39 protein-coding genes (2 of these 39 cut by a window edge) are annotated in these 57,671 nt (G+C 38.9%); 25 read left to right on the top strand and 14 right to left on the bottom strand.

Features of this window, described 5'->3' with window-relative positions:
* Positions 1–278, bottom strand: partial view of a polysaccharide lyase family 7 protein gene (locus ABJH98_RS03620; RefSeq protein ID WP_348306265.1) — the start only. Its footprint begins 1,693 nt before the window's first position; the window shows 278 of its 1,971 coding nt (coding positions 1–278); its start codon is at positions 276–278; the stop codon falls past the left edge of the window.
* A gap of 357 nt (positions 279–635) precedes the next feature.
* Here ABJH98_RS03620 and ABJH98_RS03625 point away from each other — a divergent pair, with 357 nt between their 5' ends.
* The 11 genes from ABJH98_RS03625 to ABJH98_RS03675 all read left to right on the top strand — a co-directional run bounded on the left by ABJH98_RS03625 (position 636) and on the right by ABJH98_RS03675 (position 17,601).
* A complete protein-coding gene (locus tag ABJH98_RS03625) occupies positions 636–1,400 on the top strand; it encodes a FadR/GntR family transcriptional regulator (protein WP_348306266.1) in 765 nt (254 codons plus the stop codon).
* Positions 1,401–1,615: 215 nt separating this feature from the next.
* Positions 1,616–4,702, top strand: coding sequence for a TonB-dependent receptor (locus ABJH98_RS03630; RefSeq protein ID WP_348306267.1), 3,087 nt, complete (start codon positions 1,616–1,618; stop codon positions 4,700–4,702).
* Positions 4,703–4,737: 35 nt separating this feature from the next.
* Entirely contained in the window at positions 4,738–6,168 is a 1,431-nt protein-coding gene (locus tag ABJH98_RS03635; protein ID WP_348306268.1) for a RagB/SusD family nutrient uptake outer membrane protein, read from the top strand.
* A gap of 11 nt (positions 6,169–6,179) precedes the next feature.
* Positions 6,180–8,165: a PKD domain-containing protein gene (locus tag ABJH98_RS03640; protein WP_348306269.1), complete on the top strand. Its 1,986-nt coding sequence runs from the start codon at positions 6,180–6,182 to the stop codon at positions 8,163–8,165.
* Between the two features lie 117 nt (positions 8,166–8,282).
* The gene (locus ABJH98_RS03645; RefSeq protein WP_348306270.1) at positions 8,283–10,586 is read left to right on the top strand and encodes a polysaccharide lyase 6 family protein; all 2,304 of its coding nucleotides are present in this window, start codon (positions 8,283–8,285) and stop codon (positions 10,584–10,586) included.
* Positions 10,583–12,862 carry a heparinase II/III family protein gene (locus ABJH98_RS03650; protein ID WP_348306271.1) on the top strand — a complete coding sequence of 760 codons (2,280 nt, stop codon included), beginning with the start codon at positions 10,583–10,585 and terminating at the stop codon, positions 12,860–12,862. The genes ABJH98_RS03645 and ABJH98_RS03650 overlap by 4 nt, the downstream gene beginning before the upstream one ends.
* A 3-nt stretch (positions 12,863–12,865) precedes the next feature.
* A complete protein-coding gene (locus ABJH98_RS03655) occupies positions 12,866–13,240 on the top strand; it encodes a cupin domain-containing protein (RefSeq protein ID WP_348306272.1) in 375 nt (124 codons plus the stop codon).
* Positions 13,241–13,251: 11 nt separating this feature from the next.
* The gene (locus ABJH98_RS03660; protein ID WP_348306273.1) at positions 13,252–14,523 is read left to right on the top strand and encodes an MFS transporter; all 1,272 of its coding nucleotides are present in this window, start codon (positions 13,252–13,254) and stop codon (positions 14,521–14,523) included.
* Positions 14,524–14,876: 353 nt separating this feature from the next.
* Complete coding sequence (locus ABJH98_RS03665; protein WP_348306274.1) at positions 14,877–15,635, top strand: SDR family NAD(P)-dependent oxidoreductase; 759 nt, start codon at positions 14,877–14,879, stop codon at positions 15,633–15,635.
* A 90-nt stretch (positions 15,636–15,725) separates the two neighbouring features.
* On the top strand, positions 15,726–16,631 hold the full coding sequence (locus ABJH98_RS03670; protein ID WP_348306275.1) for a polysaccharide lyase family 7 protein: 906 nt from the start codon (positions 15,726–15,728) through the stop codon (positions 16,629–16,631).
* A 34-nt stretch (positions 16,632–16,665) separates the two neighbouring features.
* Positions 16,666–17,601, top strand: a complete 936-nt coding sequence (locus ABJH98_RS03675; protein WP_348306276.1) for a polysaccharide lyase family 7 protein — start codon at positions 16,666–16,668, stop codon at positions 17,599–17,601.
* 7 nt (positions 17,602–17,608) lie between these two features.
* Here the strand turns inward: ABJH98_RS03675 and ABJH98_RS03680 are convergent, their stop codons facing one another.
* Positions 17,609–18,508 (bottom strand): flavin reductase family protein, encoded by a 900-nt coding sequence (locus tag ABJH98_RS03680; RefSeq protein WP_348306277.1) that lies wholly within the window; start codon positions 18,506–18,508, stop codon positions 17,609–17,611.
* 478 nt (positions 18,509–18,986) lie between these two features.
* On the opposite strand from ABJH98_RS03680, the gene ABJH98_RS03685 reads away from it, so the two are divergent.
* The gene (locus ABJH98_RS03685; protein WP_348306278.1) at positions 18,987–29,534 is read left to right on the top strand and encodes a T9SS type A sorting domain-containing protein; all 10,548 of its coding nucleotides are present in this window, start codon (positions 18,987–18,989) and stop codon (positions 29,532–29,534) included.
* 147 nt (positions 29,535–29,681) lie between these two features.
* On the opposite strand, the gene fahA is transcribed toward ABJH98_RS03685, so the two are convergent.
* From fahA to ABJH98_RS03705, 4 genes are all read right to left on the bottom strand, one after another.
* Positions 29,682–30,932 carry a fumarylacetoacetase gene (gene fahA / locus ABJH98_RS03690; protein ID WP_348306279.1) on the bottom strand — a complete coding sequence of 417 codons (1,251 nt, stop codon included), beginning with the start codon at positions 30,930–30,932 and terminating at the stop codon, positions 29,682–29,684.
* Between the two features lie 129 nt (positions 30,933–31,061).
* On the bottom strand, positions 31,062–32,222 hold the full coding sequence (gene hppD / locus ABJH98_RS03695) for a 4-hydroxyphenylpyruvate dioxygenase (RefSeq protein WP_348306280.1): 1,161 nt from the start codon (positions 32,220–32,222) through the stop codon (positions 31,062–31,064).
* Between the two features lie 63 nt (positions 32,223–32,285).
* Complete coding sequence (locus tag ABJH98_RS03700; RefSeq protein WP_348306281.1) at positions 32,286–33,443, bottom strand: homogentisate 1,2-dioxygenase; 1,158 nt, start codon at positions 33,441–33,443, stop codon at positions 32,286–32,288.
* A gap of 59 nt (positions 33,444–33,502) precedes the next feature.
* On the bottom strand, positions 33,503–34,732 hold the full coding sequence (locus tag ABJH98_RS03705) for a Glu/Leu/Phe/Val dehydrogenase dimerization domain-containing protein (RefSeq protein WP_348306282.1): 1,230 nt from the start codon (positions 34,730–34,732) through the stop codon (positions 33,503–33,505).
* 278 nt (positions 34,733–35,010) lie between these two features.
* On the opposite strand from ABJH98_RS03705, the gene ABJH98_RS03710 reads away from it, so the two are divergent.
* Both ABJH98_RS03710 and ABJH98_RS03715 read left to right on the top strand, forming a co-directional pair.
* Positions 35,011–35,478: an Lrp/AsnC family transcriptional regulator gene (locus tag ABJH98_RS03710; RefSeq protein WP_348306283.1), complete on the top strand. Its 468-nt coding sequence runs from the start codon at positions 35,011–35,013 to the stop codon at positions 35,476–35,478.
* A complete protein-coding gene (locus ABJH98_RS03715; RefSeq protein ID WP_348306284.1) occupies positions 35,475–36,158 on the top strand; it encodes a nitroreductase family protein in 684 nt (227 codons plus the stop codon). The genes ABJH98_RS03710 and ABJH98_RS03715 overlap by 4 nt, the downstream gene beginning before the upstream one ends.
* A 142-nt stretch (positions 36,159–36,300) precedes the next feature.
* Here the strand turns inward: ABJH98_RS03715 and ABJH98_RS03720 are convergent, their stop codons facing one another.
* A complete protein-coding gene (locus ABJH98_RS03720) occupies positions 36,301–37,209 on the bottom strand; it encodes a patatin-like phospholipase family protein (RefSeq protein ID WP_348306285.1) in 909 nt (302 codons plus the stop codon).
* Positions 37,210–37,369: 160 nt separating this feature from the next.
* Between ABJH98_RS03720 and ABJH98_RS03725 the strand changes: the two genes are divergently transcribed.
* The 6 genes from ABJH98_RS03725 to ABJH98_RS03750 all read left to right on the top strand — a co-directional run bounded on the left by ABJH98_RS03725 (position 37,370) and on the right by ABJH98_RS03750 (position 43,596).
* Positions 37,370–37,804 carry a GNAT family N-acetyltransferase gene (locus tag ABJH98_RS03725; protein WP_348306286.1) on the top strand — a complete coding sequence of 145 codons (435 nt, stop codon included), beginning with the start codon at positions 37,370–37,372 and terminating at the stop codon, positions 37,802–37,804.
* Between the two features lie 69 nt (positions 37,805–37,873).
* Complete coding sequence (locus ABJH98_RS03730; protein WP_348306287.1) at positions 37,874–38,833, top strand: hypothetical protein; 960 nt, start codon at positions 37,874–37,876, stop codon at positions 38,831–38,833.
* 99 nt (positions 38,834–38,932) lie between these two features.
* Positions 38,933–39,205 (top strand): MoaD/ThiS family protein, encoded by a 273-nt coding sequence (locus ABJH98_RS03735; RefSeq protein ID WP_348306288.1) that lies wholly within the window; start codon positions 38,933–38,935, stop codon positions 39,203–39,205.
* 13 nt (positions 39,206–39,218) lie between these two features.
* Positions 39,219–40,295: a glycosyl hydrolase gene (locus tag ABJH98_RS03740; RefSeq protein ID WP_348306289.1), complete on the top strand. Its 1,077-nt coding sequence runs from the start codon at positions 39,219–39,221 to the stop codon at positions 40,293–40,295.
* A gap of 127 nt (positions 40,296–40,422) precedes the next feature.
* Positions 40,423–41,952, top strand: coding sequence for a serine hydrolase (locus ABJH98_RS03745; protein WP_348306290.1), 1,530 nt, complete (start codon positions 40,423–40,425; stop codon positions 41,950–41,952).
* A gap of 27 nt (positions 41,953–41,979) precedes the next feature.
* Positions 41,980–43,596, top strand: coding sequence for a class I SAM-dependent methyltransferase (locus ABJH98_RS03750; RefSeq protein ID WP_348306291.1), 1,617 nt, complete (start codon positions 41,980–41,982; stop codon positions 43,594–43,596).
* Here ABJH98_RS03750 and ABJH98_RS03755 read toward each other — a convergent pair.
* Positions 43,593–45,083, bottom strand: a complete 1,491-nt coding sequence (locus ABJH98_RS03755; protein ID WP_348306292.1) for a tetratricopeptide repeat protein — start codon at positions 45,081–45,083, stop codon at positions 43,593–43,595. The genes ABJH98_RS03750 and ABJH98_RS03755 overlap by 4 nt on opposite strands.
* A 101-nt stretch (positions 45,084–45,184) precedes the next feature.
* Here ABJH98_RS03755 and moaA point away from each other — a divergent pair, with 101 nt between their 5' ends.
* Positions 45,185–46,195, top strand: a complete 1,011-nt coding sequence (moaA, locus tag ABJH98_RS03760) for a GTP 3',8-cyclase MoaA (protein ID WP_348306293.1) — start codon at positions 45,185–45,187, stop codon at positions 46,193–46,195.
* Here moaA and ABJH98_RS03765 read toward each other — a convergent pair whose 3' ends face one another.
* The gene (locus ABJH98_RS03765; RefSeq protein WP_348306294.1) at positions 46,196–46,948 is read right to left on the bottom strand and encodes a hypothetical protein; all 753 of its coding nucleotides are present in this window, start codon (positions 46,946–46,948) and stop codon (positions 46,196–46,198) included.
* A gap of 195 nt (positions 46,949–47,143) precedes the next feature.
* Positions 47,144–47,623 (bottom strand): Lrp/AsnC family transcriptional regulator, encoded by a 480-nt coding sequence (locus ABJH98_RS03770; protein ID WP_348306295.1) that lies wholly within the window; start codon positions 47,621–47,623, stop codon positions 47,144–47,146.
* Between the two features lie 128 nt (positions 47,624–47,751).
* On the opposite strand from ABJH98_RS03770, the gene ABJH98_RS03775 reads away from it, so the two are divergent.
* Entirely contained in the window at positions 47,752–49,017 is a 1,266-nt protein-coding gene (locus ABJH98_RS03775; protein ID WP_348306296.1) for a cystathionine gamma-synthase family protein, read from the top strand.
* A gap of 34 nt (positions 49,018–49,051) precedes the next feature.
* Here the strand turns inward: ABJH98_RS03775 and ABJH98_RS03780 are convergent, their stop codons facing one another.
* From ABJH98_RS03780 to ABJH98_RS03790, 3 genes are read right to left on the bottom strand one after another with little or no spacing between them, the layout of a single operon-like run.
* Positions 49,052–49,774, bottom strand: coding sequence for a hypothetical protein (locus ABJH98_RS03780; protein ID WP_348306297.1), 723 nt, complete (start codon positions 49,772–49,774; stop codon positions 49,052–49,054).
* On the bottom strand, positions 49,771–50,463 hold the full coding sequence (locus ABJH98_RS03785) for an NAD-dependent deacylase (protein ID WP_348306298.1): 693 nt from the start codon (positions 50,461–50,463) through the stop codon (positions 49,771–49,773). Before ABJH98_RS03785 ends, ABJH98_RS03780 begins: the two co-directional genes overlap by 4 nt.
* A gap of 19 nt (positions 50,464–50,482) precedes the next feature.
* Positions 50,483–51,898, bottom strand: coding sequence for a pyridoxal-dependent decarboxylase (locus ABJH98_RS03790; protein WP_348306299.1), 1,416 nt, complete (start codon positions 51,896–51,898; stop codon positions 50,483–50,485).
* A 223-nt stretch (positions 51,899–52,121) separates the two neighbouring features.
* Between ABJH98_RS03790 and ABJH98_RS03795 the strand changes: the two genes are divergently transcribed.
* The 3 genes from ABJH98_RS03795 (at position 52,122) to ABJH98_RS03805 (ending at position 57,327) form a co-directional block, all read left to right on the top strand.
* Positions 52,122–53,399 (top strand): acetyl-CoA hydrolase/transferase C-terminal domain-containing protein, encoded by a 1,278-nt coding sequence (locus ABJH98_RS03795; RefSeq protein ID WP_348306300.1) that lies wholly within the window; start codon positions 52,122–52,124, stop codon positions 53,397–53,399.
* Positions 53,400–53,456: 57 nt separating this feature from the next.
* On the top strand, positions 53,457–55,091 hold the full coding sequence (locus ABJH98_RS03800; RefSeq protein ID WP_348306301.1) for a M28 family metallopeptidase: 1,635 nt from the start codon (positions 53,457–53,459) through the stop codon (positions 55,089–55,091).
* Positions 55,092–55,212: 121 nt separating this feature from the next.
* The gene (locus ABJH98_RS03805; protein ID WP_348306302.1) at positions 55,213–57,327 is read left to right on the top strand and encodes a M3 family metallopeptidase; all 2,115 of its coding nucleotides are present in this window, start codon (positions 55,213–55,215) and stop codon (positions 57,325–57,327) included.
* 91 nt (positions 57,328–57,418) lie between these two features.
* Here ABJH98_RS03805 and ABJH98_RS03810 read toward each other — a convergent pair whose 3' ends face one another.
* Positions 57,419–57,671: the end of a glucose 1-dehydrogenase gene (locus ABJH98_RS03810; protein WP_348306303.1), read on the bottom strand. Its footprint extends 518 nt past the window's final position; only the last 253 of its 771 coding nucleotides appear in the window; its start codon lies beyond the right edge, outside the window; its stop codon occupies positions 57,419–57,421.

Here is a 57,671-nt window from a genome sequence, read left to right on the forward strand (position 1 = left end):
TCTACTTTTCCACTGGAACCTGTAATCTTTGCAGATTTTGATCCTGTGTGTGCATCGCTTGATAAGGCAGATGGGTCGGTATCATTCCAGCCCGACCAACTGCTTTCAAAACCCGGGTTATTGAGGCTAATTTGATCCCCAGATGCCATTTTTACATCTTGAATGGTGTTTTGGCCGACTTTCAGATCTTCTTCCTGACAGCCACTGATCCATACAGTTGATAATGCTAAGAATAAAGTAATAACCCCTATACATAGCTTGTTAAACGTGTTTTTCATTTTGTTTTAGTTAGTGAATAAATGTTTCCGTTAGTTACCATTAGTCGATTAGTAATTGGTAAACCAATTACTAATTAGGTGAATTATAGATGTTTTACCAAGTCATAGGAAATAGTTAGACTGGTTGATCAGTGAATTTCTACTTGAATTGAAAAATGAATAATTTCTCTATTTCATTTACATAATTGCGTTTTATTTAGTTAAAAAATTCATTTGAGCTGATTTTAAGGTGTTTTTTGAGTTTTTTATAACTTTGAAAACCCTGCTTTATGGCAGCTTTTTACATGTATTATTTGGTGTTTAATAATATTTATCATAAATTGGTCGACCAATCATTAGTGATATTAATTCGAAACAATGGAATTGCTTAAAAATTTTAGTCAGATAGTCATTGAAACTCCAGTTGATCAGATCATCAACCAGATCAAGCAATTGATTACTTCAGGCCAATTAAACCCTGGAGATAAACTACCATCGGAAAGAAAGCTTTGTGATGTGCTAGGAGTTGGGAGAACTCATCTAAGAGACGCTATTAAAAAGTTGGAATTTTATGGTATCCTAAAAACACTTCCTCAAAGTGGGACAGTGGTTGCCGGCATGGGTATCACCGCTTTGGAAGGTTTGATTTCTGATGTATTGAAGTTAGAAGGTGATGATTTTAGTTCTTTGGTAGAGACCAGAGTAATTCTTGAAGTGAATAGTGGTGTTTTAGCTGCCGAGCGAAGAACAGGCAATGACATTAGGGAAATAGAAAAGGCATTATTCGCCCACAGAGCAAGAATAGAACAAGCGGATCATGCAGTAGAGGAAGACCTGATGTTTCACTTAAAAATAGCCGAAGCTAGTAAAAATTCGGTTCTCAAATCTTTGATGTTGATAATTACCCCAGATATACTTTCATATTTCAAACAACACGATGTGTGTGGAGATGGAAGATCTAATAAGGCAGTAGAACAACATGAGAAAATATTAGAAGCAATCAAAAATCAGGATAAAGACACAGTAGCGAAGGAAATGCGAGGGCATTTGGTAGACATCCTTGATTATTCGAAAACGATACAAGTAGAACAATTATATAACACTAAAACTAAAGATACTAATGGGAAATTGAAAGGGATATAAAAAAAGGACGGATTAACCAAGGGTTAACCCATCCATCGCGGGATCAATCATCTCAATGACACAATATCAATTTGGCCATCGGTATTAAACATTGGACGATCAATTGCTGATACAAAAGTAACCAATTACTGTTATTCTACAGTATAGGATCAACTTTATTAACCCACCCCGCATCAGCAGATACTATTTACTAAGTGTGAACAAAAACAATTAAAATGAAAAACATTTTACTATTATCTAAAGACCATCAAAAGCACATTTTCGTGATGATGCTAATGGTGTTGAATGTGATGATAATAACACCGGTATTCGCTCAGGATATCAAAATCTCAGGGGTAGTAAACTCTGAGGATAATGAGCCTTTACCAGGTGTAACGATCATAGTACAAGGAACGACTGCAGGTACAGTAACAGATATCAATGGGAATTATGTATTAGAAGTGCCTACCGACGCTATTCTAGACTTTTCTTTTATTGGATATTTAAAACAAAGTATAGGTGTCAATGGAAGAACAACTATTGATTTAACCATGGAACCCGATATTGAACAACTAGATGAAGTGGTTGTGATTGGATATGGTACTCAAAAGAAGTCCCATCTGACTGGTGCTATTTCTAAAGTGGATAACAAAAACATAGACCAAATTCCTACATCAAGAGCTGATCAGGCAATGGTAGGTCGTGTGGCTGGTATGAACGTACAGAACTCAAACCCTGAAGGGGTAGGTGGTGCGCCAACCATTCAAATAAGAGGTGTTGGGTCTATTACAGGAGGATCTGGGCCATTATTGGTAATCGATGGAGTAGCTGTGGATTCAGAATTTTGGACAAACATTGATATGAACGATGTAGCTTCAATCGAAGTATTGAAAGATGCTGCTTCTGCGGCAATTTTTGGTTCAAGGGGAGCAAATGGAGTAGTAATGATCACAACTAAAACTGGAGAATCAGGCAAGACCAAATTTGCATATAATGGATTTTACGGCTGGCAAGACGTTCAAAATAATCCAGACTATAATACTTCTGTTGCAGATGGTATGGCAGCTGAAAGAGCGGCAAACGGTGAATTATCTCCTAGATCAAGATATAAAGAATTGATTGGTGTAGATAATAATTGGCAAGACATCATTTTTGATGGTGGAAATACACAAAGTCATACTATTAGTGCTCGAGGAGGAAATGAGTCAACCACTTTTAGTACAGCCATGACCTATGCGCACGATGAAGGAGTCTTACTCACTGATGACTTCAAGAAATACAACTTGAAAGCAAAAATTGATACTAAAGTAAATGATGATTTGTCTTTTGGTGTGAGTTTAAATCCTTCTTATACAGAAAGAAGAAGATTTGACGGATCTACGCATGATATTCTCAGGCAAACACCTTGGTTGCCAGTTTACCATGATGAAAACACAATTCAGTATGTAGATCGAACAGTTTATCCGGATGTTGAAGTAGGTGATTACGCATTGCAGCGTCATTTTGATAATTATGATCTCGATGGTGACGGAACTTTGATAGATATAAGCAATACTTCTAATACCAATCCTGCGGCCAAAGTACTGGAAAGAGATAGGAGAGATTTTCAATTTAAATTGTTCGGTAAGTTTTACACTAAATATAAATTGAGTGATAATTTTTCTATTCAAGCAGCTTTATCTGGCGATTTGCAAAATACTGAAAGACAGAGATGGCAAGGAGTGGAGTCTAGTAGAAATGGGGCTTCAGGTGCTTCCTTGGCTGTGAACAACGAAAATAAAGTACATGTTGTAACTCAGGGATTTTTGAACTATAATCAGACATTTGGCAGCCATGAATTTTCTGCTACAACTGGTGTTGTTGCAGAAAGGTACAAAGAGAAATATTCTAATGTTTCTGGAACAGGTTATGAGTTTGATTTTGTGCCTACGCTAGATGCAGCTGCTGAAGCATCTGCATGGGGCTCATTCGAAAGAGAAAAACGTCTATTGTCTTTTATAGCTCGTGTGAATTATTCATTTTCTGATAAATACTTAGCCTCTATTAGTTTTAGAAGAGATGGTAGTTCGGTTTTTGGGCCAGATAATAAGTATGGTAATTTCCCAGCAGTATCTGTGGGATGGAGAATTTCTGAAGAGTCATTTTTGGCAGGGTCTAGTGTAATAAATAACTTGAAATTAAGGGCAAGTTTTGGTATTACAGGTAACGATCAAATCTCAACAGGAAATAGATTGAATGATTGGTATTCTCCTACTGCTCTGCTAAGTTCAAGAACGGCCGTTGTAGGTGGGTCTACAGCAACCGCTTTCAATCCACAAAATATAGCAAATCCAGAATTAGGCTGGGAGCGTTCTATAGAATTTAATCCAGCTATTGATTTTGGATTTCTAGATAATATTATTTCAGGTTCCGTTGATTATTACAAAAGGACAAGTGATGACTTGCTCTTGAATGTAGATGTGTCAGGGGTTACTGGATTCAACAATGCTCTTGTAAACATTGGGGAAGTAACTAATGAAGGAGTTGAAATAGAGTTGAGAACAAATAACATCAGAACTAAAAAGTTTAGATGGACAACTACATTTTTAGCATCAAGAAATAAAAATACATTAACTGATTTTGCTAATTCAGATGGTTTGATCCAAAGTGTAGATGAAAAAAGAGCAGCTGAATGGATTAGTTCAGTAGGTCATCCTATTTCTTCTTTCTATGGATATGTCGTAGATAGTGAAATTCCATTAGAGTACTTGAATGATGCATATCATCCCATAGGTGGACAAGCTCAAGATGTTTATGTCAGAGATTTGAATGGAGATGGTGTGATAGATGATGGTGATAAAACCATATTAGGAAGTCCATATCCAGACTTCATTTGGAGTGTTACTAACACTTTTACTCTAGGAGATTTCGATTTGTCTTTCATGTTCCAAGGAAGTCATGGAGCAGAAGTGAGAAATATGGGCGACCAATATTTATATAATCATTTTAATAGTAGTCAGGATTTTGACCCTGCGATCACCCCAGATCAAGAATTCATTAGGGAGAAAATCTTTACTAATTCTATAGTTCAAGATGCTTCATACATAGCACTTAGGAACTTGAATTTGGGATACAATTTCCCATCTAGACTTACATCTAAGATTGGAATGACTAGTGCTAGATTATATGTAAGTGGGTCAAACTTGATGTATATCAAGGGAGACAATTACACAGGTTTTAATCCTGAATCTTTGACTACTACGTCACCTACGACTTACGGTTATCAAAGAGCTGGAGCTCCTATTGCTAGATCAATAGTAACTGGAGTAATCATTGAATTTTAATCTGGGTGATGATCATTAACAAAAAAGAAAATATCATGAAAAATATAAGAATAATAGCGCTGTTCATATTTGCGATGCATCTATATGGATGTCAAGACGATTTCTTATCGCCAGCGCCTAATTCAGCAATTAGTGCAGATGCATTCTATACGAATGATATAGAATTGGAAGCTGGTGTGGTGAATCTTTATGACGGAATCCAAGGTATCAATTCTACAGTAACATCTGACTTGCATGGTATTCAGATTGAATACCAAGTAACAGAAATGAGAAGTGATAACACGAGAACTAAAAGTGGTGAAGGTGAAGCTGCCCAATTCGAATCCTATACAGTTGAGGCAACGAATGGCGTAGTCGCAGACTACTATGCAAGTTTTTATAACATTATTTTTAGAGCTAACACGATTTTAGCGAATTTGGAAAATGCATCAGAGTCAAAAGCTGCACAGTTCGAAGGCGAAGCTAAATTTGTTCGGGCTTATGCGTATTTTAACTTGGTTCGGTTGTTTGGAGACATTCCATTAGCAACAGAAGTTATAGCCCCAACTGATGAGGTTACGGCATTTACAAGAGTAGCTACAAGTAAAGTATATGAATTAATAGTGAGTGATTTTAACACGGCTATAGACAATTTAGACAATTCTTATAAGAATAGAGCATCTAAAGCAGCAGCTCAAGGTTTGTTGGCCAAAGTACACTTGACTATAGGCAACTATACTATTGCACAAGAATTACTTGAAGAGATTATTACATCAAACGAATTTAGTTTAGAAACTAATTTTAAAGACATATTCTATTCAGAAGGTAATGACGAAACCATTTTTGCTATTGGGTATGCTGCTGACAACTCTAATGACAGTCAGAATTTTTCCGCTGAATGGTTGAACTCTGTAGGGAGATCAAGTGGTTTGAATTACGTGACTAGTGATGTGAGAGCAGCTTTCGCCACATACGGCGGAACTATGAGATCTGAATATTCATTCAGGTTAGACGCAGCACAAACTACGCAATATCAAGTAGTCAAATATTTACCGAATGGTGATGAAGTTTTAGGTATCGATCCTACATCAGGTGATCCTACATTGGCAGGAAATGATTGGATTATATTGAGATATTCAGATGTATTATTGATGCATGTAGAGGCAATTTTGGCTGGTCGTGATGGACCGATTACCAATTCTGATGCCTTAGCATCATTTCAAGCTGTAAGAAACCGAGCGGGCTTAACTACATTGGTGGCAAGTATTTCGAAGCAGGATTTGGCAGACGAAAGAAGAGTAGAATTGGCATTCGAAAATCACAGGTTATTCGATTTAATCCGCTTAGGGTTAGCAGAAAGCGTATTGGGTGCTTTTGCAACGGCAAATGGCTTTTCATTTACTGCTAATGATCTACTACTCCCAATACCTCAAAGAGAAATCAATTTGAGCAAAGGAGCATTGAGTCAAAACCCTGGATATAATTAAAATTGAAATCAATGAAAGAGCAAAATATAAAAACAAATAAGTCCATCAAAGTGATGAACTTATTCATAGGATTTTCATTAATCATAGGTATATTATTTATCACATCCTGTGTGGATGAAACTTTACCTGGTGCAGGATCTATTGCTGATACAACCCCTCCTAGAGCGGGGTTTTCATATAGTGCTGATCCTACAGACCAATTGAAGGTCGTATTTACAAATCAATCGGAAAGTGCTACTGATTTTACTTGGGATTTTGGTGATGGTGGTACTTCAGATGAAGAGAATCCTTCTAATACCTATACTGATTTTGGTAAATATACAGTAACCATGATGGCCACTGATAAGCTGGGAGTTTCTTCTGATACCACGATTGAAATTGAAGTAATAGAAGGACCATATCAGCCATACATCTTGGAGGGTGGATTTGAAGGAGACGGAGCTACCGGAGACGGAAGAGATCCTTGGAGATCCAAATCTTGGACAGAGTCTGGAAATTCATGGTCAGATGAAAGATCAGTTTTTGGAATATCTAGCAGCCCCGTATCGTTTGGAGATCAGGCTGCTAAATTAGAACCTCAACCTACTAACCCTCGGCAGGGTTATCAGGAAATCATTGTTGAAGCAGATCAAAATTATGATCTTAGTTTCTGGTACACCATGAAGGACGATTCGTCTGATCCTTGGGCGACAATTGCAATTGTTGGGGTAACTGATCATGGACCTATTACTGGTATTGCAGAGGCTGAAGCAGGAATCATTGCTTCTATAACTGTCAATGATATTTCTGACCCTGAGACTTATGTTCAGGAGACACTTTCCTTTAATTCTGGAACTAATACTACAGTAGCCATTTATTTTTGGAATGATGGTAATGTAGAAACCAGATTGGATGAGTTTGCTATTGAAGTTGCTCCAGAAGGAGCATTGCCTCCTTCTGTATCATTTTCTAGTGAACAGAGTGATACGGATTATCTTTCTTATACTTTTACTAATACCTCAGTAAATGCAGATTCTTATGAGTGGGATTTTGGTGATGGTAATACTTCTACCGAAACTTCACCAACTCATATCTATGAAGAAGCAGATGTATATACAGTGAAATTGACTGCTAAAAATGAGGCAGGCCTTTCAGCTGAATATTCTTCATCTTTTGAAATTCATGCACCTGTCACAGCAGCTTTTACTTATGAAATCGATGACGATGACTATAAGACATATTCATTTATGGATGCTTCTGAAGACGCGGTGAGTTTGTTATGGGAATTTGGTGATGGATTCCAATATACTGGTATGGATCCGATTCATACTTATGATCTGGATGGTATATATACCGTTAAATTAACTGCAACAAGTCTTACTGGATTTGAAGATGTTGAGGAAGTTATGGTGACTGTTGCACAAGGGTTTATAGTACAAATTCTTAATGGAACTTTTGACGAATATACTTTAGAAACTGGTGATAATGCCGATGCTTGGGATATGACACCGAACAGTACTGTTGTAGATAATGACGGTAATACAGTTGATAGTCCATATGATCCACTTTGGGATAATTCAGATTTGGATTCTTGGCTCGATACATTTTATGGAGATGATAGTGAACAACCAGGGTCTTCTAGTGATGGAAACAATGATACTAGAGGAGCAAAACTTGAAGAACCAAGCCGTCGATTGTATCAAGTAGTGACAGTTGAAGCTGGAGAAACCTATACATTTTCTATCGACTCTCGTACTTCTGGTGTATCAGCTCCAACGGATGTCTACATACTAAATACAGAAATTGCAGATGAGACTGGGATTAATGCTTCTGATTCTGATGCGGCAATCGATGAGTATTTCGAGATAACTAACGATTTCAACACGGATTCTGATGAATTCACAACGAGTACATTTGATTTCACCCCATCGACTAACAAGATAGTAATCTATGTTAGAAATGTAAATGTGGTTGACAATGTTACTGAGGCATGGTATGATAATATCACAGTAGAATAAATAAAATAAAACTACCCAGAATTTATTCTGGGTAGTTTTTTTAATCCTTCGACAACTTCACACGAGCAAGTGGGAGTATGAAATAACTATGGCTGTGTGAATATAAAACTGAAAAGAATGAACAATAGAAATAGAGGGTTGAGGATTAGTTCAATGGCACAAAGCCATATCATGCTAATCATTATGATACTCTTGATTATGTTTATCGTTGGTTGCCAAACCAACCAAAGTAATCATCAAAAAGTTGAATCAGCTGATCAACTTAAAACGGCACTCGCTGTTGCCAACCCTGGTGATACCATCTTATTATCTAATGGAGAATGGAAGGATTCAGAATTGGTGATAAAAGCACAAGGAAGCCAAGATGCTCCTATTGTGGTGATGGCCGAAACACCTGGAAAAGTAAAACTAACGGGAAGCTCCAATCTTAAATTAGCTGGCGAATACGTCGTGGTAAGTGGTCTGCATTTTACCAATGGATACACGTTGACGGCTGAAGTGATTTCATTTAGAATCAAAAAAGACCAACTAGCGAACAACTGTAGAATAACCCAAACACTAATAGAAAATTATTCTCACCCCGAGCGTCATGAGAGCGATTACTGGGTGGGTATGTACGGTAAAAATAATCGATTCGATCACAATGCGCTGGTAGGCAAAGGCAACAAAGGCGTTACAATGGCGGTTCGATTGGATACCGAGGAGAGCCGTGAAAACGGACACCTCATTGATCACAATTACTTTGGCCCTAGAGAAAACTTAGGCGCTAATGGAGGGGAAACCTTAAGAATAGGTACCAGTCATTTTTCGCTATCTTTCTCTAATACGCAAGTGATTAACAATTACTTCGACCGATGCGATGGCGAACACGAAATCATCTCCAACAAATCTTGTGGGAATTTATTCAAAGGCAATGTATTTGATGAATGCGTAGGAACATTGACCTTCAGACATGGCAATGAAAATATCGCTGAAAGCAATGCTTTCTTTGGAAATGGGAAACCTCACACTGGAGGTATTCGAGTCATCAATGAAAAACAAAAAGTATTAAACAATTACGGATATGGCTTGACTGGACATAGGTTTCGTGGAGCGTTAGTAGTAATGAACGGTGTGCCAAATTCACCGATCAACAGATACAATCAGGTAATTGACTCAGAAATCAACAACAATACCTTTATTAATTGCGACTATGTGCAACTCTGTGCAGGAAGCGATGAAGAAAGAAGTGCGATTCCGCAGTCTACCTCTATTTCAAACAATATTTTTTGGAATGAAGCCAAGAACGATGTGTTCACCGCTTATGACGACATTTCTGGAATCTCATTTGAAGGAAATATATTGAGTGCCAATATCCAATCTATTGGCAGCGGTTTTGAAGGGATTAATTCAGAATTGGTGCAAAATGCAAATGGCATTTTTGGCCTAAAAAACAAAACTGTAACTGCAGGTATTACAGCAGATTTTTCGGTGGTGTCGAAGGAAGCAACAGGGCCTTCTTGGTACGCGAAACCTAAAAAGCGTAAGACTTTCGGATATGGAAGAACGATAGCTGTAGAAGCAGGAGCTAATCTTTTTGATGTAATGAAAGAGGCTGAGGCTGGTGATATATATAGCCTTGCAGGCGGAGAATATTTGCTTGAAAAGAAGATTCCAGTTGCTGTGCCAATCACTGTACAGTCTACGGAAGGTGCCATAATTAAATTCGAAAAATCAAATCTGTTTGTAATAGAAAATGGAGGAGCCCTACAGTTGGATGGGCTGACCATAGACGGTGTAGAATCACCAGATTACGCCGGCAATGCGGTAGTCTCGACGAGCAGATATTCTATGAATAAAAATTACAAATTGTTTATCAACAATTGTGATTTTAGAGATCTGGATGTCAATCATTCATTCAATATTCTGAAGGTATATAAAAACACATTCGCCGATAGCATAATGATCGAGAATTCTCGATTCAGCGATGTGAGCGGTACGATTCTGGAATTGAACCAAGAGTCTGATGACATCGGAATCTATAATGCGGAGTTCGTTATTCTAAGAAACAACACCTTCAAAAATATCGGTAAAGAGATTGTAAACATGCACAGGGGCGGAAGTGATGAGAGTACATTCGGACCATTACTTTTTGTAGACCATTGTTCTTTTGAGAAGGTGGGCTATGGGCCAAAGAATAAAGAAGACAAATCATTCACACTACACGGAGTGCAAAAAACAATAATTACAAATTCTGTATTTGACGATATCAAAACATTCGACATCTATCATACAGTAGGTGAGCCGATCACTAAAATATCAGATTGTAGTATAGATGGATCTAAGCTGGTGATAAGTGATAATGCAGCCACCCTTTCAAACCTGAAATTGGCTAAAAACGCCAATGGAAACGATGGCGAAAAAGTGGGATACAGACTATGAAGATTAAGTTTTGTTATATCAGTATAGGTTTTAGTGTGGCTGTTGCTCTGTCGCTCTTCTCTTGTGTTGGGGGAGGAGAGTCTACGGAGCAACAGTCCCTATCTGATGTGCATCCAAATTTGGTGCTGACTCCGGATGGAGTGGATCAAATTAAAACAAGTTTAGGAAATGTGCCTCTTTTTGATGAAACCCTACAGGTTGTAATCAAAGAAGTAGATGCAGAAATTGCCAATGGAATAGAGGTGCCAGTGCCAAAAGATCTGGCGGGAGGGTACACGCATGAAAGGCACAAGAGCAACTTCTTCATGATGCAAAAAGCTGGAGTGCTGTTTCAAGTGACAGGCGATGAAAAATACGCTGTTTACGTTCGAGATATGCTATTGGCATATGCTGAGTTGTGGCCTACCATTGGCAAACATCCTGCAGAGCGATCTTATGCACGTGGTAAGATCTTTTGGCAATGTCTAAATGATGCCAACTGGTTGGTATACACGAGTCAGGGTTACGATTGTATCTATGACTGGTTGGATGAGTCTACTCGGGAGAAATTAAACAAGGAACTTTTCAGGCCATATGCGGAGTACGTCTCAATTGAAAATCCACAATTCTTCAACCGAATCCATAACCATAGTACTTGGGGCAACGCTGCAGTAGGTATGATCGGATTGGTGATGGGTGATGAAGAACTCATCACTTGGGCATTGTATGGATTGGATATGAATGTTCCAGGCGACATCATCAAAGACAATGACGGGGGTGACATTCAGCTGGAAGGCCAAAAAGAAGCTGGCTTTTTCGCGCAGATAGATCACTCATTTTCACCAGATGGTTATTATACTGAGGGACCTTATTATCAGCGATATGCGATGTATCCTTTCCTGATTTTCGCACAGTCATTGGCTAGCAAAAAGCCTGAATTAGAGATTCTGAAATATCGAGATGCGCTTTTGATTAAGGCAGTTTATGCGCTAATAAATCAAACCAATACACAAGGCGAATTCTTTCCAATTAACGATTCCCAAAAAGGAATGTCATTGGCTTCTAGAGAACTCGTAAATGCTGTGAGTATGGCCTATTACTATGGTGGAAATGACCCTGAATTGCTCTCTATTGTGAAAGAGCAAGGTCGTGTGCCGTTGAATAATGCTGGAGTAGCAGCTGCAAAAGGAGTGGCCGAAGGAAAAGCTCAGCATTTTAAATACAAAAGTGTTCAGTTGACAGATGGAGCAGAGGGCGATGAAGGTGCCATTGGTATCCTACGAGCAAATGATTTGACATTAGTCATGAAATATGCCAAACATGGAATGGGACACGGACATTTCGATAGATTGGGCTTCTTACTTTACGATGAAACAGGAGAAGTTATTCAGGATTACGGAGCAGCTCGTTGGGTAAACATAGAGCACAAAGATGGAGGCGGATACTTAAAAGAAAACCATAGTTGGGCCAAAGAAACAGTTGCACACAATACATTAGTCATTGACAAAGACTCTCATTTTGATGGCAAAGTAAAACCTGCAGATAAGACTTCTGGCACACCTTATTATTTTTTAGGAGGAGATTCCGTGCAGATTGTAAGTGCCAAAGAGCTGAATGCTTATGATGGAATTACTATGCAGAGAACAATGGCTGTTGTTAGTATGGACGAATTAGAGTATCCATTAGTCATTGACTTGTTTTCTGTACAAGCTCCCGAAGGTACAAGATATGACCTACCCCTTTATTATTTGGGTGAATTAATGTCATCTAATCAAAAAATTCAAACTAATAATAATTTGATCCCCATGGGAGAACACGATGGCTACCAGCACTTATGGGCTGAGGCTCAATCTGATCTTCAAGGGGATATTTTTAGTATGACTTGGTTCAATAAAAAGAAATTTTACACAGTTACGTCGGCTATTGATTCGGGTGACGAAATAATTTTTACAAGAATAGGAGCGAATGATCCAAATTTTAACCTTCGTAGAGATCCTGGATTGATACATCGTAGAAAAGGTGGTAATACATTGTTTGCTAGCCTATACGAAATTCATGGAAGCTATGACTATTCAACGGAGCGCCCTTTAAACTCATTCACTTCCATTAGAAATCTAAAAGTGTTACATCAATCGGAGGCATTTGTTGCCGTTCAGTTTCAATTGAAAACAGGTGAGAACTACCAGTTTGCTTTTTCACAATTGGATAAAAGTGAATCTAGTAATCATGAGGTCGAAACTCCGAATGGGGCATTGCAATGGAAAGGAATTTACGACTTGAATAAAATCAATAAATAGGAGATGGAAAGAAATAGCGAAAAATACATTTTGACAGAGCAAATGGAATGGGAACAACTCGGAGGAGGTGTTTCTAGAAAAATGCTTGGATACGACAATCAAATTATGATGGTGTTGGTGAAGTTTGAAAAAGGAGCTTTGGGGTCTCCTCATAGTCATTTTCATACTCAAGCCACCTATTGTATTGAAGGAAAATTTGAGTTTGAAATTGATGGTGTGAAGCAGATACTCAGTGCAGGAGATGGAGTTTATATAGAACCGAATCTAGTGCATAGTGCTGTATGCCTTGAAGAAGGAAAATTAATTGATACATTCAGTCCAGTAAGGGAGGATTTTCTCACTGGTGGAGGCGTATCCTATTTCGGAGATAAAGACTAAATCAAAAGATTATGAAGATAAAAGGACTTAGGTGGTGGATTGTAGGGCTAGTATGTTTAGCCACGGTCATCAATTATATTGATCGCTCTGCGCTTGCAATTATGTGGCCAGATATCTCTAAAGATTTGGGAATGACTAAGTCTGATTATGCGATAATCTTGAATGTCTTTTTGGTAGCCTATGCAGTAGGTCAATCACTATCTGGAAAAATGTTTGATAAGATTGGCACTCGACTTGGGTTTGTAATTTCTATCACTGTTTGGGGAATAGCCACTGCTATTCATGCATTCGCCAGAGGAGTGATGACTTTCAGTCTGTTTAGAGTGCTATTGGGATTAGGCGAAGCTGGTAACTGGCCTGGCGCCGTTAAAAGTAATGCAGAGTGGTTTCCAGTAAAAGAAAGAGCCTTCGCTCAAGGAATATTTAACTCAGGTGCAGCATTAGGATCTATTGTAGCACCTCCCGTAATCGCCATTGTATGGGTCATGATCGGGTGGAAAATGACTTTTGTATTATTAGGGCTTTTGGGGCTACTATGGATTATCCCGTGGTGGATCATGAATAAAAATGTGCCAAGCAAGCACCCTTGGATTTCTGATGAAGAAAAGCAACATATTCTTTCAGGTTTGAGCGAATCAAGTGTTCAAGATGATAAGCCAGGATTGAGCATGGCAGAAATATTATCCAAACGAGAGTCTTGGGCTGTTTTGGCTTCTAGGTTTTTTGTAGAGCCTATCTGGTGGTTATTTGTAGGATGGATGCCGATTTACCTAGCAGATGTCTATGGTTTTAATGTTAAAGAAATTGGATTTTTTGCTTGGGTACCATATGTAGGAGCGGCCTTAGGAAGTCTATCTGGAGGATATTATTCCGGACAGCTTCTGATCAAAGGAGCTTCAGTAGATCAAGCGAGAAAGAAGACCATTTTGATCGGATGTGTGATCATGTTCTTAGGTCTAGTGGCAACTATTCTTGCCGGAGATACGGCTGTCAAATTTGTAGCTATTGTAGCCTTTGTACTCTATGGATTTCAGTTTGTGATTAGTAATATCCAAACTATACCTAGCGATTTGTTTAGTGGTAAATCTGTAGGTTCATTGGCTGGATTGGGCGGAACTGTCGGAATCTTTTCAGTTATCATCATGAACTTTTTGGTTCCAGTGATTACCGAGAAATTTTCTTATACCCCAATCTTCGTGATGATTGCCTTGTTTGTACCATTGTGCATACTGTCGATCTACTTCTTTGCAAAAGAAATAAAACCTGTGGATCAGGAAAATTAAAGATAAGCGCAGTCTGAAATGCAGACTGCAAGTGTTTTGTTGGAATTGTTCGGTGGTTTTAAGTAGGAGTAAAAACTTAGGCCAATAGGTTTTGATAATTACAGAAAATGACCGAATTAATTCCTTTTAAGCTTTTGATTTTTATCGAAAGCACAATTGAAATGAGAGTTGCTATTCGACTTGACAAAGTCAAGTCTGATGAAAGGAAGATTATTTGAATGCCTGTCTTCTTTGATTAATGCTCATAGAAATAGAAAGGCAATCTACTTGTACCCTGGGTATGGATGCTGCCTTCTTTTGGGAAAAGAATAAGCCCTTGAAAAAATTATAACTGAATTAAAAATTGAAATATCATGGCGAAAGATAAAGTAGCAGTCATTACAGGAGCTACAGGCGGAATTGGATTTGCAGTAGCAAAAAGACTAGGTCAAGACGGATACACTGTTGTATTAAACGGTATTGAGGACGACAAAGGAGCAGAACGAGTAAAGGAGCTGGCAGCTGAGGGAATTACAGCAGAATATTATGGGTTCGATGTGACCAACGAAGCAGAAGTGACAGAAAACATCACCAAAATAGGTGAGAAATATGGTAAAATCGATCTTCTTGTGAATAACGCAGGTGGCTTAGGCGGTAGATCTAGATTCGAAGAAATGACAACTGAGTTTTATAGATTTGTCATGGCTTTAAACCTCGACTCTGTATTTTTTGCTTCAAGAGCAGCTATTCCTTTCCTTAAGAAAGGTGAAAATGCATCAATCATAAATTATACTTCTAACGCTGGCTGGAATGCAGGTGGCCCAGGAGCTGGGATTTATGGAACATCTAAAGCAGGCGTTCATGCAATCACAAGAGCATTAGCAAAAGATCTAGCAGAATATAACATTAGAGTAAATGCTGTATCTCCTGGTACTATAGATACACCGTTCCATGCGCAAATCAAGGCAACTAAGCCAGAAGTATTTGCTTCTTGGAAGAACAATATTTTGTTGGGTCGTATAGGTGAGCCGGAAGAAGTGGCTTCTGTAGTTTCTTTCTTAGGAAGCAAGGATGCTTCATTCATTACTGCTGAAACCATCCAAATTGGCGGTGGTCAGGCTTTAGGAATTTAAAACTAACATTAAAGAGGTTACACTTAGTAACCTCTTTAATCCCTCTCAAAGCGGATAGGTTGTTGTTTAAGCAATTAAAATCTTCGTCAAATGCTATCATCTGTTATAATATCTCATCATTTTAGGTCTTTGGCCTTGAGCGCTGTATCTACTTTGGTGCTTTTGGTATTATCGAGTACGTATGTGAGTGGGCAAAAAGCGAAAGAATATCAATTGCCAAATATTGACCTTTCTCATTGGAAAGTCACTTTACCAATAGGCAAACCAATAGAAGTAAGCCCTCCTGAAATATTAGATTACGCTAACAATGAATTATTGAAACCTTATATGTTCAATGATTCTACCGATGGTAGTTTGGTCTTTTATGCCACACCAGGAGCCACAACCAGAAATACAAAATATTCTCGCTGTGAACTTCGAGAGCAAATGGAGCCAGGTAGTAATAGTGTCAATTGGACCTTTGTGCAAGGAGGTAGAATGAAAGGTACTTTGGCTGTGTCTGAAATATCCAAACAAGCCAATGGAAAATTTGATCGAACGATTGTGATGCAAATCCATGGACGATTGTCCAACGAACAAAAAGCACGCATAGGGCAAAAGGACAACAATGCACCGCCGATATTGAAAATCTACTGGGACAAAGGGTATATTAGAGTCAAAACCAAAGTCCTTAAAGACCTGACCGCAGACGAAATTCAAATTCTTGGCAAAGAGGCGTGGGGTGATGATCCAGGTTATAATTTTCCTGAATACGTAGGGGATAAACCGTTCACTTTGGAAGTATTAGTTTCTAATGGAAGATTAGAAGTCGTCCTAAATGAGAAATCATCAAAAGTATATGAAAGCGTTGATATGCAAAAGTGGAGTGTTTTTGAAAACTATTTTAAAGCAGGCAATTATCTACAATCCAAAGATCCAAATGCATTTGCGAAAGTAAAATTCTATGCACTTGAAGTAGATCATGGAGCTTTTATTGCTAAAGAAAAGTTGAAATAAAGAAAGGAAAAGGAGAAAGAATAAATTTTCAATTATGGAAAGAAGGGCGATTTGGGATGGATTAAAAGGATTGACTATAGCGTTATCCATGATGATAATGTTTAGCTGCGGGTCAGATGACCCAGAGCCTCCAGGCAAGGAAGAAGAAGAGACTGAAGAAGAAATGGAGGAGGAAGAGGAAGAAGAGGATGATCGAGTCGAAGGTGAAGATTATTTCTTGCCCCATATTGACTTAAACAATTGGAAAGTTACCTTGCCAATAGGCAATCCTACAGAGGTCGAGCCTCCCGAAATTCTGGATTATGCTACTAATGAAACATTGTTGCCATTTATGTATAATGATTCTACAGATGGAAGCTTAGTTTTTTATACTTATCCAGGTGCTACAACCAATAATACCAAATATTCAAGAACTGAATTGCGAGAGCAAATGGTGCCCGGTAGCAACGATACGAACTGGACCTTCGCTGAAGGGGCATATATGAAAGGTACATTAGCAATGGACACCATCACCAAAGAAAGCAATGGCGATTATCATAGAACCATTATCATGCAAATTCATGGTCGACTTACAAATGAGCAGAGGGATTTGATAGGAGAAGATGACAATAATGCACCTCCCGTACTCAAAATCTATTGGAATGATGGTTATGTGCGAGTGCATACCAAATATCTTAAAGATTTAGATGCAACGGATACCGAAGCACTACATACCGATGCATGGGGTGATTTGACAGGTGTCAATTTTGATGAAAAAGTTGATTTCGAAAAATTTACACTTGAGGTGAAGGTTTCAGATGGTAAAATGGAAATCACACTAAACGATGATCAGACTATGGTATACGATGATGTTCACATGGAGCGCTGGGGCATATTCGAAAATTACTTTAAGGCGGGAAACTACTTGTCTTCGCTTAATGAAGAGGCATTTGCCAAGGTGAAATATTATGAACTAGAAGTTACTCATTGATTCTTAGCTAGAGATACTCCCCTTGTAATAAGACTTGCCAGGCTTGTTGGGTCTGGCCATTATGAAGGTATTTCTGTGCCAATAGATGTAGTTCTTTTTCCAAGCTTTCTTCATCGTCAGCAAAATTCTGAAGGATAGCGCTAACTTCTGGCTCATTGGCTAATGATAGAATTTCGTCTTTATTAGGCAAGTGCTCCACATTAGCCAGTCTCCCAAGGTTGTTGCCCGTAAGTACAGCACTGTTTTTGATATTTTCAGGCAACTGATCAAATCCAATCCCCATGGTAGTCAGTGGTTTGGGGATTTCGAACATAGTATCAGCATTCGTTTTTGTATACCAGTTACCTCCCATTCGAGCCACTAGTTCAAGTCTGGTTGGGTCTATTTTATTTTCAGCTGTGAGCAAATGATTCTGAACATGCGCCATCACTATTTCGCAGATGATAAGGTTTCCTGCTCCTCCATGTTCACCCATAGATTTCACTTCTAGCACTTTGCATTCAAATGCAACCGGGGACTCTTTAACTCTAGGTGGTTTTATTTTCTCTGAAGGAACTTCAATAAACCCCGCCTTCACGAATTCATTGACCCCTTCACCATATTCTGTACTCGCTAAAGACATCTGTTCGACGATAGGATAGTCTACAATATTGATAACTACTTCTGGGACTTTTAGCACATTATCTAATGTATGCTTTGTCGTATTATCACGAACCCTGCGAGCTGGAGAAAAAACGAGAATCGGTGGATTTGCACTGAACGCATTAAAAAAACTGAAAGGACTCAAATTCACATTTCCTTTTTCATCAACGGTACTCGCAAATGCAATAGGGCGTGGAGCCACAGCCGTAAGTAGTAAAGAATGAAAATGCGCGGTGGAAACCGATTTTGGATCAATTGAAGTCATATCGTCTAATTCTTTGGCAATTAAAGCATGAAGATAATATATGTTAGGAGTTATTTGAATTTTCTCTTGAAGGAATAGAATTATTATGCTTTAGTTCCATCATATCATGAAGATATTTAGCTGTTGGCTTATTTGCTAAGCTCGACTATTCAATAAATAATAAGGGAAAAGAGATGATTAAAGTTGTTTTGAATACCCTTAAAGTATGTTTATTAATATTCTGATATAAGATATTAATATTTAGACAAAAAATATAGTCGGGTAAATACCATTATACTCGTTTTATCGTTGTGCTTTAGATAGAATCTATTGTAATACAATGGCACAACTATTGTAAGCCGGTTAATTTTATTGCCAATATGGGTACGAATTAGTAATTAAATGGTTTCGATTTTTTGACCTAGCCAAAAGTTTCGATATTTGTCATGCTACTTCGATTGGTCAGATTTTTAGAATTTTCAATAAAAGATTGTCTATTATGATTTCTTTATTCATCAGCTATGTATCGAAGAGATACAACTATGCATTTCTCCTAGTTTTAATATTCCTTTCTTCAGTAGTTTCAGCTCAAGAAACAGTTACATCCTTGCTAGCTCAAGATGCCAACCCATCTAATAGTTCAAGTGTTGAGTATGTGATTACTTTTTCGGGTAGTGGTGTTTCAGGTCTTACTACAGCTAACTTTATTGTAAATGAAGCTGGTGGAGTCTCTGGCTCATCAGTTAGTACCGTGACAGGTTCTGGTACCACTTGGACGATCACAGTTAACACAGGTACTGGAGACGGAACTTTAGAACTCGAACTAGACAATGCTGCAGGATTGACACCAACTGTAACCAATGTCCCATATACTGAAGATATTTATACAATTGATAAATCTGCCCCCGTGCTTACTACGGTAGTCAGTTCTCCATCAAGTGGAACCTTGATAGTGGGCGATGTGCAGACGGTGACAATTACAGAAAACTCTGCAGAAACAGGTTTGACAGTCAGTTCCGCTACCATTAATGGAATAGATGTGAGTGGTGCATTCACAGATAATTTTGATGGAACTTATGAGTTTGATTACACGGTGATGGAAGGTGAGACTGATCAAACAGCAGGCAATATTCCTTTGAACATCACCTTGATGGATGCCGCTGGCAATACTGATAATGTCACTGCATTTACAGATGGTAACACCACAGCTGTAGATGCTAATAGCCCGACAGCTTTGACAACTGCTACTATTTCAGTTACATCTGGCACATTGATGGTAACTGATGGAGTGACCATAACAGTAGGCACCAGTGTCACGGGGTTAAATATAGATGGTGCAACAGTCAACGGCATTGATGTGAGCGGTACAGGATCCGATGTAGGAGATGGGACTTATACCTTTACCTATACTGTTCAAGAAGGAGAAACTGACCAAACAGCTGGCAATATTCCATTAAATATTGAATTGTCCGAAGCATCAGGCAATAGTACGATCATATCGGCATTTACTGATGGCAATACCACAGCTATAGACGCTAACACACCTGTGCTGACCACAGTTGTTAGTTCGCCATCAAGTGGAACCTTGATAGTGGGCGATGTACAGACAGTCACGATCACAGAGAGTTCATTTGAGACTGGATTGACCGTGAGTTCGGCAACAATCAACGGCATAGATGTCAGTGGTGATTTCACAGACAATGCGGACGGTACTTATGATTTTGACTACACGGTGATGGAAGGTGAGACTGATCAAACAGCAGGCAATATTCCTTTGAGCATCACCTTGATGGATGCTGCTGGCAATACTGATAATGTCACTGCATTTACAGATGGTAACACCACAGCTGTAGATGCTAATAGCCCTACCATTAGTTCTTACTCTTTGAGCTCTGGAAACGCCTATGTAGACGTCACGTTTTCTGAAGGTATTTATGACGACACTGGTGCAGCTGCATCAGATGTTTCAGATTGGGATATAAATTTTACTCAAAATGGAGGTACGGCTACGAATGTTACACTAAACGATATTACTAACAATTCTGATGCTGCATTATCTGGTGGAGAATCGGTGATTAGATTTGTATTAGGTGTTTCGGGTGCTCCTGATGGAAATGAGTTTATTTCCATTATTCCAAATAGTGGTTCAGATGTAGCTGATGGTGGACCAAACTTGATGAATGCAGCACAGACTACGGGAAATATTACTTTGAATGCAGTCACACCAGTTACATTTTCTAACGTTTCAGTGGATCAGGGAAATACTTATGTTGATATTACTTTTTCTGAAGCTGTAGATAGAGATGCCGGAAGTGGTACCGATGAATTAAGGTTAGCAAGCAATCGTGAGCTTTGGTATTCCTATAATGACGTAGGAGGATCTGGGGCGACGATTGGTTCGGTAAGTATTACTGAAACAGGAGGAGGAGCACTTGGTACGGGAGGTTATTCTACTATTAGATTCAATTTCACAGTAACTGGTACGCCAAATGGGTCTGAGACTATTACATTTTTTCCAGTAGATGGGTCTGAAATTTATTCAACAGCTACTGAAGTTCCTATGTCGTCATCGGAAACTATTGTGGCGAACTTGACAGAAAAAGTCGCCCCAACTTTTGTAGAGTCTTATTTCTTCGATACCGACGAAAATGGTGTTATCGACGAAGTGGTCATCGAAATGAATGAGGCCATGGATGAAACTACGGCTACAAATGCAGATTTCACACTTTCGACTGGAACATTAAGTGCGAGCGCTGTCAATGCTGCTACTGCAAACAATGATTTGGACGTAGCGGATAGCGACGTGTATGTCACTTTTACGATTTCTGGATATACAGAAGGCACTGCGCTAGGGTCTACAGACCTTCAATACGTAGAATCAGCAGGCACATTTGTAGATTTAGCAGGTAATGCACTCGCAGGTTCAGTAGATATGTCAGAAGTAGATTTATCCGCACCAATACCTAGCTTAAACCCTATTGATGAAGGTATAAATCATGGATTGGATGATCCACTTGTATTGACATTTAGTGAAGTGGTAAATATAGTTGACTTAGGGGGAGATGAGATTTATATAGTTAGGACAGATGTTTTTCCAAATACTACCATAGACATTGATATCACAGATGGATCGATCATTGCATTTGCATCACCCACTCTCACGATCACTCCAGAAGATCCATTGATTGGTTCTGCTACTTATTCTATTGTCATTGAAGAAGGTGCTATAGTTGATTTGGCTTCTAGCCCTAACAATTTTGGTGGTTTTAGTACAACGGATGATTGGAACTTCATGACAGAAGTGGATGCCACGGCCCCGAATTTGACAATTACAAGGCAGGATACAGCACTTGGAGATAAAGACTCTGGAACTTCAGATACGTCAGTTAGTTTTGATTTGTATTTTGATGAGCCAATAGATGATGGCACATTCGATGAAATAAACATTACAATCAATATCTCAGATTTGGAGATCAATGGAGATGCTACAGCATCACAAACCTCCGATAATGTAACAGGTTCAGTTTCTCTTGTGAACATGGGTGATGATCAAAATTACAGTTTTATTATCAACAACATCGCTCATGTAAACAGTGCAGCAGATGGCACGCTGTCCATATCTATTGATGGTGTGGATGATTTGGCAGGGAATACTATCGCAGCTCCTGAAGTGTCATCTGATTTTGTTTTTGATCATTTTGCACCTGCAGTCACTACATTAACTATGGATGCGCTTGGAACCACATTCACTGACTATGCAACTGATGGAGATGAAGTCACTATTGGTGTTGTATTCGATGATGATGTAAATGATACACCATCAATGTCTCTAAAGTCTGGAAACGCAGCGATCAATAACGCTATCACATGGGACGATCAGTCTGATGCTAATGCTACCACATGGACGGCTACATATGATGTAAGCAGTTCGGACACTGATGGCACATTACAATATACTTTGGATTTTACTGATGATGCAGGTAATCCTGCTGTTACTTTAATTCGATCGGTTGGTCAAACGGCAGGAGCTGATGATGCAACTACTTTAACAATTGACAAAACTGACCCAGAAATTACAAATATTGTACGCCTCACTCCCACAGAAGAAAGAACAAATGATAGTCCTGTTACTTTCAGAGTTACATTCAACGAAGAAGTTGAGAACGTGAGTGCTGATGGCTCTGATTTTGTTGTGTCTGGAGCAGCAACTACTGGAGGAATTACTGTGGCAACACAAACTGCCAACACTGTATTTGACGTAAGTATTGCTGGTGTTTCGGGAGATGGATTGTTGGATTTAGATATGGATGGTGGTAACGATATCACAGATTTAGCTGACAACACGTTGGGAGCAATCAATTCAGAAGAAACTTATACGGTTGATAATACGCCCCCTACTTTTAACTCTTCAACAGCTAGTGCAATAGATAATGTGGTCGACATCACTGTTAATTTGAATGAATCAGGAAGTGTTCATTATTTAGTAGTAAAAAGAGATGTTGATGGCGTACAGAGTAATGTGCCTACAGTAGCAGATGTGACAAATCAAGATGGGGCTTATTCTACTGGAGCAGGTGGGACTTTTGGTGCGGATGGAGAAATTACGGTCTCTTTGGCTTCCACTAATTATTATGTAGAAGAAACTTTAGATGCCAACTCAGTTTATGATGTTTATTTGGTATCAGAAGACGAATCTTTAGGCAATGTATCTGGCACCGTAACATCAGTTACAGCTATACAAACTGGAGGAGTCTTAATCACAGCTCCGACGGAAGCTGGTATTTGCTTGGAAGGCGATGCAGTTGTATTAGGTGACATTGTATTGGATGAAGTGCTTTCTACAGACTTCTCAGGTTCTACCTCTAATGTCACTTTGAGGTTAGGTCTACCGACTGGTTTTGAATTTAATACAGCAGTTGGTTCAGTGGCACATGCAACAGGAGATATCAATGCTTCAAGTTTAGACTACGTTTCGAATGAAGTGGTGAGAATTACTTTCAGTATGGAAGACTTGGCCGATGACGAAATTGATCAATTGACCATTAGCGACCTAGAAATTTACGGAACAGGTTCAACGGAATATACGGGAGTAACAATAGATAGAGTGGGAGGTACCTCATCTTTGTATCAAGCTGAGGAATCTGATGATCCTGTCTTTGCAACACTTTCTAGCGTTGCACCTTATGATCAGATGACCATTACATCTACTGACCCTGGAGTTCCTTATTTAGAAGAAATTACTACAGATGTAGCCAATGGTAATGTAGTCAACGATGAAGTGTCTTTATTTGTTGATGAGGACATCACAGGCAATTATGGAACTGTTACTCCAATCACCATATACGCTGAATTGGCCAGTGATATTGTTAGAATCTATAGTGATGAAGGTTTGACCATGCAAGTTGGCGGTAATTATACAGGATCAACATCTTATACTCCATCATTAACGAATTTCGGCCTAAGTGCTGCTAATCTTGGGATCAACAAATTCTGGATCTCAATTGAAAATGCTAGTGGATGCGAGAGTACAGGAGCTTTATATGCGATTGCATTGATTTCTGATGTGAGGTCTGATGACGCTACAACGTTGTCAGAAGCGAACACGGTAGGTGTAGATTTGCAATTATCATTACCAGATAGCCATGATGGATTATTTAGTGGAGTAGGTTTATCAAGCATAAGTTACGATGACTCTGATAATAATTTGGCAGAAGCTACTTTCATACCTAACAATGTAGGTGTAGGGAGTTATGGAATAGATTACACCTTAAGTGAAAGTGTGGATGATATTTCTGTAACGTATACAATTGCCTTTACAGTTATTTCATCTGAATTGGTATTCAATGTTTCTGACGTTTCATTTTGTGAAGATGAATCGAATATTGAGGTAAATGATGATGATGCTGGTGATTATGATATTGAAGTACCAAGTGTTGCTGGGTTTGTATTTTATGATGTGAAAATATACGAATACAAAGATGATATAGAAGGAGTGGTAGATGTGAGTGGGACATTACTAACGAAACCTGCCTTAGTATCTACAGGTGGATCTGCAACTGATTTAAGCAGTGGTTGGATATTTGACCCATCAGCTACACATCAAGATGACCAGGATACATTAATATTTTCATTGGAAATGAGAGATACTTCTAATGATGCGATTACAGAAGTGGCCACACAACAAGTAATTATTTATAGTATTCCTGAAGTAACACTGGATAACGATGAAGATGATACAGATACTTTTGATGAATATTACTGTGCGACAGATGATGCATTTGACCTTTATGTGACTATCTCATCTGATTTAGGAGAAAGTACAGAAGTGATATCTCAAGGATACACTTTGATTCAGGATGTGAATGAAGATGGTTTTGGTGGTGCTGATGATGTTACAACTGTGTTTGGAGGAGCAATTACTTCCTTTGATCCAGCCGATCCACACGGAGATGCATCCAATGAAACAGGACTTTTTAGAATTTCATATACAACAGAGGGTATTACTGATGCAGGTTGTACGAATTCATCATCCGTAGACTTTGAAGTATATCCTCAACCTTCCAGACCGACATTTGCAAGTGATTTGAGCGGAATAGGTGGGTTAGATGCTGGAAGTGATTACTACTTGCTAGAGTATGGTGCTGGTGCTACAGTGGCAGATTTAGTTTCAAATGTAAATGATTCAATTAGTTGGTATACAAATGCTGAAAAGTCGGTAGGAATAGAAATTGCTGATCTATCAGGAGGTGAAACAATTACAGCTGAAGAATTATATGGAACATCTTCGCCAAGTGGAGGTATTAATAAGGTGTTTTACTTTACGGATTGGACAAATTTAGGAATTGATCCTGATGAAGAATTTGTTGGGTGTGAATCAGAGGTTAGAGAAGTAAATGCAGTAGTTTATTCTTCTCCAAATGCACCAGATATTGATGTTTCAGGTTCATTCAATGGTACTGTTACAGAAATAGGAACCAATCGATATATATATGAATATTGTGAAGGCGAGACTTTAGATGATGTAGTTTTAACCAACGACATCAGTGATCTCAGATCCTATTTTGTTTTATTAAATGAAGCAAAGGATGATAGTACAAGGATATCTACTAACACCGTAAGTGCCGCTGATTTTGGTTATACAGGAGCTATTGATACAGACACGACAATTTATGTTGTTCACATTCAAAATGACAGTACTTATACCTCTGGTACAAATCCAGAATTTGTAGGTGTGTTTAGTGATACAACTGAAGTGTCATTTGTTCTACACAGTATTCCTGATCAACCTGTTATTGAAGATTTTGCAGATATTGGAGATGATGATACTTATAAATTTTGTAGTGGAGCGACACTAGATGAAATTGAAACTCCAAATCTGACAGGATATGTATATGAATGGGCAAATGACGATGGAGGAGGAGACCCTGATACAGGAAGTATTATAACTACATCAACCTCAGATAACAGTAGAGCGACTAGAGCAGAATTAGGTTATTCTTCAACCTTTTTAATTTCTGGTAGTAAAGAAGTTAATACCTATCACGTTAGAAATTATATAGGGTCAAATGATGAGTCTGGTTTTGTAGGTTGTCCTTCTGATGATTGGACAGCTGTAGAAGTTACCGTATATCCACAGCCGGTTGCTCCATTTAACTCAGCCGCATTTAGTAGCAATGGTACTACTGGGCCAGATACTTATGAGTATTGTCAAGAACAAGATGTGAGTGCCGAAAATCTGGATCTTGATAATGTGGCAACCAGTGCTGATGGAGTGACTTTATATAGCTGGTACTCATCTGATCCAGATGGATTATCTCTGACTCCATTTTATGAATCTACCACTTCTACCGTAGCTTTTACTACTATTGAAAACAGAACTGATGTAGACATTGATACAGATGCTACAACTCGAATATATGTAACGCAACTCACGGATGAACTTTGTGAAAGTAATTCTTTACCTGTAGATGTGATCATCAATAGAATCCCCGATGTAGATATTGTAGATTATGGCACTAGTTCATTTACGGATGCATATTGTAATGACAATGGAATAGTGACATTGCAAGGTCAAGTCGATGGGGCGGATTATACAGGTTCAGATGATTCTTGGTCTATTGATACTGGAGGGTTGACAGAGGTATCAAATTTAGGTGAGTTCGATCCAAATGCAGCGGCCACAGCAGCTGGAGAAGCAACTACTCAAGGGTCTGCAACAGATCATGATATTACTTATTCTTATACAATTACTGCAACTTCATGTTCAAATGCTGTAACCAAGACAATAACTGTAAATCCATTACCAGTTGTAAAGTTTAATAGCTCCAACTCGGACTTGGATAATACGGATTATGGGAATACCCTCAGAATATGTGAAGATGAAGAGGCCATAGAATTGACAGGGGATGTGGATGGAAATGGAAGTGGTAGTTTTTATGTCGATAATTCAGAGCTATCCACAAATACTAATTTAGAAGCTACCTTCTCTGTGGCTGACTTTGGCGAAACAATTCTTACTGGAAATGTAAGTCGAAGTTTTGATTTGTCATTTGAATATGCTGATGATAACAATTGTGTGTTTGAGGTGGAAAAAACTATTGAAATTGACGACGTTCCAGAAGTTAGTTTTGATATTTTGGGTGGGTGTGAGTCACCAGCAGTTGTCTTTGAGTCTAATTTAGTCAATAGTGATTCTCCATACAGTTTAGAAGACCTTAGCTACACATGGGCTTTCTTCGATCCTAGTGGAGGTAGCGAAGGTACAGATACAGGGCAAGATGTAACCAAAACTTTTGTAGTTCCAGATGGACAGGAAGAAGAAGTATTCGAAGCATTTGTAATTGCAACTACAACCTCCGCTGTTACTACCATTGATGGTGGATGTAGCACTGCAGATAATGCTTTGACTCGACAAGATGTACCTATACTTATAAGTCCAACAGTGGCTTTTGTATGGGACACAGTATCCGTAAATCAACAAACTTCATTTTATGTGAACGAAGTCCTTTTAGGAAGTGATAAAATTGACAGCATAGCTTTGGTTTTCTATAATGGAGCGGATACACTTTGGTATGACGTGCCACAGGCGAGCGAAATAGCTGCTGGTGAAACTTCAGAGGCCGAAATTTTAGCAGATGATGATTTTGATCCTTTTTATTACACCTATACCTCAGCTGGAATCTATGAAGTGTCAATTCAAATGATTACAGAAAATGATTGTAATACTACCTTAATTCGAAATGTAAACATTATTCCTTCAATTGAAGTCACTGCTGAAAATCCTTATTTTCAGGGCTTTTCGAGCGGTAGTTTTGATATGAATACTGATGGATGGTATTCAGAAACTTTACTAGAAGATGAAGTAGCACTGGTGAGTGTAGATCCAGATGCTGCCCTACGAGAGTCTAGCTGGAATTGGGTAGAAATAGATCTTGGAGATGATACTGAAAAAGCAACTGATGCCGATGATTGGGTTTGGTCTACTACAGCAGTTAATGGCTCACATTATTATCAAGATGAGAATTCATGGTTGTACTCTCCTACATTTGATTTGAGTACTTTGGAAAAGCCTATGATGAAATTTAGTGCAATATTTGATTTTGAAGATGCTAAAGATGGAGTAGTTGTTCAGTATTCTGTAGACAGAGGTCAGAAATGGAAGACCTTAGGTGGTTATATAGAAGGTGAAAGCACCGGGATTGAATGGTACAATTCTGATAATGTTGGTTCTGATCCAGGTGAGCAACAATCTACTTCAAATGATGATGCAGATCAATCGGTAGGTTGGTCGGGTAGTGAAAATAGTGAGGCTTGGACTAGTGCAAGACACAGCTTGGATGAAATTGGTTATGATGATGACGGAAATTTCGATGAGACCAGATTGAACTATGTAAGGTTTAGGTTTGCTATGGCAAGTACATCAGATACTGATAAATCAGAAAATTTCGGATTCGCATTCGATGATTTTGAAATTCTGGAAAGGTCTAAAGGAGTAGTGATAGAACAGTTTGTGAGCGTGTCAGAAGATGACTTAGAGGGGGAAATAAATACACCTACAGCAACATTGAAGAATTCAATTGAAGAAATTCTAAATACATCTAGTACTGCAGAGGATGCCATATTGGTAGCTTATCACACTGATTTGGGATTTGAAGACCCTATTAACATTGTGAACCCTGCTGGACCAAGTGCAAGATCAATTTATTACAATATTGATGATGTCACATCTGTGTTGGACGGAAATACTGGCGGATCTAATTCGTCTGGTAAATCCGGTGATTTGACATGGGATAATAGAGATTTGGGGCTTAATTCTTTAAAGGATCCAGGTTTTGAAATAATAGTTACTGCTGATCCGAGTGCCACTGAGACTAATATTAAAGGAACCATAGAATTTATCGCGACTGATAATTTTGCAGCTGAGAGTGAATTTAGGGCTTACTTGATAGTCTTGGAAAATTCAGTAGCTCAATCAATCGTAGTTGATGGGGAAGAGTTATTTAGCGAATTGGATCATGTGGTACGAAAAGTATTGCCTGATGGGTCCGGAGAATATGTTGAGCTTGATAGTGAATTGATACCTGGATCTTCTCTGCCACTTGGTACGGATAATTTAATGTATTTCGAATGGGAGCTAAGTAATATTCTAGATGATTCAGAGTTGTCTGCTGTAGTAATAATTCAAAATAATATTACCAAGGAAATTTATCAAGCATTGAGTCTGGACGTATCGGACGATTTGTTAAACGGCAAAAACACATCATCAATAACTAATGTCGACGATGATATTGCACAAATGGGAGACTTTAACCTCTTTCCAAATCCATCTGATTCTGAATTGTTTGTGAAATTTAATCAAGCATTTTCAGGGACGACTGATTGGGTGATATTTGATCAGTCTGGTAGAATTTATAGAAAAGGTTTAGCAGCTTCTGGTGAGCCTGGATTTAGTGTAGAAACAAATGATTTTCCTAATGGATTGTATTTTATGTCAATTCGAAATGAAGGAATGAGTTTTGAAATGAAAAAGATCCTTATTGCGCATTAGGATAACTAGCCTGAGATATTTTTAAAAAAGCCCTAATCATGGAATTTAGGGCTTTTTTGCCCTTAGAAATAAAAAATCCCGACGGTTAGGTCGGGATCAACAATACTTAAAATGAATGATCAAAGATCACTTTTAGGTAAAGTTGCCTTATTTAGACGGCAGTACTTTTGCTCTTACTTCACCAAAACCAACGCGCACGCCGTCCTTAACTCCAAAGCCTTTCATCACGACAGTATCACCATCCTGGATAAATTTTCTTTCCGTTCCATCAGGCATTTGTACAGGTTTAGTGCCTTGCCAAGCGATCTCGAGCATCGAACCATACTGGTGAGGCTCTGGGCCACTGATTGTACCAGAGGCCATCATATCACCAGGTTTTACATTGCAACCATTCACCGTGTGATGTGCCAATTGCTGAATCATATTCCAATACATGTATTTGAAATTAGATTCGCTTACTTTTTTGCTTTCGCCAGTTCCAGTTTCTATTTCTACTTCCAACTGGATGTCGTAGTGATGATTTCCTTTATATTCTAAATAGGGCAGTACTTTTGGGTCTTGTTTTGGCCCCTTAGTTCGGAATGGCTCCAAAGCTTCCAGGGTCACAATCCAAGGCGAAAGGTGCGAGGCAAAATTTTTGGCTAAAAATGGCCCTAAAGGCACGTATTCCCATTTTTGTAAATCTCTAGCAGACCAGTCGTTGAATACACACAAACCAAAAATATGATCTGAAGCATTGGATGTATCAATGGTGTCGCCTAATTCAGTTCCTTTCCCAATGATAAAGCCCATTTCCAATTCAAAGTCCAACAGTTTACTAGGGCCAAAAACTGGAGGTTCATTAGCATTCGGTTTCTGTTGACCTTTGGGTCTATGAAAATCAGTTCCTGAAACAACTACAGATGAAGATCTGCCATGATAACCTACAGGTATGTGTTTCCAGTTTGGCATCAAGGCGTTGTCTGGATCTCTAAACATACAGCCCACATTGAAAGCATGCTGTTCGCTTGAGTAGAAGTCTGTATAGTCTCCTATTTGAACTGGTAAACTCAGGGTGAGGTTATTTACGGATTTCAATATCTTGTTTCTATGAACAGTATTTTCACGTAAACCGTCTTTTGAGTGTTCTTCAAAAATGCTCTGTATTCTATCTCTTACTTTGTTGGTAATCGGTTTGCCCAAAGCAATGAAATCGTTGAGAAATTGCTTTTCAAAAATACCATCTGGTAACGCAAGGCCTTTTAAGTAGCCCTTTTCTTGAAGAATGGCCAGATTGATGGCATACTCACCAATGCGTGAAGCAGCATACCAGCCTTTGCCGTTTTGTACTATTCCAAAAGGTATGTTTTGAATGGGGAAGTCAGACTCAGCAGCTACCGTAATCCAAGATTTTGTCATTTTTTGTGGTTTTTAATTTTTGGGTTAATTGTAGTCAAAATCAAATATAACCGTCATTCTCTGGCTTGTCCAGAGAATCGCTTACAAGATGCAGATACCCCGAATACATCCGGAGTATGACGATGGCTTTTACAGCGTTCCTCTTCGCTCTTGTTCTCTTTCTATGGATTCAAAAAGTGCTTTGAAGTTTCCTGCTCCAAAACCTCTTGCTCCCATTCTTTGGATAATCTCGAAGAACAGTGTTGGTCTATCTTCCACTGGACGTGTAAATATTTGTAATAAATAACCTTCTTCATCAGCATCAACCATGATACCAAGTTTTTTCAACTTCTCAAGATCCTCTTTGAGTTCGTGATCATGAGTAGCCAATCTTTCAGGTACTTCATTATAGTATGTTTCTGGAGGCGTAGTTAAAAACTCAACCCCTCTTGCTCGCATTCCTGCCACTGTGCTCAAAATATCATCGGTAGCAACTGCAATGTGCTGAACGCCTGGTCCTTCATAGAAGTCTAGGTATTCTTCAATCTGAGATTTTTTCTTTCCTTTTGCTGGCTCATTAATTGGAAATTTAATTCTTCCATTTCCGTTGCTCATCACTTTACTCATTAAAGCGGAGTAATCAGTATGGATTTGTTTGTCATCGAATGAAAGGAAATTTTCAAACCCCATCACATCCTCATACCATTTGACCCAAGTGTTCATTTCTCCCCAACCTACATTACCTACCATATGGTCAACGTATTTCAAGCCAAGTGATTCCGGATTATAATCCGACTCCCATTTTTCGAAGCCAGGCATGAATACACCGTTGTAGTTTTTACGCTCTACAAAAAGATGAACAGTTTCTCCGTAGGTGTAAATTCCTGATCGAACAACTTCACCATGTTCGTCTTTTTCAACGACTGGATCCATGTATGACTTAGCTCCTCTTGAGGTGGTTTCTTCCCATGCTTTTTTAGCATCTTCCACCCAAAGGGCAACTACTTTTACGCCATCACCGTGTTTGACAATATGCTCGTTGATTGGGTGTTTAGAGTTGAGTGGGGTGGTAAGTACCAACCTTATCTTATCTTGCTTTAATACATAAGAAACAACATCCTTGCTGCCGGTTTCTAGTCCTCTATATGCGAAGGACTGAAAGCCAAAGGCTGTCTTATAAAAGTGAGCAGCTTGTTTGGCATTACCCACATACAGCTCGATGTAATCCGTTCCTAACAATGGAAGGAAGTCTTGTGCTCCTTCAAATATTTTCTCTAAACCGTAGTTTACGCTTTCTACTTGCTTTGCCATAATATTATTTTTAGGTAACCTTAACAGGAGGTTCAAACCCTGCTGGGGTTTATCATTCGTCTTTTAATCTAACCAGCTTTTGTGGTAGTCTTTAATTAATATTTTCATTGCCTCTTCAGTCACTTTCAATGGTTTGAAAGTGTCTACCATGACAGCCAACTCTTCAGTTACGGTCTGTCCGATACTTCTCTCAGTTGCTCCTGGGTGTGGTCCATGAGGAATGCCAGCGGGATGGAGCGTAATATTTCCTTTTTCAATATTGTTTCTACTCATGAAATCACCGTCTACATAATACAACACCTCATCAGAGTCGATGTTGCTATGGTTGTATGGAGCGGGAATAGACTCTGGATGATAGTCGTACAACCTTGGTACAAATGAGCAGACAACAAAAGCATCTGTCTCAAAAGTCTGGTGGACTGGAGGTGGCTGATGCACTCGTCCTGTGATTGGTTCAAAATCATGAATGGAAAAAGCATAAGGATAATTGTATCCATCCCAGCCTACCACATCAAATGGATGACTGGCATAGATGTACTCATGCATCATATCCTGCTTTTTTACTTTAATCGTAAAATCACCAAGTTCATCAAATGTTTCTAATGCTGTGGGTCTTCTAAAATCTCGCTCACAAAATGGAGAATGTTCAAGGAGCTGGCCAAACCAATTGCGATACCTCTTTGGTGTATAAATTGGCCTTTTGGACTCTACAATGAATAACTTGTTATCCTCTGTATCAAAATGCATTTGATAAATCATTCCTCTTGGGACTAACAAATAATCACCGTATCCAAACGCGATATTTCCTAATTGCGTTTTTAACGTGCCAGTACCGCGATGAACAAATATCAGTTCATCACAATCAGCGTTTTTATAAAAATATTCGGTCTGGCTGTGTTTAGGGGATGCGAGAACGATGTGGCAATCTGTATTGACCAAAACGGTCTTTCTGCTTGCCAGATAATCATTTTCTGATGGAACTTTAAAACCTTCCATTGCTAAAGAAAGCATGTTTTTTTCTTCCGCAATTTTTGGAGCGACACTATATGATTTGCTCACTTCTTTGACCATAGTAGGTCTGTGTAAATGGTACATAAGTGATGACATACCGTCGAAACCTATAGTGCCAAATAGTTGTTCATAATGAATGCTACCATCTTCTTTTTTGAAAGTGGTGTGCCGCTTGTGCGGAATCTTACCTAATTGATGATAATGAGGCATAGTGGTTTAATGTTTTAATTTCAAAAATGAAGCTCTATATAAATTTACAAAGTATCGCACTAGTTCACTAATTGACCTAATGAATTCTCAAAAGCTGTATTTGTAAGCAAAGCCTTGTTTTGGTTCCTATTGTGAATACCAACCAAAGCCTGACCAATGATAGAAGAAGTATCACTAAAGATCGCCGCATCAGTCATGTCTACTTCACCAGACATCAGGTAAGCGAAAACTCTGGCCATTCCACAGTTGGCGATGAAATCAGGAATCACAGACACATTTTTATCTGCATATTCGCTGATTGGCCCATAGAATATGGCCTCATCTGCAAAAGGAACGTTCGCTCCACAAGAGATGACCTCGAGTCCAGATTTCACCATGCGATCCAATTGATCCTGAGTGATTAATCTTGAAGCAGCAGCAGGAATGAATATTTCCGCATTTAAATCCCAGACTTTGGCGTTGATCTCTTCGAATGGAATGACATCAGGGCTATTTAGCTGATTGCCATTTCTATTGACGAATAGTGCTGTAATTTCTTCAAAAGTAAATCCTGCTTCTTTGATTAACCCTCCGGCTCTATCTATGATACCTACTACTTTTACACCCATCTGAGCTAGATAAAAAGCAGCAGCGGCACCTACATTTCCCCAGCCTTGGATGACTGCTTTTTTGCTTGAAATGTCACCGCCCCAAAGGTTGTAATAGTGTCTGACTGCTTCAGAAACACCATAACCGGTAATCATATCAGCCACAGTATATTTCTTGAATAGATCTGGGGTATATTTTTCATCTTCTATGATTTTAATTACCCCTTGTCTCAACTGACCAATTCGGTTTACCTTTTGTGCTTCGGTGGGATGGAAGTGTCCAGTAAAAACACCTTCTTGAGGGTGCCAAATACCATGATCTTCCGTGATTGGAATTACTTCATGAATTTCATCTACATTCAAATCACCACCAGTGCCGTAGTAGTATTTCAGAAGAGGCATGACGGCAGCATACCATCTTTGTAAAACACCTTCCTTACGCGGGTCGGATGGGTCGAAGTTGATGCCTGATTTAGCACCACCAATAGGAGGACCTGAAATACTAAACTTGATTTCCATGGTTTTGGCCAAAGATTCAACCTCTCTTTTGTTCAATCCTTTTCTCATGCGAGTGCCTCCACCAGCAGCTCCACCACGTAGTGAGTTGATCACTACCCAGCCTTCTGCCTCAGTTTCTGCATCTTTCCATTCGAATACAACCTCTGGCCTCTTCGCTTCAAATTTGTCTAGTAGTTCTTTCATTAATTGTTGATGTTGATATATTCTACTTAAGGAATATTTATAGGAATTTTATTCTGTCACCAGTAATTAATGACTAATAATATCTGTGTGCTATTTTGAATACTATTAAAAAATTCTTCAAATAATTCTTGCACGAAATTAGATTTTACCTATCTTGGATGTCTGATTCTTCTAAATAATTATCATTATTTAGAAGAATCAGACAAAAGGAATGACTTGATTGGAATATAATCCTTTTGTATTTGAATTATGATCTGGCAAAATAATTAAATTCTAAAATGACACAGTTAGACGCTACTGATATCAAGATTTTGAACGTCCTTCAAGAGGAGGGTAGAATCACTAATAAGGCTTTATCCGAGAAGTTAGGCCTTTCAACAACCCCAATATTTGAAAGAATGAAAAGGCTTGAAAAAGACGGAGTAATTGGAAAATATGTGGCTTTGCTCAATCACAAAAAGATCGATCGCAAACTGACCGTGTTTGTCTCTATTTCTTTAAAAAACCATACGCGTTCGTACCTGGAAAAATTCATTGAAGAGATGAATCAGTTCAAAGAAGTACAAGAAGTCTATCATATCGCTGGAGACTTCGATTATATGTTGAAAATCGTTACTAGAGATATTGAAACTTACCAGAAATTCATTTTGGCTAATCTTTCAGTCAATTCTAACATTGCTCATGTGAAGAGCCAATTTGTTTTATCGAGAGATAAGTATACTACCGCCTATAAATTAGATTCATGATGAAAATCAAAGAGATCAAAGGACATTCTCATGAGGCATATACGCCTGATCATTATCCCGAATCTGAAATGATTCAACGGAGCAAGGACTATTATGAATGGATCGACCGAAGAAGAACGGTACGTGAGATCTCAAATAAATCTGTGCCTCAGGAGATCATTGACAATATTATCAAAACGGCTTCAACAGCTCCGTCAGGTGCGCATAAACAGCCCTGGACTTTTTGTGTGGTGTCAAATGCGGAGATAAAAAATAAAATTCGTGCAGCAGCTGAAGAGGAAGAACGAGAAAGCTATACTAACCGAATGAGCGACCGTTGGTTGGATGATTTGAAGCCAATAGGTACAGATGATGTCAAACCTTTTTTGGAAGATGCGCCTTACTTAATTGTTGTATTCAAGAGAGTATTCGAAAGAGATGAAGAAGGCAAGAAGCACAATAATTATTATGTGAATGAATCGGTTGGGATTGCCTGTGGTTTTTTGATTTCTGCCATTCATAATGCTGGTTTAGTTACTTTGACACATACACCTAGCCCCATGAATTTCTTACAGGAAATACTCGAACGACCAGAAAACGAAAGAGCCTTTTTGCTTTTACCAGTAGGTTATGCTCAAGATGAAGTATTTGTGCCGCAGTTGAAAAGGAAGTCTTTGGATGAGATTTCGGTTTATTATTAAATCAGTGAAAAAGTAATCTCTGATTGAAATTAGTTGATCCACTCTGAACAAAACCAGGTAAACGCGAGCGTTCAAATGTTCTGACAATGATATGGTCAAAGAAATTTCTTGTTCAATCAATCATTTTGTCAGATGAGATGAATTATACCACTTTGTGATTCGCATCAAAGGCCTCTTTTGCTCTTTTATACCCCAAATCGATCATGTGAGAGGCTTGATCAAAATCGAGGGTTCCACAGGAATTACGGGCTATTTTGATTTCCACGTCTGGGGGATAGGTGGCGATTTTCATTCTGGCAATAGAACTTTGCATGGTATCAAAAGCCCGATCCGCTACTTGGTACATACCCCAGTTTTTTTCATCAGAGTCATCGTTGCTACTGTATTTGCTTATAAAGTCCTGAATGTTTTTTTGAAACTTTCCCCAACCTTCTTTTTCATCTTTCTCTTCAGGTTCAGGCGCTTCTTCGTTCTTCTTAAGCAATGGTCCACCTAAGTTGACCGCGATGGTCAAATCCGTTTGATCATTAAAAGTAGGAGCAATGGGCACAGGATTGAGCACACCGCCATCTATTAGAAGTTTGTCACCACGCTTCACTGGAGTAAAAAAAAGTGGGAGGGATATGGATGCTCGGATAGCATCAAAAAGGGAGCCTTTGTTGATCCATACTTCTTTTTGGGTTATCATGTCCGCTGCTACAGCTGTAAACGGAATGTTTAGGTTATCTATTTCAGCATCTCCTATCAGGTCTTTGAGAGTCTCGATCACTTTATCTCCTTTGAATATGCCGCCATTGCCCCAAGAGATGTCCAAAAGATTGGCCATATCCATTTTTGAAATGGAACACATCCATTCTTCGAGATCTGAGAGTTTTCCTGCTGCATATACCCCACCAACCATAGCACCAATTGAACAACCAGCTATGGATTTGACTTCATAGTCGTTTTCTTCGAGCCACTTGATCACTCCAATATGAGCTAGTCCTCTTGCGCCCCCACTGCCAAGAACTAATGAAACAGATTGTTTTTCTTTGTTTGATTTTTTAGTCATAAATCAAGAATGATATCTCCACAAGATAATAAAGCTTTGAATAGTTCTGCAACTATAGCCTTATGACAATAAAGAATTGACTATTTGTTGTTTTATTGGGAAAGAATAAAACCATTCGAGCTTTGTTAAATTTACGTGTACAATTATATTTTAATGTTAGATGTATTCAATCAACCCATTAAATAAGGAGGATTACGAAGAGATGATTACTGTATGGGAAGCCTCCGTTCGAGCTACTCATGATTTCTTGCCAGAAGCTAGAATATTAGAACTCAAACCACTGATTTTAGATCAATATTTTGATATGGTTCTGTTGTATGGTGTAAAGAATGACGGACTTTTACTTGGCTTTCTAGGCATTCATGAAATAGATATAGAGATGCTATTCATCGATCCTAAGGCTAGAGGAACGGGAGTAGGAAAGACTTTGCTTTTGTATGCCATCGAAGAATTGAATTGTAGCAAGGTGGATGTGAATGAACAGAACCAGCAGGCCGTTGATTTTTATTTGTATATGGGCTTTCAAATTGTTGGTCGTTCACCTTTGGATGGGCAAGGACAGCCATATCCATTGTTGCATTTGAGTCTGAGGTAATTTATTTACTAGCAACTATTCTACCGCCAAGTACATTGTAATCTTGTGAGGAGATTATTAATTGCTTTCATGCTATTAGAACTAGCGTATTTTATCAATCCACAACTGTGTTTTGGCCAAAACTACTCGAACTATCATCAATCAATTATAGAAATAGAAAACCTAATTATTGAACAAGACTTCAATAAAGCATTAGATCAATTTGATGTTGTTTTTAGCTCATTTGATTTTGTGTTTCTTAGAGATTATCAAGTGGCAGCGCAGCTTGCGGCTTATTTAGGTGATTCGACTCAGACTTTTGAATATTTGCGATTAGCTATAGCTAGCGGATGGAAATTGAGGGATATTAAAAGAATAAACATATTTAGTGGATATAAAAAGGAAGCAGCTTGGAAGGTTATTGAAAATCAGTTTGACTCTATTCAAATTGTTTACCAAAATAGTCTCAAACTATCCATCCGAGATCAAGTTCATCAACTGTATAAGTCGGACCAAAGGTTAGCAATAGGAGCGCTTTTTAGAATTGGACAAAAAGCCCAGAACAGATACGCCGTTCGAAAATTTGCGCCCAATAATGAAAAGCAATTGGAAGTACTTGAAAGAATTATGATCGAATACGGCTATCCTGGGGAACAATTGATTGGCAATGATTTCTGGGTTTCTACTATTTTATGCCATCATAATTCCATCTCAAAAGAATATGTTTCTAAAGATACACTATACCAGCAATTGAGACCTTTGTTGCTGCGTGGTTTAGAAAAAGGAGAAATATCTCCGTTTGAATTTGCCTTGATTGAGGATTGGAAAAATGCGGTTATGGATGGTTATGCGTCAACGATCTATGGTTTTTTGGGTGCAGATTTAAATGATCAGACTAAATTGAAGATCGATTCATTAAGAGCTGTGATTGGCCTACGATCTGTTGATCTCAGAAATTCACTTGTAGACATACAGCAAGAAACAGGAATAGATTTTTATTTACCAGGAAAGCCTTGGCAAGACGGTAAGATTAATGTCAGCGGAAATTAGCCGACATTTGTCATTAATAATTCATTTCGAGAGCTGTCCATTATTTCTACTTTCATCCGTCTTTTAGTAAATTGACTAAGAATGATTTAGAAATTGACTATGCCTATTATCAAATTCACAGCGAATCTCAAAAGATTTTATCCTGACCTATCTGAGGTCGAAATTTCATCTTTGGACTTAAATGAGATTTTAAACGAGCTTGAATGCAAGTATAAAGGGCTTAAAGACTATGTGGTGGATGAACAGGGGCAATTGCGGAAGCATGTCAATATTTTTATCGGAGAAGAGCTGATTCGGGATCGTGTTTCACTAAGTGATTCGGTAAAACCCAATGACGAAATCTACATTATGCAAGCTTTATCTGGCGGCTAAAACCCAAACTAACATGGCAAATTTACTACTCGGTACAAGAAAAGGATTAATCATATATCAAAAGGCAAATGATGGCTGGAGTTATCAGTCTACACACTTTCTGGGCATTCCTGTATCTCTGACTCTGGTTGACGAACGAATTGAGACTTGGTGGGCTTGTTTGGATCATGGACATTGGGGATGTAAACTACATCGCAGCACAGATCAAGGCAAGACGTGGGAAGAAATAGAAGCTCCCAAATTCGCTGAAGGCATGGAGGTGAAGGAAGGAGTCCCAGCGGCCGTGAAATATCTTTGGGCCATGTCTCATGGCGGCCATGATAAACCGGGTGTACTCTATATTGGAACTGACCCTGGTGCATTATTTAAGTCTTCTGACAATGGAGATAACTGGCAATTGATGGAGTCACTTTGGAATCATCCTTCCAGAGAAAAATGGTTTGGTGGCGGACGTGACAATCCAGGCATACATTCCATAGTGGTAGATCCTAGAGATTCTGATCATATCTATGTGGCGGTGAGTTGCGCAGGTGTTTTTGAATCTTTTGATGCTGGGGAAACCTGGCAATCTGTAAATAAAGGGTTGAAGGCGGACTTTTTGCCAGATCCTAATTCTGAAATTGGGCAAGATCCTCATATCCTAAAAGCCTGTCCTACTAATCCTGATGTGCTATGGCAGCAGAATCATTGTGGAATATTCGTGACTACAGACGGAGCTAAAAACTGGAAAGAAGTAAGTCAAAAAAATGGTCCAGCCAATTTTGGGTTTGCCGTAGCGATTAAGCATGATAATCCAGACCAAGCCTGGGTAGTGCCTGGTATTAGTGATGAAATTAGGGTAGCAGTGGATCAAGCCTTAGTGGTATGCCGAACTGATGATGGTGGTAAAACCTGGAAGGAACTAAGAAAGGGATTACCACAGGAAAATTGTTTTGATATTGTGTATCGACACTGCTTGGATATGTCAAATGACAGTCTCGTCTTTGGTACCACGACTGGTAATGTGTACTACTCTAATGACCTTGGAGAAAATTGGATTCAATTGTCTTCCGACCTGCCTATGATCTATTCGGTGGAAATTGCTCAATGACTTATTTTAAATTTTAAAAAATTGAAATTCAACTGACCGTTTATCCTGCGAGATGGCCAAATCACATATAGCATTTGCAATTTGATTCTAGGTTTTGATTATTTGATGTAAAATCAAAGTTCATTCCATGAAAAAGCCTTTGCTATTATTGACTCTTGTCGCAGTTCTATGTTTCCAATCTATAGCTCAATCATCAGAAGTTGATCTCGAGGCATTGGATGTCTATTTTGAAAAAATGACTAAGGATTGGGATGTTCCTAGTATGAGTATTGGCATAGTAAAGGATGGCGATTTGGTTTTCGCCAAAGGTTATGGTGTGAAAGAAATAGGAACGAAAGAAACGCCAGATAGAAACACACTGTATGCGATTGCTTCTAACTCAAAAGCTTTTACCTCAGCGATTATTGCACAATTAGTGGAAGAAGGAAAGCTGGATTGGGACGGTAATGTAAAGGACTATTACCCAGAATTTGAACTGTATGATCCATGGGTCACGGCACATACCACTATTAGAGATATTTTGAGTCATAGAGTAGGGTTGGGCACATTCAGTGGAGATGTGATTTGGTACAAATCAGATTTTACCCCCGTGGAAATTTTAAGTAAAATCAAGAATATACCTCCAGCTTATGATTTTAGAGCTGGATACGGTTATTCCAATTTGATGTATATCACAGCTGGTGAGATTATAAGGGAAGTCACTGGTAAAAGCTGGGCCGAAAACGTAATAGAACGCATCTTAATTCCGTTAGGCATGGATCGAACCATAACAAGCCCGCAAGCATTGGATTTGAAGGGTAACTTCGCAACGCCTCATTCCAGAAGGGACGAGAAAAATATACCCATCGTCTGGGAGGATTGGGAAGAGATTGGGGCTTTGGGGGGATTGATCTCAAGTGTAGAGGATCTTTCGAAATGGTTAATTACTAATATGAATCATGGAGTGAATGGAACTGATACTTTGTTTAGTGCAAGCTCTAGAAATCTGATGTGGACCCCTCACAACAACTTTGTTGTAGATCATACAAAACCAAATGATTTTAACAGACACTTCAATGGTTACGGTTTGGGCTGGGGATTGAGTGATTATCAAGGTAATTTGAGAGTGGGTCACACTGGAGGTTACGATGGGATGCTTACTGCGATTAACATGATTCCTGATCAAAACCTTGGCGTAATAGTGCTGACCAATGGGATGAAAAGCCCTATGATGGCTGCCACTTATTATGCTTTGGATCAATTTTTAGGCGTTGATGGCCCCGACTGGTCTGAGAAATTTTTGGGCTATATGGGATCAAATGAAGAAGACGCTCGGATTACAGAACGAAAAGCCAAAAGAGTAAAAGGAACCAAACCTTCTCTTGATTTGGATAAATACGTAGGGACTTATCATGCAGATATTTACGGTGATATTGAAATCACCCTAGAAAATGGTAAACTCCGATTGAATTTCCCTAATGCGAAAGCACTTTCAGCTACCCTCAAACATTGGCACTTTGATGTATGGGAGATTGATTGGGATATAGAGCATGCCTGGTTCAGTTTTGGGACGCTTCAGTTCAATATGGACAATAATTTGAAAATCGAACGGCTAACTTTTGATGTTCCGAATGATGACATTTTCTTCGAAGAGCTGATACCAATTCGTGTAGATTAATCTATGGATTTTACGTATCATTGAAATATGATACCCAAAAACGAACAAGCCCAATTTAGAGCTGTTCTTTTTCGTCATTTAGATGGAATTGGAACAGCGCCTACAGCTTATGCGCTTCATGAAAAAGGAGTGCTCAGTTATTTAACCAAAAACCAATCGAGTACGCTTCATGAACTGGCAAACCACTTTAATGCAAATGAGGGATATCTGAACGTAGCGCTTCGGATATTATGCTCGCAGGGGTGGCTCAATCAGTCGGTTGATAATGAAAAGGATGTCGTGTCTTTTACTACAAATGAAAAGAGTCCAATAGCTTTTCAATGGATTCCTCTGTATCAGGATGTGGTGGAATTACTCAAGCTTACCGAAAAATTTCACCCTAGAAAATTTGAATTAGAGCCTTTTTTAGTCCTCGAAAAGATTTTTAAAAATTACTGTGGAAGATATGGTCTGCAAGCTTCTTCAAATCAAGTAGAACAAGAAATTCAAGATCAAATATTGACTCATATAGAAGGTATTATACTGGGGCCTACGATTGTCCATTTGGGTATGAGTGGGATGTTTCATAAGTATTTCATGGAAGCCAGTTTCAAAGCTGAGGAGTTTCACAACGACCCTGATAGTTTCAAGAAATTGCTAGACATGTTTGCTCATGCGGGTTGGTTTGTTGAGAAGAATGGTACGTATCAGTTTACAGAAAAGGGATTGTTCTATGCCAAACGAGCGAGTGCTTATGGTGTGACCGTGTCCTACATACCCACTTTTAGACATTTGGATGAATTGATTTTTGGGAATTTGAATATCTTAAAATCTGGAGATGGAGAAGACGAAAAACATGTGGACCGAGCCATGAATGTATGGGGTAGTGGAGGTGCACATGCTGCTTATTTCAAAGTAGTTGACGAAATAATCATTGACATTTTCAACCAACCCATAGCAGACCAGCCCAAAGGTATTTTGGATATGGGTTGTGGCAATGGAGCCTTTTTGCAGCATTTATTTGACGTCATTGAACATCAAACTGAAAGGGGAAAGCAGTTAGATGAGTATCCACTCACTCTGGTAGGAGTAGATTATAATGAAGCGGCACTAAAAATTACTAAAGCCAATTTGGTACAAGCAGATATATGGGCAAAAGTGATTTGGGGGGATATTGGAAGACCAGATTTATTGGCCGAAGATTTAAAGGGAAATTATGGTGTTGAGCTTAAAGAACTGCTTAATGTACGAACCTTTCTCGATCATAATAGAATTTGGCAAGAGCCTCAAAATACTAAGTCAATTATCAGTCAATCTAAAGGTGCATTTGCATTCGAAGGCAAGAGGAAAAACAACAATCTGGTTCAAGCTTCATTAGTCGAGCATTTTCAAAAGTGGGCACCCTATGTCAAAAGATTTGGTTTGTTGTTAATTGAGCTGCATACCGTTGACCCTGAGATGGTGGCGCAAAACATTGGAAAAACAGCAGTGACTGCGTATGACGCTACTCATGGCTATTCTGATCAATATATATTGGAAGTGGATGAATTTATTAAATCTTTAGAACTGGCTGGATTGTATCCTGATAGGGATCAATTCCGTAAATTTCCTAATTCTGATTTAGCTTCGGTCACAGTGAATCTATTTAAGGAGCAAAAAGCTTAGTTGATCATTTCTCCTTTTTCAAGTTTCTTTTTAATATCCGTAAGTACATCGTCCAATTTGCCAGCAGAAAAATGGAGGTGATCAATCATTTGATTCTTTTCATTTTCCTCTATTTCACTTTTTAGTAATTTGGTGAGTCCTAGGATGTTGGCCAACGGACCCCTTACGATATGCGCATTTAGAAAAGAATATTCTTTTAGCTTGACATCCTTTTTTTGGATGACACTGGTACGTTCTTCTATGATCTGTTCAAGGTTATCGTTGAGTATTTGAAGTTCGAGTGCTTTTTCTTTGACCTCCTTGTTCTTTTCTTTTAGTTTTTTATTTAGACGCGCCTGTTTTTTTACTTGCTTGTAGAACAAGATGGCAATTAAAGAAATTAGCAATAATATGATTGCAATCCCAGCTATGATTGTGCGTTGATATCGAACGATTTCTAGACTTGTTTCTCTCTCCTTTAACAATTCTTTTTGTAATCTTTCACTTTCTTCAAATTCAAATTTGGCCTGAATATTTTGAAGTTGTCTTTCTTTAGCCAGATTGAAAATCTCACTAGCGAGTTTGTGCAATTTTCGCATGGAAAGGAATGCAGATTCGAAGTCTTTTAAAGTGGAGTCAGTTTTATATCGCAATGCCAAAGCTTCTAATTTCATCTCTTTGGCATTCACCATTTCGGCATACTTTATGGCGTCTTCTACTTGAATTTTGGAAGTGTCAAATTGCTTGTTGGCTATAGATATTTTAGCTTTTTCGAGTGCAACTCGTGACATGCCAATATAATCGTCAAGAGAGACCCAAAGCTGGTTTGATAGATTGAGGTATTTGGTGGCTTCACTATAATTTTTTTGCTTAGCATAGACTTTTCCCATTCCTGTTTGTGCATATGCGATGGATTTTTGTCTGTTTTCTTCCTTAGCCATTTGTTCAGCTTTTTCGAAATGAAAAGTTGCTGAGTCAAAATAATTTAGCTTAAAATAGACCTCCCCGAGGTTGACATGCGACATAATGGGGTATCGACCTTTGAGATATTTGACTTTTAGGGCAAGAGATTTTTTATGGTATTTTAATGCTTCCTCAAATTGAAATTTCTTTTCGTATAATTCCCCAATGTTGTTGTAAGTAATAAAAACGCCCATCTGATATTGCGTTTGTTCATAGATCTTGAGAGACTTAAGATAAAACTCCAAGGCAGCGTCGTACTCGGCCATGGTGAGAAAAGAGCTGCCTACAAGATTCAAGCCTCGAGCATAACCGTTTTTATAATTTATTTGTTTGGCCAATTCATATCCAAGAATAGCATATTTCCTTCCTTTTACCGGACTTGTATTGATTACCTCAAAGGCAATCAGGTTGTACAAGTCCACTTTTACGGAATCTCTATATTGATAAGTGTTAGCCACATTGATGAGGCTATCTATTCGTTGCTGCTGGGCAATCGACTGATAAGCCAAAAGGCAAATAAATATGACGGATAGGATTTGGCGCATCCTTAAAAATAAGTACTGAAGATTTGCTATTCAACCATTTTGAAAGATATTCCGTCTTATCTTTGAGTCTAACATCGTTGACTCCAATCAAATATTGACAAATGACTAATTCTTCCAAAACCAAATTGGTAGATCCGTGGAATCGTACGATTGATTATCTAAGGATTGCAGTTACTGACAGATGCAACTTGCGCTGTTTTTATTGTATGCCTGCCGAAGGGATCAACTATCTGCCGAAAAAAGAATTACTCACTTACGAGGAAATTGTCCGTTTATCGACTGTGTTTGCTTCTCTGGGAATTAAAAAAATTCGCTTGACAGGTGGAGAGCCTTTTTTGCGCAAAAACTTTATTTCTCTATTAGAGAAACTAAAAGCAATACCTGGAATTGAAGCGGTACATATTACCACTAATGGCGTGCTGACATTCCCATTCTTGAATGAAATGAAAAATATTGGAGTCGATGGGGTGAATTTGAGTTTGGATAGTTTGAACAGGGAGAACTTTCATCAGATTACGAGACGAGATGAATTCGACACAGTGATGAAAACATTGGACGGATTACTAGATCATGGTTTTAATACCAAGATAAATATGGTCGTCATGCATGGCAAGAATACACATGAAGTGCTGGACATGGCTCGCTTAGCAAGTGCTCGAAAAGTGAGTGTGCGATTTATTGAAGAGATGCCATTCAATGGCTCTGAATTGTCAACTTCTAAGCAGAACTGGAGCCACGTCAAAATATTAGAAGAACTACAAGCCGCATTTCCGAATCTCAACAAATTGGAATCGCATCCTAGTAATCCAGCCACTTTGTATCAGGTACCTGATCATCTCGGGAATTTGGGAATTATTCCAGCCTATTCGCGAACATTTTGTGGAAGCTGTAATCGGATCCGATTGACAGCTACAGGGAGTATAAAGAACTGCCTTTATGATGAAGGGGTGTTAGACGTGAAGCAAGTGCTCCGAAGTGGTAAGAGCGACGAGGAGTTAAGAGATATATTGATCTCTACTGTTCATAAAAGGGAAAAGGACGGTTTTGCTGCCGAAAAAAACCGTAAAGTGGATAAAAACATTTCAGAATCTATGTCCACGATAGGTGGATGATTAATGCACCGTTTTAATTTTCATCATGCTACTCTTAGGCATAAAACTAAATTTTGAGTTTTTGTAAGAGTAAAACTTAATGGCCATCACCAAAACAGCTGAGACATCATTCTGAATAGTGCCTACGCCAAAAATGGATAGCTGAGCTGTCAGTGGTTGAGTAGGGATGCGCAATACGGGTAACATGGTAGTTTCGTAAATGCCGACTTTTGCATGTTGCACTTTATTATTGACAGTCACCTGCTCTCCATTCCTTTCAAAATCCGAAATAGAAATGAGTCTAGCCGAAATTTTAAAATTAGTAGCATCCTTTGGAACACTTAGTTCTTTGTCTGGTACGAATGCTGGAACATGGAGAATTACATGTCCTTTATGCGACCCTTCTCGAAGGCAGAATTTAGTTCCGCAGCCTGCATCAAACGTGTTTTCAGTATTGAATTCAAATCCTTCCAAAGAAGAAGTAAGGCTTCTTAAAGAAAGTGAATTTTCTTTCGTATCAAATCCCTTATTTATGGTAGAAGCTAATCGCTTGGAGCAATAAGATTCAGCCATTTCCTGCATTTCTTCATCCAGGGAATTAAAAATGGTTTTGCTCATCAAAGTGGCAACGCCGAAATTATTTTTGTTAAGTGATTCTTTTGATTCTGCTGGTTGTAAGGAAGTGATGAATCGAGATTCTTTTGGTTGGGCTAATGTACCTAGCCCTTCTCCGGAAAACTGGAAAGTGCTACGTAATTCTAAATTTCTTGACATAGTGGATTCTGGTTGATATTAACCATACTACAAGAGCATGGCTGCTGGATTTCAATTTTCTCACTAGTAAGTTGTAAAATTTAATTTAATTATGCAAGCTGAAATAGCTTAATATCAGGCTGTTATGATTAGGTTGGAAATATTTAAGAAGAATTCTGATAAAAAATAGGTAAAAAATATAGGGGTCTACGAGTTTTACCTATTCGAAGGAATAACATCGCCACAGGAAAATGTTTTCTCTTTTATGGACTTCATTACGAAATAACTCTGTACTTGACCGATGTTGTCTAATGCAGCTAGATGATTAGAAATAAATAGCTGATACTCCTCCATATCCTTCACCACAACTTTAAGTAAGTAGTCAAAACTTCCAGACATGTGATTACATTCCAAGACTTGCTGTAAGGCCTGCACACCATCTTCGAACAATCGAAGGTTTTTCTGTGAATGCTCTTTCAGCGTTACACTACAGTATGCTACCAAATGATATCCTAAGCTTTTGGGATTGACCTGTATGGTGTATTTTTCTAAAATCCCATTTCGTTCCAGTTTTTTTATTCTTTCATAGACTGGAGTGATGGTCATCCCGATGGATGCTGCAATATCCTTCATTTTGGCTTTGCTGTCTTCTTGCAGAATAGATAAAATTTTGAGGTCTGTTTTGTCAACTACCATTTTTCTTTATTCAATTTAAATTCAACCTTATTATAGAACCTATATCTACAAAAATAATTTATTATAGAAAATGATACTGTTGATATCTATTTGTATAGATGTATTGGTCATTTTTAAGTAAAAAATAAATGATGAAACCACAATTCAGCCCGGAAAGTTTAATGATGTCCCACGGATACGATCCTAAGTTGTCCGAAGGAGCAATCAAGTGTCCAATTTTTCAAACTTCTACATTTGTATTCAACTCAGCCGAAGAAGGTAAAGCCTTCTTTGAAGTTGCTTATGGACTTAGGGAGCAAGAACAAGGAGAAGAATTAGGATTGATCTATAGCAGATTAAATAACCCTGATTTGGAAATTTTGGAAAACAGGCTATGCTTGTGGGATCAGGCCGAGGATTGTGCAGTATTCGAAAGTGGTATGTCAGCCATTTCTACTTGTCTGATGGAATTTTTAAAGCCGGGTGATTTACTGCTCTATAGCTCGCCCGTATATGGTGGGACAGATCATTTCATCAATCACATTTTGACCAAATTTGGCATTCATGTCGTTGGGTTTTATCCGGACAGTACCAAAGAAGAAATTGAATCCATCATCGTAGATTCTGGTCATTCTGATCGATTAGCGATGATCTATATAGAGACACCTGCGAATCCAACCAACAGTTTGATAGACATGCAGATGTGTAGACAAATTGCTGATCAGTTTTCTAGGGAAGATGAACGTGTTTATTTAGCCGTTGATAACACATATATGGGGCCACTATGGCAACATCCGCTCAAGCATGGTGCTGACTTTGTGCTTTATTCCGCTACAAAATATATTGGAGGCCATAGCGATGTAATCGCAGGTGCTTGTTTGGGTTCGAAAGAAAACATGACACGTATTAAAGGTCTTAGAACCTTCCTAGGCAATATGGCAGGCCCATGGACAGGTTGGTTGCTGATGAGAAGTTTGGAAACGTTGAAAGCCCGAATGGAGCTTCAGGCATTAAATGCAGCGAAGGTAGCTGAATTTTTAAGGTCACATACTTCGATCAATAAAGTGTATTACATGGGATTCCTAAAGGAGGACAACCCTTTACAGCATGAAATTTTTCAAAGACAATGTAATTCAGCAGGAGCAATGATTTCATTTGAAATTGACGGTAGCGAAGCGGAAGCATTTCAGTTTATCAATAAACTGAAATTGGTGAAACTGGCGGTTAGCTTGGGTAGTACAGAATCATTGATTCAGCATCCAGCAACTATGACACATGCTGGTGTGGACCCAGAGGAGAAAGAGAAAATTGGTATTAAAGAAAATTTAATTCGATTGTCTGTGGGAGTAGAAAACCCGGACGATTTGATTTGGGATTTAAAACAAGCATTAACGCTTGAATTAGATTTAGCATAACCCAAAATTCTGGCTCCCGAATAGGTTTCGGGAGTCATATTTTCCTATCATAGATTCCAATAAAGTTATTCTTATTGGTTTGGACAAATTCTTGATAGAATGCTGAGCGGGTAAATCCCTCCAAAGCATCCGTGTCAAACCCGCTAAAGACTAAAACATGACTAAGCACAAAATCTAACGTTCTTAGTTTCCCATCCTTTTTTTGTAAGCCCAACATGGCGGATTTTTGTCCTATAAAATGAGGAAAAACTTCCATTGACGCAGCGCGATCTATTAGGTCTTGAAAATTTTCATATTCGCTATTTTCACAAACATGCACTAGGTATTTGAGTTTTCCCTTGTATTTTGAGTTGGTTACATTTAGGCTGCCTGAGTTTATCTTCTGCATAAATCCAAATTGAAAATGTATGACAGAAGAAGATCGAAGAAGACTTTTGATCTGAAAAATCTTGGAAGAAATCAGGTCTAAAAATGCTTGAGCTTTCGGATATTTTACAATCAAAAGCATATCTCTTCTCAACCTATCATTGTCAAGAATTATTTTCTGGAGCCGACCTTTGAAAATGGGGCTCCCACCAATACTTTTCAATTGTCCAATAACCAATCGATTATACAATTCATAGAGCCAGATCCGCTTCAAGTTGAACCAATTTATGGCAAAGATTGGATCTTCTAATTGCGTACTTCGATGGGCGCTAATGACAGAGCCTTTTAGCTTTTTGGTTAAATTTTGACTTACAATTTTATTATTACTCATAAGTATTTTTTTCTCAGCATATTGGCCACTTTGCTCACACCAGTCCCGCCTTTTTCTTCAAATAGAAATAGGTTAGGCTCTGATTGGACATCTGGCATATTAGGATCTATAATAAATTTCGGAATATTGCTCTGAGTATGGTGCATAAGTCCTGCAGCTGGATAGACAGCCAATGAGGTGCCAACAATTAGAAATATATCCGCCATTTGTGCTTCTTGAATTGCTACTTCCATCATGGGCACCATTTCTCCAAACCATACTATATGAGGTCGCAATTGAGAGCCTTTTTCGCATTGGTCTCCAGGGTTTAGTTCCCAACTATCCATGTCATAGACTAAAGACTCATCTACCGTACTTCTACATTTGAATAACTCTCCATGTAAGTGAATGATATGAGATGATCCAGCCTTTTCGTGGAGATCATCCACGTTTTGGGTGACAATCGTGACTTTGAAGTCTTTTTCTAAATCAGCTAGTGCTAAATGCCCATGATTGGGCTCGGCTGTAAGCGCTTGCTTTCGTCTTTGGTTGTAGAAGTCGAGCACCAAATCGCGATTGGCTGCCCAACCTTGAGGAGAAGCCACTTCCATCACATCATGGCCTTCCCAAAGACCATCGGCATCACGAAAGGTTTTAATTCCAGATTCAGCACTAATTCCCGCACCAGTAAGTACAACTATTCTTTTCAACTTTTTGAATTAAAATTAACTAAATAAGCGCATTGGCTTTGGATTGTATGAGTGTCCAAGCTTTCTCAACGTGATGTTTCTGCACATAAGTCTGACCTATAACCATGCGAAGTGCATATTTCCCTTTTATCTTCGTATGCGTCAGATATGCTTTTCCAGAGTTATTTATGGATGCAACTAGGCTCGCATTTAACTGCTCCAGTTGTTGTTCCGATTTTGTCGAATTGATCATCCGGAAACAGACTACATTCAGTTTGGGCTCAATGACTATTTCAAAATGGTCAGAATCATTTACTTGGTTGGCAAACCAATCAGCATAGTTGATATGCTCCCGAAGTCTGGTTTGGATTCCTTCTACCCCAAAATCCCGAATGACAAACCATAGTTTCAGGGCTCTGAATCTTCTGCCAAGAGGTACGCCCCAATCCCTATAGTCCTTGACTTGACCTCTGGTACTTGTCTTCAGGTACTCCGGTAAAATTTCGAAGGTTTTGATCAAGGCTTCTTCATCTTTTATAAAATAAACTGTGCAGTCGAAATTCGTAAACATCCATTTATGTGGATTGAATACAAAACTGTCTGCCTTCTCAATTCCTGAAATCAGGTTGTGATATTCAGGTAACATAAGAGCGGTTCCAGCATAGGCTGCATCTACATGAAGCCAAACATTATACTTATTGCAAACAACACCAATGGCATCTATTGGATCGACTGCAAGAGTACCAGTAGTTCCAACTGCTGCTACCACAGCACATGGAATTAAGCCATTTTCAATGTCCTGCGCAATTGCCGTTTCCAATGCTGATGGAAGGATTGAAAGGTTTTCATCTACCTCTACTTTGACTAAGTTTTCAACACCGGCACCAAGTATTTTCACTGCCTTGTCAATCGAAGAGTGTGTCTCTGATGAACAATAGAATCTTAATTTTTGGCTGTCAAACCCCTTTTGATTGATAGACCAGTTGGTTTTTTTCTCTCTTGCCGAAATCATGGCCGCAAGTGTGGCAGTTGAGGCAGTATCCTGGATGCAGCCAGTCCAATCTGACGGAATATTCATCAAAGGTTTGAGCCAGTTGATCATCAATTCTTCCAGTTCGGCTGCTGCAGGGGAGGTTTCCCAAATCATGCATTGAGCTCCAATCGTTGCAGTTAGCATTTCGCCTAAAACAGATGGGTAGCTGGAATTGGCTGGAAAGTAAGCATGGAAGTTCGGACTTTGCCATTGCGTCATACCAGGAAGTATAATTGATTCAAAATCTTTAAAAACTTGCTCAAATGGTTCTCCTTTAGTCGGCGGAATCTCTGGTAATTGACTGATGATATCCCCAGGTTTTGATTGAGATTTGACAGGTAAATTTTCAATGTTCTCGTAAAAATCAGCCATCCAATCTACGAGTTTGTGTGCTTCCTGTCTAAATGATTTATTGTTTAGCATATAATTGATTCTGTATTATTTTCGGTGTGATTTACTCTGATAAAAAGAAAGAGTTGTCTAAATTATATTTTTAAACTGATTTAGAAATTTAAAAGTTGTATATCATCGAAAGTAAAGGTATTCACGACGTAAATATCAAAATGATAAGAACCTGAATCAAGTATGATATAGGTCATGATTTTAAAGTATTGACCCTTCTAGTTTTACAACAAAAAAAGAGACCATGAGCAAATACTTGTCAGCCAAGGAGGCACTCGAATATGTAAAGTCAAACGATAGAATTTTTATTCACAGTGTGGCAGCAGCTCCACAAATTCTAATCGATGCACTCTGTGATAGAGCGCCGGATTTGGAAAATGTAGAAATCGTACATCTCCACACCGAGTGCAAAGCCAAATATCTGGACGAGCAATATCGAGATAGTTTTCGAGTCAAGTCATTTTTTGTTGGAGCCAATGTCCGCCGTGCTACTCAAGATGGGATAGCGGATTATATCCCAGTTTTTTTAAGTGAGATACCCAAAATGATAAGAGAAACGTTGCCTTTAGATGTCGCTTTTGTGCAAGTCTCACCACCGGATAAACATGGGTATTGTTCATTGGGTGTGTCAGTGGATGCTTCTCATACGGCCGTCGAATGCGCCAAATTGGTAATAGCTCAGGTAAATGAAAATATGCCTAGAACCTACGGGGATGGTATGATGCATGTCAGTAATTTTGATATTCTAGTAGAACACAATTGTCCAATATATACCGTCGATGTTCCTGAGTCTACCGACATTGAAAAACGAATTGGTAACTATGTGTCCGGCTTGGTTGAAGACGGAGCCACCTTGCAAATGGGAATTGGAGCGATTCCAAACGCGGTTTTGTCATGTTTGACCAATCATAAAAAACTAGGAATCCATACCGAGATGTTTTCTGATGGTGTGATCCCATTGGTGGAGAAGGGAGTTATAACGGGCGAGATGAAAAAACTGTACCCTGATCGTATTGTATCTGCGTTTATCATGGGAACCAAAAAACTCTATGATTTTGTCGATGGCAATCCAGGGGTGATGATGATGGATGTGGCCTTAACCAATGACGTTTCTGTGATCCGAAAAAATCCTAAAGTGACCTCAATTAATAGCGCAATTGAAATTGACTTAACTGGTCAGGTTTGCGCGGATTCTATAGGGACCAAACAATATTCAGGGGTAGGCGGACAAATTGATTTTATTAGAGGCGCATCCTATTCAGAAGGAGGGAAGCCAATCATAGCCCTTTCATCAGCTACGCTTAAAGGGGTGTCTAAGATTGTACCTACCTTAAAGGAAGGAGCAGGAGTGGTTTCTACCCGTGCCAATGTCCATTATATAGCCACTGAATATGGGATTGCAGATTTGTATGGAAAAGGGCTGCAGGAGCGAGCTAAATTGTTAATTGATATTGCACATCCTGATCATCGTGAAGCATTGGATCAAGCAGCTTTTGAGCGATTTGGAAGGAAACTGGTTTAAGTTTTTTGAGGCGAGAGGAATTATTTAAATTGGGCAATTATTAATCTAAATGATCCAATGAAAAGTATATTAAACGCGCTTATTATTACTGTAATTGCCTTTGCCTGTGGGCCAAAGGAAAATTTTCAGGAAGCTTATGATAGTATCAACGAGGAGGGATTGAAATCTCGAATCAAGGCATTGTCTTCTGATGAGTTTTTGGGTAGAATGCCATTTACCGAAGGTGAAACTAAAACCATCAATTATCTCAGAGATGAATTTAAAAAATTAGGTCTAAAGCCTGGGAATGGGGACAGCTATTTCCAAGAGGTGCCACTGGTGGAGCTTGCCGCGACTGTTGATACACAAATGAAAATCACAGGAGGTGAAAGTGAAATCAATCTGAATTACTGGGATGATTTTGTGGCACTGACACGGAGAGTAACCGACTCTGTTCGGATAGAGAATTCGGAGATCATTTTCGCAGGATATGGAACGATTGCCCCTGAATATGATTGGAATGATTATGAGGGTTTGGACGTAAAAGGAAAAACTGTCCTTGTATTGATCAATGATCCAGGATTCGGAACTGAAGACAAATCGTTCTTTAAAGGTAACGAAATGACCTATTATGGTCGGTGGACTTATAAGTACGAAGAAGCAGCAAGACAAGGTGCAGCAGGAATTATCATCGTACACGAAACCGCACATGCCAGTTATCCATTCGAAGTAGTGCAAGGCGGATGGTCAGGTGCCAATCTTTATCTTGAGAATCCAGATAACAACATGTCCAGATGCGTGATTGAAGGTTGGGTGTCAGAAGAAAGTGCCAATCAGATGTTTGCCAACATGGGTATGGAAGAGTATGATTTTTATGAAGAAGCACGTAAAGGTGAATTCAAGTCATTTCCAATGAATCAACAGCTTTCTGTGGGATTAGTAAACAATATCAAAAGATCAAAATCGAATAATGTGGTCGCTAAATATGAAGGGTCGGAGAGACCTGACGAAACGATCATTTATAGTGCACACTGGGATCATTTTGGAGTTGGTAAGCCAGTGGATGGCGATTCGATTTATAATGGAGCCGTAGACAACGGTACTGGCGTCGCCGGCATCGTTCAAGTAGCAGAAGCTTTTACACAACTAAATATCCCAACCAAACGGTCGGTGGTATTTATGGCAGTAACTGCGGAAGAGCAAGGACTCTTGGGCTCTGCGCATTATTCAGTGAATCCTATTTATGATCCGGCTAAAACAGTGGCTAATTTAAATGTGGATGCTATCCGCCCGATTGGAAGAGTCAATGATTTTTCTATTGTTGGCTATGGTCAATCAGAATTGGATGAATATGCAAAGCGAGCAGTCGAGAAACAAGGCAGATACATCACACCAGATCCACACCCTGAATCAGGTGGTTTTTTCCGTTCAGATCATTTCAATTTTGCAAAAATTGGTATTCCGGCCTTGTACGGCAAAGGAGCTACTGATAGCGAAGCCAACGGAAAGGAATGGGGAGAAGAACAATACAAGAAATACACTAGTGAAAACTATCACAAACCTTCCGACGAATACTCAGATGATTTTGATGCAGAAGGAGTAAAGTTGGATATGCAAGTGATGTTCGATATTGGCTATACGCTTTCCAATGAGTCTACATTCCCTAAGTGGAAAGAAGGCTCTGAGTTTAAAGCGATCAGAGAAGGCCAATAGTAAATTCATACCACCACTGGTGGAATTGTTAGGATTTAGCTAAAAATTCATATTAAATTTAAAAACTGTTGAAAAGCGATGATAGTCATCGCTTTTCCTATTTCAATAAAATATTAACCCTATGAGAATAACTTTAGTAGGACTGACAGCTGCAGTCATGGCACTGGCCAGTTGTCAATCACCAGACACAAACAAAGCAATGAAAGAAGAAAATCCTTTGCTTTCAGAATGGAATACACCTTTTGGTGTTCCACCATTCGATGAGATAAAAAATGAGCACTATATGCCAGCTTTTGAGCAGGGAATGAGTGAGCATAAAGCGGAAATTGATGCTATAGTAGATAATACCGAAGCACCAACATTTGCCAATACCATGGAAGCGCTAGAAAGAGCTGGAGCAACATTGGATAATACCAGCAGAGTATTTTATGCTGTTGCTGGGGCTCATACCAACGATGTGTTAGATTCAGTCCGTACTATAGTTTCACCTTTGCTTTCTAAGCACTATGATTATATCAATTTGAATAAAGGCTTGTTCGAAAGGGTTGAAGCAATTTATGATGGGTTGGAAAGCAGTGATCTTAATGCTGAGCAAAAAAGATTAGTATCAGAATCATATAAAGGTTTTGTTCGATCTGGAGTTGGTTTAGAAGGCGAACAAAAGGAAAGATTGCAAGAGATCAACAGCCGACTTTCGGAGTTGACTACCAAGTTTGGACAAAACGTTTTGGCGGAGACCAACAACTTCGAAACACATACCACAAATCCTGAAGACTATGGTACTTTGACTAGTAGTTTGGTTTCTTTGGCAGCTACAGAAGCCAAGAAAAGAGGTCATGAGGAGGGTTGGTCATTCACTCTACAGAGACCGAGTATCAACCCATTTTTACAATATTCTCCAAATCGGGAAATGAGAGAGGAGTTGTATCAGGGATATGCCATGAGAGCAGACAACGACAATGAAAACGATAACAAAGTTATCATCGAAGAAATTGTAAAACTTAGAATAGAGAGGGCTAACCTTCTGGGCTACAAGACGCATGCAGATGTGCAGTTGTCATCTAGCGTAGCGCAAACGCCTAAAGCCGTGATGGATTTTATGGATCAAGTTTGGCCTGCTGCTTTGGAAATGGCTAAGGCTGAAAGAGCGGCATTGACTGAAGAATTGAGAAAAGACGGTGTTGAAGGAGAGCTGAGAGGATCTGACTGGAGATATTACGTGGAGAAAGTCAGAAAGGCAAAGTATGACTTTGATGAAGATGCCATGCGTCCTTACTTCGAATTTACGGCTGTAAGAGATGGTGCATTTGCATTGGCCAATAAGCTGTTTGGGATGCAAATCAAAGAAATGAAGGATATGCCTAAGTGGCATGAAGATCAGCAGGTATTTGAAGTGCTTGAAGCTGATGGAACGCACATCGGGATTTTGTATATGGATTTCTTTGCGCGAGATAGCAAACGTGGTGGAGCTTGGATGAATGCACTCAGATCGCAATCGAAAATGGACGGCAACGTGACACCTATTGTGACTAACAATTTCAATTTTCCAGCACCTACAGAAGATAGTCCATCTTTATTGTCATTTTCAGAGTCAGAAACTATGTTTCACGAGTTTGGACATGCCTTGCATGGCCTGTTGTCTAATGTGACTTATCCGTCACAATCTGGCACTAATGTGCCAAGAGATTTTGTGGAGTTTCCTTCTCAGGTAATGGAAAATTGGATGAGCGAGCCAGAGGTGCTTAAACTCTATGCCAAGCATTATCAGACAGGAGAAGTGATCCCAGATGAGTTGGTTCAGAAAATGAACGACGCCAATGCTTTCAATGAAGGTTTTAGATCGGTAGAGTATATGGCAGCCGCTTATCTGGATATGTATTGGCATACATTGACGAGTGCTGATGGAGTAGAAGCCAGGGCTTTCGAAAAAGAGGCCATGGATAAAATAGGACTAATTGATCAAATTATCCCTAGATATAGAAGTGGATATTTTAATCACATATTTTCTGGTGGGTATTCTGCGGGGTACTACAGCTACTTATGGTCGGAGTTGCTAGATGCTGATTGTTTTCAAGCCTTTAAGGAAACGGGTGATTTGTTTGATCAAGAAACCGCCCAAAAATACCGAATCATGTTAAGTAAAGGAGGGTCAAAACCTGGCATGGATCTCTATGTAGAATTCAGGGGTAAAACTCCTGAAATAGGACCACTGTTAGAGAAGAAGGGGTTCCAGTAATTGAAAATTCAATACAGTGAAAAGGAGCAATTCCGTGATAGGAATGGCTCCTTTTTTTGTTTTCAAGTTTAGCTTCGAATGTGCTGAGAAACTACATATTGTAGACGCCACCATTAATGTCGAGCGTAGCGCCAGTGATAAATCCATCGTATTCGGAGGCCAAATACAATACGGCTCTGGCTACATCATTTGCATTTCCGGCGCGTTGAATAGGGATTTCAGCTGTTGTTTTATCTGCTGATTCTTTGGAAGTATGGGTGTTGTGAAAAGATGTGCCCAAAATAAGACCAGGAGCAACTGCATTGACTCTTGTGCCTTTTGGCCCTAGTTCAGAAGCAAGTGCT

Source organism: Reichenbachiella sp. (assembly GCF_039969095.1).
Taxonomy (GTDB): Bacteria; Bacteroidota; Bacteroidia; order Cytophagales; family Cyclobacteriaceae; genus Reichenbachiella.

Coding starts and splice junctions, on each gene's coding strand:
- ABJH98_RS03700 (WP_348306281.1), bottom strand. CDS start 33,443: ATGCCTCATTATCATCAATTAGGTAAGATTCCGCACAAGCGGCACACC.
- ABJH98_RS03715 (WP_348306284.1), top strand. CDS start 35,475: ATGATGAAAATCAAAGAGATCAAAGGACATTCTCATGAGGCATATACG.
- ABJH98_RS03685 (WP_348306278.1), top strand. CDS start 18,987: ATGATTTCTTTATTCATCAGCTATGTATCGAAGAGATACAACTATGCA.
- fahA (WP_348306279.1), bottom strand. CDS start 30,932: ATGACAAAATCTTGGATTACGGTAGCTGCTGAGTCTGACTTCCCCATT.
- ABJH98_RS03625 (WP_348306266.1), top strand. CDS start 636: ATGGAATTGCTTAAAAATTTTAGTCAGATAGTCATTGAAACTCCAGTT.
- ABJH98_RS03705 (WP_348306282.1), bottom strand. CDS start 34,732: ATGAAAGAACTACTAGACAAATTTGAAGCGAAGAGGCCAGAGGTTGTA.
- ABJH98_RS03775 (WP_348306296.1), top strand. CDS start 47,752: ATGATGAAACCACAATTCAGCCCGGAAAGTTTAATGATGTCCCACGGA.
- hppD (WP_348306280.1), bottom strand. CDS start 32,222: ATGGCAAAGCAAGTAGAAAGCGTAAACTACGGTTTAGAGAAAATATTT.
- ABJH98_RS03795 (WP_348306300.1), top strand. CDS start 52,122: ATGAGCAAATACTTGTCAGCCAAGGAGGCACTCGAATATGTAAAGTCA.
- ABJH98_RS03680 (WP_348306277.1), bottom strand. CDS start 18,508: ATGACTTCAATTGATCCAAAATCGGTTTCCACCGCGCATTTTCATTCT.
- ABJH98_RS03745 (WP_348306290.1), top strand. CDS start 40,423: ATGAAAAAGCCTTTGCTATTATTGACTCTTGTCGCAGTTCTATGTTTC.
- ABJH98_RS03790 (WP_348306299.1), bottom strand. CDS start 51,898: ATGCTAAACAATAAATCATTTAGACAGGAAGCACACAAACTCGTAGAT.
- ABJH98_RS03635 (WP_348306268.1), top strand. CDS start 4,738: ATGAAAAATATAAGAATAATAGCGCTGTTCATATTTGCGATGCATCTA.
- ABJH98_RS03780 (WP_348306297.1), bottom strand. CDS start 49,774: ATGAGTAATAATAAAATTGTAAGTCAAAATTTAACCAAAAAGCTAAAA.
- ABJH98_RS03770 (WP_348306295.1), bottom strand. CDS start 47,623: ATGGTAGTTGACAAAACAGACCTCAAAATTTTATCTATTCTGCAAGAA.
- ABJH98_RS03720 (WP_348306285.1), bottom strand. CDS start 37,209: ATGACTAAAAAATCAAACAAAGAAAAACAATCTGTTTCATTAGTTCTT.
- ABJH98_RS03800 (WP_348306301.1), top strand. CDS start 53,457: ATGAAAAGTATATTAAACGCGCTTATTATTACTGTAATTGCCTTTGCC.
- ABJH98_RS03660 (WP_348306273.1), top strand. CDS start 13,252: ATGAAGATAAAAGGACTTAGGTGGTGGATTGTAGGGCTAGTATGTTTA.
- ABJH98_RS03665 (WP_348306274.1), top strand. CDS start 14,877: ATGGCGAAAGATAAAGTAGCAGTCATTACAGGAGCTACAGGCGGAATT.
- moaA (WP_348306293.1), top strand. CDS start 45,185: ATGACTAATTCTTCCAAAACCAAATTGGTAGATCCGTGGAATCGTACG.
- ABJH98_RS03650 (WP_348306271.1), top strand. CDS start 10,583: ATGAAGATTAAGTTTTGTTATATCAGTATAGGTTTTAGTGTGGCTGTT.
- ABJH98_RS03710 (WP_348306283.1), top strand. CDS start 35,011: ATGACACAGTTAGACGCTACTGATATCAAGATTTTGAACGTCCTTCAA.
- ABJH98_RS03655 (WP_348306272.1), top strand. CDS start 12,866: ATGGAAAGAAATAGCGAAAAATACATTTTGACAGAGCAAATGGAATGG.
- ABJH98_RS03670 (WP_348306275.1), top strand. CDS start 15,726: ATGCTATCATCTGTTATAATATCTCATCATTTTAGGTCTTTGGCCTTG.
- ABJH98_RS03805 (WP_348306302.1), top strand. CDS start 55,213: ATGAGAATAACTTTAGTAGGACTGACAGCTGCAGTCATGGCACTGGCC.
- ABJH98_RS03765 (WP_348306294.1), bottom strand. CDS start 46,948: ATGTCAAGAAATTTAGAATTACGTAGCACTTTCCAGTTTTCCGGAGAA.
- ABJH98_RS03750 (WP_348306291.1), top strand. CDS start 41,980: ATGATACCCAAAAACGAACAAGCCCAATTTAGAGCTGTTCTTTTTCGT.
- ABJH98_RS03730 (WP_348306287.1), top strand. CDS start 37,874: ATGCTATTAGAACTAGCGTATTTTATCAATCCACAACTGTGTTTTGGC.
- ABJH98_RS03725 (WP_348306286.1), top strand. CDS start 37,370: ATGTATTCAATCAACCCATTAAATAAGGAGGATTACGAAGAGATGATT.
- ABJH98_RS03640 (WP_348306269.1), top strand. CDS start 6,180: ATGAAAGAGCAAAATATAAAAACAAATAAGTCCATCAAAGTGATGAAC.
- ABJH98_RS03630 (WP_348306267.1), top strand. CDS start 1,616: ATGAAAAACATTTTACTATTATCTAAAGACCATCAAAAGCACATTTTC.
- ABJH98_RS03735 (WP_348306288.1), top strand. CDS start 38,933: ATGCCTATTATCAAATTCACAGCGAATCTCAAAAGATTTTATCCTGAC.
- ABJH98_RS03645 (WP_348306270.1), top strand. CDS start 8,283: ATGAACAATAGAAATAGAGGGTTGAGGATTAGTTCAATGGCACAAAGC.
- ABJH98_RS03675 (WP_348306276.1), top strand. CDS start 16,666: ATGGAAAGAAGGGCGATTTGGGATGGATTAAAAGGATTGACTATAGCG.
- ABJH98_RS03740 (WP_348306289.1), top strand. CDS start 39,219: ATGGCAAATTTACTACTCGGTACAAGAAAAGGATTAATCATATATCAA.
- ABJH98_RS03755 (WP_348306292.1), bottom strand. CDS start 45,083: ATGCGCCAAATCCTATCCGTCATATTTATTTGCCTTTTGGCTTATCAG.